55 protein-coding genes, 1 tRNA gene and 1 pseudogene are annotated in these 57671 nt (G+C 38.6%); 2 read left to right on the top strand and 55 right to left on the bottom strand.

The genetic code is table 11. The features are described 5' to 3' along the window. Nucleotides 1-349: 349 nt before the first annotated feature. From lysS to spoIIE, 13 genes are all read right to left on the bottom strand, one after another. The gene (lysS, locus tag OSO01_RS19800; protein WP_147212211.1) at nucleotides 350-1831 is read right to left on the bottom strand and encodes a lysine--tRNA ligase; all 1482 of its coding nucleotides are present in this window, start codon (nucleotides 1829-1831) and stop codon (nucleotides 350-352) included. Nucleotides 1832-1935: 104 nt separating this feature from the next. Then, nucleotides 1936-2436, bottom strand: a complete 501-nt coding sequence (gene folK / locus OSO01_RS19805; protein ID WP_147212212.1) for a 2-amino-4-hydroxy-6-hydroxymethyldihydropteridine diphosphokinase — start codon at nucleotides 2434-2436, stop codon at nucleotides 1936-1938. Next, nucleotides 2433-2798, bottom strand: a complete 366-nt coding sequence (gene folB, locus OSO01_RS19810) for a dihydroneopterin aldolase (RefSeq protein ID WP_147212213.1) — start codon at nucleotides 2796-2798, stop codon at nucleotides 2433-2435. Before folB ends, folK begins: the two co-directional genes overlap by 4 nt. A 39-nt stretch (nucleotides 2799-2837) precedes the next feature. Further along, entirely contained in the window at nucleotides 2838-3602 is a 765-nt protein-coding gene (gene folP, locus OSO01_RS19815; protein ID WP_147212271.1) for a dihydropteroate synthase, read from the bottom strand. 236 nt (nucleotides 3603-3838) lie between these two features. Next, nucleotides 3839-4768 carry a cysteine synthase A gene (gene cysK / locus OSO01_RS19820; protein ID WP_147212214.1) on the bottom strand — a complete coding sequence of 310 codons (930 nt, stop codon included), beginning with the start codon at nucleotides 4766-4768 and terminating at the stop codon, nucleotides 3839-3841. A 204-nt stretch (nucleotides 4769-4972) separates the two neighbouring features. Continuing rightward, the gene (gene hslO, locus OSO01_RS19825; protein ID WP_281289864.1) at nucleotides 4973-5845 is read right to left on the bottom strand and encodes an Hsp33 family molecular chaperone HslO; all 873 of its coding nucleotides are present in this window, start codon (nucleotides 5843-5845) and stop codon (nucleotides 4973-4975) included. An 18-nt stretch (nucleotides 5846-5863) separates the two neighbouring features. Then, complete coding sequence (locus OSO01_RS19830) at nucleotides 5864-6634, bottom strand: type III pantothenate kinase (RefSeq protein WP_147212215.1); 771 nt, start codon at nucleotides 6632-6634, stop codon at nucleotides 5864-5866. Nucleotides 6635-7037: 403 nt separating this feature from the next. Continuing rightward, the gene (gene ftsH, locus OSO01_RS19835; RefSeq protein ID WP_147212216.1) at nucleotides 7038-9089 is read right to left on the bottom strand and encodes an ATP-dependent zinc metalloprotease FtsH; all 2052 of its coding nucleotides are present in this window, start codon (nucleotides 9087-9089) and stop codon (nucleotides 7038-7040) included. 255 nt (nucleotides 9090-9344) lie between these two features. Beyond that, nucleotides 9345-9899 carry a hypoxanthine phosphoribosyltransferase gene (gene hpt / locus OSO01_RS19840; RefSeq protein WP_147212217.1) on the bottom strand — a complete coding sequence of 185 codons (555 nt, stop codon included), beginning with the start codon at nucleotides 9897-9899 and terminating at the stop codon, nucleotides 9345-9347. 15 nt (nucleotides 9900-9914) lie between these two features. Continuing rightward, complete coding sequence (tilS, locus tag OSO01_RS19845) at nucleotides 9915-11303, bottom strand: tRNA lysidine(34) synthetase TilS (protein WP_147212218.1); 1389 nt, start codon at nucleotides 11301-11303, stop codon at nucleotides 9915-9917. Between the two features lie 159 nt (nucleotides 11304-11462). Then, nucleotides 11463-12404, bottom strand: coding sequence for a serine/threonine protein kinase PrkT (prkT, locus tag OSO01_RS19850; RefSeq protein ID WP_147212219.1), 942 nt, complete (start codon nucleotides 12402-12404; stop codon nucleotides 11463-11465). Next, nucleotides 12367-13104 (bottom strand): VWA domain-containing protein, encoded by a 738-nt coding sequence (locus tag OSO01_RS19855; RefSeq protein WP_147212220.1) that lies wholly within the window; start codon nucleotides 13102-13104, stop codon nucleotides 12367-12369. Before OSO01_RS19855 ends, prkT begins: the two co-directional genes overlap by 38 nt. Nucleotides 13105-13357: 253 nt before the next feature. Continuing rightward, nucleotides 13358-15820 (bottom strand): stage II sporulation protein E, encoded by a 2463-nt coding sequence (spoIIE, locus tag OSO01_RS19860; protein ID WP_147212221.1) that lies wholly within the window; start codon nucleotides 15818-15820, stop codon nucleotides 13358-13360. Between the two features lie 454 nt (nucleotides 15821-16274). Here spoIIE and OSO01_RS19865 point away from each other — a divergent pair. Then, a tRNA-Met gene (locus OSO01_RS19865) sits at nucleotides 16275-16348 on the top strand. A gap of 529 nt (nucleotides 16349-16877) precedes the next feature. Here the strand turns inward: OSO01_RS19865 and OSO01_RS19875 are convergent. The 30 genes from OSO01_RS19875 to metG form a co-directional block, all read right to left on the bottom strand. Beyond that, a complete protein-coding gene (locus tag OSO01_RS19875) occupies nucleotides 16878-17177 on the bottom strand; it encodes a DUF2089 family protein (protein WP_147212222.1) in 300 nt (99 codons plus the stop codon). Between the two features lie 310 nt (nucleotides 17178-17487). Beyond that, a complete protein-coding gene (locus OSO01_RS19880) occupies nucleotides 17488-17874 on the bottom strand; it encodes a S1 domain-containing RNA-binding protein (RefSeq protein ID WP_077602862.1) in 387 nt (128 codons plus the stop codon). Between the two features lie 70 nt (nucleotides 17875-17944). Beyond that, entirely contained in the window at nucleotides 17945-18325 is a 381-nt protein-coding gene (locus tag OSO01_RS19885; RefSeq protein ID WP_147212274.1) for an FtsB family cell division protein, read from the bottom strand. Between the two features lie 166 nt (nucleotides 18326-18491). Further along, entirely contained in the window at nucleotides 18492-19082 is a 591-nt protein-coding gene (gene yabQ, locus OSO01_RS19890; protein ID WP_147212223.1) for a spore cortex biosynthesis protein YabQ, read from the bottom strand. Beyond that, on the bottom strand, nucleotides 19079-19381 hold the full coding sequence (gene yabP / locus OSO01_RS19895; protein ID WP_147212224.1) for a sporulation protein YabP: 303 nt from the start codon (nucleotides 19379-19381) through the stop codon (nucleotides 19079-19081). The genes yabQ and yabP overlap by 4 nt, the downstream gene beginning before the upstream one ends. Before the next feature lie 61 nt (nucleotides 19382-19442). Then, on the bottom strand, nucleotides 19443-19703 hold the full coding sequence (locus OSO01_RS19900; RefSeq protein WP_147212275.1) for an RNA-binding S4 domain-containing protein: 261 nt from the start codon (nucleotides 19701-19703) through the stop codon (nucleotides 19443-19445). A 2-nt stretch (nucleotides 19704-19705) separates the two neighbouring features. Then, nucleotides 19706-21175, bottom strand: a complete 1470-nt coding sequence (gene yabN / locus OSO01_RS19905) for a bifunctional methyltransferase/pyrophosphohydrolase YabN (protein WP_147212225.1) — start codon at nucleotides 21173-21175, stop codon at nucleotides 19706-19708. Next, the gene (locus OSO01_RS19910) at nucleotides 21172-22782 is read right to left on the bottom strand and encodes a putative polysaccharide biosynthesis protein (RefSeq protein ID WP_147212226.1); all 1611 of its coding nucleotides are present in this window, start codon (nucleotides 22780-22782) and stop codon (nucleotides 21172-21174) included. Before OSO01_RS19910 ends, yabN begins: the two co-directional genes overlap by 4 nt. A 217-nt stretch (nucleotides 22783-22999) precedes the next feature. Continuing rightward, on the bottom strand, nucleotides 23000-23533 hold the full coding sequence (gene spoVT, locus OSO01_RS19915) for a stage V sporulation protein T (RefSeq protein ID WP_077602855.1): 534 nt from the start codon (nucleotides 23531-23533) through the stop codon (nucleotides 23000-23002). Between the two features lie 400 nt (nucleotides 23534-23933). After that, the gene (gene mfd / locus OSO01_RS19920) at nucleotides 23934-27452 is read right to left on the bottom strand and encodes a transcription-repair coupling factor (RefSeq protein ID WP_147212227.1); all 3519 of its coding nucleotides are present in this window, start codon (nucleotides 27450-27452) and stop codon (nucleotides 23934-23936) included. 384 nt (nucleotides 27453-27836) lie between these two features. Next, nucleotides 27837-28067, bottom strand: coding sequence for an anti-sigma-F factor Fin (gene fin, locus OSO01_RS19925; RefSeq protein ID WP_147212228.1), 231 nt, complete (start codon nucleotides 28065-28067; stop codon nucleotides 27837-27839). A gap of 132 nt (nucleotides 28068-28199) precedes the next feature. After that, nucleotides 28200-28763 (bottom strand): aminoacyl-tRNA hydrolase, encoded by a 564-nt coding sequence (gene pth / locus OSO01_RS19930; protein ID WP_147212229.1) that lies wholly within the window; start codon nucleotides 28761-28763, stop codon nucleotides 28200-28202. 130 nt (nucleotides 28764-28893) lie between these two features. Further along, on the bottom strand, nucleotides 28894-29526 hold the full coding sequence (locus tag OSO01_RS19935) for a 50S ribosomal protein L25/general stress protein Ctc (RefSeq protein WP_147212230.1): 633 nt from the start codon (nucleotides 29524-29526) through the stop codon (nucleotides 28894-28896). Nucleotides 29527-29659: 133 nt separating this feature from the next. After that, nucleotides 29660-30613: a ribose-phosphate diphosphokinase gene (locus tag OSO01_RS19940; RefSeq protein WP_147212231.1), complete on the bottom strand. Its 954-nt coding sequence runs from the start codon at nucleotides 30611-30613 to the stop codon at nucleotides 29660-29662. Between the two features lie 26 nt (nucleotides 30614-30639). Next, nucleotides 30640-32007 carry a bifunctional UDP-N-acetylglucosamine diphosphorylase/glucosamine-1-phosphate N-acetyltransferase GlmU gene (glmU, locus tag OSO01_RS19945; protein WP_147212232.1) on the bottom strand — a complete coding sequence of 456 codons (1368 nt, stop codon included), beginning with the start codon at nucleotides 32005-32007 and terminating at the stop codon, nucleotides 30640-30642. A 491-nt stretch (nucleotides 32008-32498) separates the two neighbouring features. Next, entirely contained in the window at nucleotides 32499-34214 is a 1716-nt protein-coding gene (locus OSO01_RS19950) for an ABC transporter ATP-binding protein (RefSeq protein ID WP_147212233.1), read from the bottom strand. Between the two features lie 210 nt (nucleotides 34215-34424). Beyond that, nucleotides 34425-35474 carry an NAD(P)/FAD-dependent oxidoreductase gene (locus OSO01_RS19955; RefSeq protein WP_147212234.1) on the bottom strand — a complete coding sequence of 350 codons (1050 nt, stop codon included), beginning with the start codon at nucleotides 35472-35474 and terminating at the stop codon, nucleotides 34425-34427. Nucleotides 35475-35559: 85 nt separating this feature from the next. After that, complete coding sequence (locus OSO01_RS19960) at nucleotides 35560-36582, bottom strand: ABC transporter substrate-binding protein (RefSeq protein WP_147212235.1); 1023 nt, start codon at nucleotides 36580-36582, stop codon at nucleotides 35560-35562. 14 nt (nucleotides 36583-36596) lie between these two features. Continuing rightward, nucleotides 36597-37358 carry an ABC transporter ATP-binding protein gene (locus tag OSO01_RS19965; protein ID WP_147212236.1) on the bottom strand — a complete coding sequence of 254 codons (762 nt, stop codon included), beginning with the start codon at nucleotides 37356-37358 and terminating at the stop codon, nucleotides 36597-36599. A gap of 3 nt (nucleotides 37359-37361) precedes the next feature. Continuing rightward, a complete protein-coding gene (locus tag OSO01_RS19970) occupies nucleotides 37362-38360 on the bottom strand; it encodes a FecCD family ABC transporter permease (RefSeq protein ID WP_371863313.1) in 999 nt (332 codons plus the stop codon). 801 nt (nucleotides 38361-39161) lie between these two features. Beyond that, the gene (spoVG, locus tag OSO01_RS19975) at nucleotides 39162-39455 is read right to left on the bottom strand and encodes a septation regulator SpoVG (RefSeq protein ID WP_077602842.1); all 294 of its coding nucleotides are present in this window, start codon (nucleotides 39453-39455) and stop codon (nucleotides 39162-39164) included. 400 nt (nucleotides 39456-39855) lie between these two features. Then, the gene (purR, locus tag OSO01_RS19980) at nucleotides 39856-40674 is read right to left on the bottom strand and encodes a pur operon repressor (protein ID WP_147212238.1); all 819 of its coding nucleotides are present in this window, start codon (nucleotides 40672-40674) and stop codon (nucleotides 39856-39858) included. 65 nt (nucleotides 40675-40739) lie between these two features. Then, complete coding sequence (ispE, locus tag OSO01_RS19985) at nucleotides 40740-41597, bottom strand: 4-(cytidine 5'-diphospho)-2-C-methyl-D-erythritol kinase (RefSeq protein WP_147212239.1); 858 nt, start codon at nucleotides 41595-41597, stop codon at nucleotides 40740-40742. Nucleotides 41598-41979: 382 nt separating this feature from the next. After that, nucleotides 41980-42156: a small, acid-soluble spore protein, alpha/beta type gene (locus tag OSO01_RS19990; protein WP_077602839.1), complete on the bottom strand. Its 177-nt coding sequence runs from the start codon at nucleotides 42154-42156 to the stop codon at nucleotides 41980-41982. Between the two features lie 149 nt (nucleotides 42157-42305). Next, entirely contained in the window at nucleotides 42306-42569 is a 264-nt protein-coding gene (gene veg / locus OSO01_RS19995; protein ID WP_147212240.1) for a biofilm formation stimulator Veg, read from the bottom strand. A gap of 310 nt (nucleotides 42570-42879) precedes the next feature. Further along, nucleotides 42880-43755 carry a sporulation peptidase YabG gene (gene yabG, locus OSO01_RS20000; protein ID WP_147212241.1) on the bottom strand — a complete coding sequence of 292 codons (876 nt, stop codon included), beginning with the start codon at nucleotides 43753-43755 and terminating at the stop codon, nucleotides 42880-42882. Nucleotides 43756-43961: 206 nt separating this feature from the next. Next, nucleotides 43962-44846 carry a 16S rRNA (adenine(1518)-N(6)/adenine(1519)-N(6))-dimethyltransferase RsmA gene (rsmA, locus tag OSO01_RS20005; RefSeq protein WP_147212242.1) on the bottom strand — a complete coding sequence of 295 codons (885 nt, stop codon included), beginning with the start codon at nucleotides 44844-44846 and terminating at the stop codon, nucleotides 43962-43964. Beyond that, on the bottom strand, nucleotides 44839-45405 hold the full coding sequence (rnmV, locus tag OSO01_RS20010) for a ribonuclease M5 (protein WP_147212243.1): 567 nt from the start codon (nucleotides 45403-45405) through the stop codon (nucleotides 44839-44841). Before rnmV ends, rsmA begins: the two co-directional genes overlap by 8 nt. Nucleotides 45406-45441: 36 nt before the next feature. Next, entirely contained in the window at nucleotides 45442-46209 is a 768-nt protein-coding gene (locus OSO01_RS20015; RefSeq protein ID WP_147212244.1) for a TatD family hydrolase, read from the bottom strand. Nucleotides 46210-46558: 349 nt separating this feature from the next. Further along, nucleotides 46559-48574, bottom strand: coding sequence for a methionine--tRNA ligase (gene metG, locus OSO01_RS20020; protein ID WP_147212245.1), 2016 nt, complete (start codon nucleotides 48572-48574; stop codon nucleotides 46559-46561). Between the two features lie 578 nt (nucleotides 48575-49152). Here metG and abrB point away from each other — a divergent pair. Then, on the top strand, nucleotides 49153-49428 hold the full coding sequence (gene abrB / locus OSO01_RS20025) for a transition state genes transcriptional regulator AbrB (RefSeq protein ID WP_077602833.1): 276 nt from the start codon (nucleotides 49153-49155) through the stop codon (nucleotides 49426-49428). 99 nt (nucleotides 49429-49527) lie between these two features. Here abrB and rsmI read toward each other — a convergent pair whose 3' ends face one another. From rsmI to OSO01_RS20080, 12 genes and pseudogenes are all read right to left on the bottom strand, one after another. Continuing rightward, nucleotides 49528-50409, bottom strand: coding sequence for a 16S rRNA (cytidine(1402)-2'-O)-methyltransferase (gene rsmI, locus OSO01_RS20030; RefSeq protein ID WP_147212246.1), 882 nt, complete (start codon nucleotides 50407-50409; stop codon nucleotides 49528-49530). Next, on the bottom strand, nucleotides 50406-50681 hold the full coding sequence (locus OSO01_RS20035; RefSeq protein WP_147212247.1) for a GIY-YIG nuclease family protein: 276 nt from the start codon (nucleotides 50679-50681) through the stop codon (nucleotides 50406-50408). Before OSO01_RS20035 ends, rsmI begins: the two co-directional genes overlap by 4 nt. Continuing rightward, on the bottom strand, nucleotides 50674-51414 hold the full coding sequence (locus OSO01_RS20040; protein ID WP_147212248.1) for a tRNA1(Val) (adenine(37)-N6)-methyltransferase: 741 nt from the start codon (nucleotides 51412-51414) through the stop codon (nucleotides 50674-50676). The genes OSO01_RS20035 and OSO01_RS20040 overlap by 8 nt, the downstream gene beginning before the upstream one ends. A gap of 330 nt (nucleotides 51415-51744) precedes the next feature. Continuing rightward, nucleotides 51745-52107 carry a DNA replication initiation control protein YabA gene (gene yabA, locus OSO01_RS20045; RefSeq protein ID WP_147212249.1) on the bottom strand — a complete coding sequence of 121 codons (363 nt, stop codon included), beginning with the start codon at nucleotides 52105-52107 and terminating at the stop codon, nucleotides 51745-51747. A gap of 12 nt (nucleotides 52108-52119) precedes the next feature. Continuing rightward, nucleotides 52120-52944: a PSP1 domain-containing protein gene (locus OSO01_RS20050; protein WP_147212250.1), complete on the bottom strand. Its 825-nt coding sequence runs from the start codon at nucleotides 52942-52944 to the stop codon at nucleotides 52120-52122. Between the two features lie 4 nt (nucleotides 52945-52948). Next, the gene (gene holB / locus OSO01_RS20055; protein WP_147212276.1) at nucleotides 52949-53938 is read right to left on the bottom strand and encodes a DNA polymerase III subunit delta'; all 990 of its coding nucleotides are present in this window, start codon (nucleotides 53936-53938) and stop codon (nucleotides 52949-52951) included. A gap of 89 nt (nucleotides 53939-54027) precedes the next feature. Further along, complete coding sequence (locus OSO01_RS20060) at nucleotides 54028-54459, bottom strand: YaaR family protein (RefSeq protein ID WP_147212251.1); 432 nt, start codon at nucleotides 54457-54459, stop codon at nucleotides 54028-54030. 34 nt (nucleotides 54460-54493) lie between these two features. Next, nucleotides 54494-54823 (bottom strand): cyclic di-AMP receptor DarA, encoded by a 330-nt coding sequence (gene darA / locus OSO01_RS20065; protein WP_040977662.1) that lies wholly within the window; start codon nucleotides 54821-54823, stop codon nucleotides 54494-54496. Beyond that, a pseudogene (tmk, locus tag OSO01_RS20070) lies at nucleotides 54792-55477 on the bottom strand (dTMP kinase). The gene darA and the pseudogene tmk overlap by 32 nt, the downstream one beginning before the upstream one ends. Further along, nucleotides 55477-56898: an aminotransferase class I/II-fold pyridoxal phosphate-dependent enzyme gene (locus OSO01_RS20075; protein ID WP_147212252.1), complete on the bottom strand. Its 1422-nt coding sequence runs from the start codon at nucleotides 56896-56898 to the stop codon at nucleotides 55477-55479. Before OSO01_RS20075 ends, tmk begins: the two are co-directional and overlap by 1 nt. Before the next feature lie 269 nt (nucleotides 56899-57167). Further along, on the bottom strand, nucleotides 57168-57308 hold the full coding sequence (locus OSO01_RS23475) for a hypothetical protein (protein ID WP_186813717.1): 141 nt from the start codon (nucleotides 57306-57308) through the stop codon (nucleotides 57168-57170). A 98-nt stretch (nucleotides 57309-57406) separates the two neighbouring features. Beyond that, nucleotides 57407-57604, bottom strand: coding sequence for a sigma factor G inhibitor Gin (locus tag OSO01_RS20080; RefSeq protein ID WP_077602824.1), 198 nt, complete (start codon nucleotides 57602-57604; stop codon nucleotides 57407-57409). Nucleotides 57605-57671 lie beyond the last annotated feature (67 nt).

Genomic DNA, 57671 nt, shown 5'->3' on the forward strand with positions numbered 1-57671 from the left:
GTCGTCGTTTCAAATTGGCGACTTTATTAATTTATCACATTTACAATTCGTTGTCAACAACTTTTTTTAATTTATTTTGTTGTTATCTTGTTGAACCGTTCATGTGATGCGCATTGCGTTATGCAACGATAATTAATTTATCATGATTCCAAAATGAAAGCAAGTCTTTTTTGAAATAAAATTACAGAAGACAAATATTTCTATAATTCATTTTATTGAAGCAGTTTGATAAACCTTTTATAAATCCCTGTTTACAAAGCTTTTCCGCCATTTTTCACGTTCACCAAAACGCAAAGCCCTGAAGGAAGATTGTCTTCCTTCAGGGCTTTGCTCTCTATGACATATGCAATTAACGATTTTTCATTTGCGGAAATAACAATACATCACGAATAGAAGGAGAGTTCGTTAATAACATTACCAAACGGTCTACTCCAATTCCTAATCCGCCAGTTGGAGGCATACCATACTCTAATGCTTCTAAAAAGTCCTCATCCATATAATGAGCTTCATCATTGCCTTGCGCTCTTTCTTTTACCTGCGCTTCAAAACGCTGACGCTGATCAATTGGATCATTCAATTCGCTGAAGGCATTAGCATGTTCTCTTCCTACGATAAACAACTCAAAACGATCTGTAAAACGCTCATCTTCTTTATTCTTTTTAGCCAGTGGGGAGATTTCTACAGGATGCCCAAAAATAAATGTAGGCTGAATTAATGTTTCCTCTACCCTCTGCTCAAAGAATTCATTTACAATATGCCCAAATGTCATTGCATCTGTTATTTCAATATTATGTTCTTTCGCTAACGCACGTGCTTCATCATCAGATAAGTGCTGCCAGAAATCTACACCTGTCTCCTGTTTAATAGCATCCACCATATGCAGTCTTGTCCATTGAGGCTCAAGATTTACTTCATAATCACCATATTGAATAGTTGTCTTTCCATAAACTTCTTGCGCAATATGGGCAATTAAGTTTTCAGTAAGATCCATTATATCATGATAATCAGCATATGCTTCATATAGCTCAATCATTGTAAATTCAGGGTTATGTCTTGTTGATACCCCTTCATTACGGAATACACGCCCAATTTCATATACCTTCTCCAGACCGCCGACAATAAGACGTTTTAAATGTAATTCAATGGCAATACGCATGTATAGTTCAGTATCTAATGCATTATGATGGGTTATAAAAGGACGTGCTGATGCGCCGCCCGGAATACTGTGCATCATTGGTGTTTCTACCTCTAAGTAGCCTTGTTTGTTTAAATACTCACGCATTGATTGAATAATTTTACTGCGGGCTACAAACGTATCTCTGCTTTCCGGATTTGTGATTAAATCTAAATAACGCTGACGATAGCGTTGCTCGATGTCTTTCAACCCGTGATATTTTTCCGGTAAAGGACGTAATGATTTGGATAGCAGATGAAATTCTTTTGCTTTAACAGACAATTCTCCGACATTGGTTTTGAACATTACGCCTGTAACACCTACAATATCGCCCAGATCTGTTGATTTAAAGATTTCATATGCTTCTTCACCAATTGCATCCTTACGAACATATAATTGGATTTGTCCGCTTAAATCCTGCATATGCGCAAACCCGGCTTTTCCTTTTCCGCGTTTTGTCATTAAACGTCCGGCTATCGTTACCTCATCTGTAATGTCTTCCAGCTCTTCTTTTGAAAACTGATCGTATTTTTCAACTAAATCTGCCGCCAGATGGGTACGCTCAAATTTTCCGCCGAATGGATCCAATCCTTTTTCAATGTATCCTGCGAGCTTATCACGTCTTACCTGCATATGTTCATTCAATTCTTCTGACACTTCTACCACTCCGCTTCTTAAATAGTTAATATGATATCTTCTAACCTGGGCGTTAAGACAATTACTACTTTATCCTACGAAGAATAAACCTTCGTTGTTTTCTCTTATATCTCTGTCTCCAATAATCTTACATCAGCTTTATCTGACTCTGGAAGTTCTTTTAAATAGGCTTCTACAGATTTTTCACGTACAGGTATAATAAAACCAGGAGCAATCTCTGCTAATGGAATTAATACAAAAGCACGCTCATGCATGCGAGGATGCGGTATAATCAATCTTTCTACTGTACTATTTTCATGATTAAATGTCAAAATGTCAAGGTCAATGGTTCGGGGGCCAAACCGGATATCCCGTTTTCTGCCAAGTTCCTTTTCAATCTGCTGGCAGAAAAAAAGTAAATCCATTGCTGATAAGCTTGTTTGGATCTCTAATACCATATTTAAGAAGTCTGATTGATCCTGATATCCAACCGGGGCAGTTTCGTACACAGAGGATCTTTTCTGAATCCTGACAGCTTCATTTGCTTCCAGTATTTCTAATGCCTGTCTCAGATGTTCTTTTCTCGGTTCAATATTTGTTCCCAGTGCGATAAATGCTTGATTCATTTCGTTCTCTCCCTATAAATTTCTACAGCAACCGACTCATAATATCCCGGAATGGGCGGATCCGGTTTTGTTACATGAATGGTACACGCCTCCAGCAATTCAAAAGAAATAAAAAGCTCATCTGCAATTGCTTCAGCTACTGCTTCAATAAGGTTAAAGCGTTTCTCTTCCACCACATGTTTTATCTTTTCATAAGCTTTCCCGTAATGTATAGAATTCTCCATTGCATCTGATCCCCCAGCTTTCTTTAAAGACAGGTACAGGTCAGCATCAACATAAAAACGTTGTCCCAAAGTATTTTCTTCAGGTAACAGCCCATGATATCCATAAAACTGCATCCGTTTTAAAACAATTTTATCCATTGTTGTTCCCCTTTTCTTCTGAACATGTTTTTTATTTAGCTACAGCTTTGTTTGATAAATTGCATCTGCTACTTTAGCTGCTTCCAGGTTGGTTTGCACATCATGTACACGAACAATGCGTGCACCTTTGGCAATTCCAATTATTGTTGTCGCCGCTGTTCCAATATCTCTTTTATCTGCAGGAACATCTAAAATATCGCCTATAAATCTTTTTCGAGAGGCTGCCAAAAGCAGCGGATAACCGAATGATGTTAATTCTTGAAGTTCTTTAATTATATATTGATTCTGTTCCATCGTTTTTGCAAACCCAATACCCGGGTCGAGAATAATCTGGCTGTCCTCTACACCTGCATCTTTAGCAATCGTTATACTCTCAAGTAAATCTGATTTTAAGTCCTGAATAAAGTCCCTATAATCCATACTTTTTCGATTATGCATCAATATAATCGGTACTTGATAACGGGCAGCAATCTCTGCAATTTTCGGTTCTCTTTTCGCTCCCCAAATGTCATTTATGATAGAAGCACCAGCTTGTACAGCCTGCTCCGCTACAGAGGCCTTAAATGTATCCACTGAAATAGGGATTTGTAAGGACTCTTTTAAAGCCTCAATAACCGGGATAATCCTACCTGCCTCTTCTTCCGCACTGACAGGCGTATGTCCTGGGCGAGTAGATTCTCCGCCAATATCAATTATATCCGCTCCATCTGCCGCCATTTTTTTTCCTTGGGCAACTGCCTTTTCAATATTTGTATAATGCCCGCCGTCTGAGAAAGAATCAGGAGTGACATTTAATATTCCCATAATATGCGTGCGCTTAGTTAAGTCTAATTGAAATTCTTTTGCCTGTATCACTTATTTCGCCTCCTCTTCGCCGCCTAAAGAATGTGTTTATTCTTATATAGCATCGTATCAAATCAATCTCATCTATTCTACATCCTACCTTAAGACGTTAAAGAAAAAAAGTGGAAAGCGCTGGTTAAAAAAGATAAAAAAAGGAACCAGCCTTAAGATAGCTGATTCCTTTTTCATTTCGACTTTTAGTTTTCTTCATCAAATTGATAAAGAGCTGTAGAAAGGTAACGTTCTCCATTATCAGGAAGAATCGCCAGAACCTTTTTACCTTTACCTAATTCTTTTGCGACTTTCACTGCCGCTGCAACTGCTGCTCCTGAAGAAATACCACCCAGGATTCCATTTGTCGTAGCGACCTTTCGTGCTGCTTCAAAAGCTTCTTCATTTCCAATCTGCAGAACTTCATCATAAATGGATGTATCAAGTACTTCAGGTTTGAAGCCTGCTCCAATTCCCTGAATCTTATGCGGTCCAGGATTTCCGCCTGAAAGCACTGGTGAATCCTTTGGCTCCACAGCATAAATTTTAACACCATCGAAATTTTCCTTCAGCACTTTCCCAGCACCGGTAATTGTTCCGCCTGTTCCTATCCCGGAAACAAAAGCATCTAAACCGTCTGACATTTGTTCCACGATTTCTTTACCAGTTGTTTTTTCATGAATTTCCGGGTTAGCGGGATTGTTAAATTGCTGTGGCATAAAATAACCATTCTCTTCTTGCAATTCTTTCGCTTTAGCAATCGCACCCTTCATTCCTTCAGCTCCAGGAGTTAATACAAGCTTCGCTCCATAGGCTTTCAGTAAATTACGGCGTTCTTGACTCATCGTGTCAGGCATAACAAGAATTGCCTGATACCCCTTAGCAGTAGCAACCATTGCTAAACCAATTCCTGTATTACCACTGGTCGGTTCAATAATCGTATCCCCGGGCTTCAAACCTCCTGATTTCTCTGCAGCTTCGACCATTGCTGCTGCGATACGGTCCTTTACCGAACTTCCTGGGTTCATAAATTCTAATTTTACATATACATCTGCACTATTCTCGTCAGTAATATTATGGAGCTTTACAATAGGTGTTCCACCAATTAGACCTGCAATATTATTTGCAACTGTCATATAACCCCTCCTAATGCCAAGTATTTTTATATGATTTATATATAATGTATTTCTTTATTGAAAAAATGTCAATCCTAAAGGTTAAAAAAATGCCCATTTTTCTAATCTGAAGCAAATCCGAATTCATCATCTATTTCCATCTATATAAAAAAGCGGCCCATCATACTTCTATTTTGTATCATGACTCCGCTATTTACACATTTTTTATGATTGTTTAAGCTTTTTTAGCTCTTCTTCTGTAAAGATATAGCGCTCATTACAAAAATGACAGGTTGCTTCTGCTCCATGATCTTCATCAATCATTTTCTGGATTTCTTCATCACCTAATCCAATAATAGCATTCGCAAGTCTTTCTTTCGAACATTTGCATTGAAATTCTATCGGCATTTTCTCCAATATATTTACATTATCTTTATCAAACAATGTGTATAGAATCTCTTCAGGTGTCTTTCCTTCACGGATAAGTGAAGAAATAGCAGGGAAGGATTGGATACGGTCCTCTAACCGCTCAATAATCGCTTCATCTGCACCCGGCATAACTTGTACAATAAAACCGCCGGCAGCTAAAATACTCAAATCCGGATTGACGAGAACCCCTGCACCGACTGCTGACGGAACTTGCTCGGAAGTTGCAAAATAATATGTGAAATCTTCGCTTATCTCGCCGGATACAATAGGTGTCTCACCTGTAAAATAGTCTCTCATCCCTAAATCCTTGATAACACTGATATTTCCTTCTGTGCCGACTGCTCTGGCTACATCCAGCTTACCTTTTTCATTTAAATCAAAATCAACATGCGGATTTGTTACATATCCACGTACATGACCTTTTGCATCTCCGTCTGCAACAATAGCACCCATCGGTCCATTCCCCATTACTTTTACGGTAACAGAGTCATCTCCCTTCAGCATCGCTCCCATCATTGCTGTAACTGTAACTGTACGGCCAAGTGCAGCAGAAGCTGTTGCCCATGTGTCTTGTCTTCTGCGTGCTTCCTCCACTGTTTCTGTTGAGGAAATTGCATATGCACGAATCATGCCATTATATGTTGTAGCCTTAATTAAATAATCGTTCACAATCATCATTCCTCCATTTTATTGATAATACTTTTTATAAATGAGATACAGCCCATTCAACGTTAAATACGGCTCCACAGCATCTATTGTCTCTGATTCATGTGCAATCAGTTTAGACAAGCCGCCTGTTGCGATAACGGTAGGGTCTGTCCTTTTTTCCTGTTTAATCCGTTTTACCAAGCCATCAACCTGACCAATATAACCATAAAAGACACCGGATGTCATCGCCTCAACAGTAGAAGAACCAATAACCTGCTGGGGTTTTTGAATCTCGATTTTTGGCAGCTTTGAAGCTCTTGTATTTAATGCTTCCATTGAAATATTGACGCCTGGGGTAATAATTCCTCCAGCATATCTCGCTTCTTCATCAACGTAGCAATAGGTGGTAGCTGTACCAAAATCAATAATAATTAATGGTGCGCCGTATTTATGAATACCTGCTATTGCATTAACGATCCGGTCCGCTCCAATTTCAGACGGATTTGGATAATTCATCTTAATCATCTTGTCGTAGGATGTTTTTCCAATAACAACTGCTTCTAAATGAAAATAATCGCGGCTCATTTTCTCTAATGCAAACATAATAGGTGGTACTACAGAAGAAATAATCACCCCGGTAATGTCTTGGAAGCTTAACCCTTTATATTCAAATAATGAATGAATTAACATACCAAATTCATCTTCTGTTTTATAACGGTCTGTTTTTATACGCCAATCATGAATTAATGTATCATTATCAAAAACACCCAAGACTGTATTAGTATTCCCTACGTCAAGAACAAATAACATCTATCATCATACCTTCCTTCGTTTCTTAAGAAAACTCGGCAAACCAAGCCTTAAAAGCGTAGAATAAGTCACCTTCGTTGAGATCTGGGGCTGGGACTGGGACTGCGATTACTCGCCCCACCGAAAATCATTGTGGCTGCCCGCCCTATTAATTATTGCTGTATTTATGCAAACAGAAAACTTTCTTCTTTACCTAAAAATTAATATAACATACTTTTTTTAAGGAAAAACCAAAAAAGCATTACAACCATGCAAAAATCTTATTCAAACGCTCTTGAGACAATCGCTTCATAGTACAATTGAGAAGTTTACAGTGTCACGTGCGCAAACACTCGCCTGTCTGCAAAAAAAAGAAGCAGCCTTTCCAATCTTAGGCTGCTTCATGTATATACTTCCCAACTTCTTAATTTTTACGATCTGAATCTGAGTTGTCCTCTGTATTTTCGTCAGAGTTATGCGTTTCTTTTTCCTCATAATCATTATTCATAATAGGATCGTTTATATAAGAATCGGATTTCTTTTCGGCTTTTTCTTTTGCTTCTTCAAAAGAAAGTCCTCTTTTTTCCTCATCATCTTCTTTTGATTGAATGCTTACCTTCAAATCATCTGAACCTTCTTCCGGTTCAGGAAGCTTTCCATCTTCAAAAAGAGATTTGATTTGTTTTGCATCCAGTGTTTCCACTTCTAATAATGTCTTAGCAATTAATTCTAACTGTGCTTTATGCTCTGTAAGAATTGTTTTTGCACGGTCATAACAGTAATTAATGAAATTCTGCATTTCCTGATCAATGTCGTGTGCAATTGCATCAGAATATGTTTGTTCATTTTGAATATCACGGCCAAGGAATACATTACCTCCACCGCCATTACTGAATTGAAGCGGACCAATCTTATCACTCATACCAAATTCGGTGATCATCTTATGCGCAATACCTGTCGCACGTTGGAAGTCATTGGAAGCTCCTGTGCTTACTTCACCAAAAATGATTTCTTCTGCGACACGTCCACCCAGTAAACCGGTAATCTTATCAAACAGCTCCGGTTTTGTCATGAAGTAGCGGTCTTCTCTTGGAAGCATTACCGCATAACCACCAGCTTGACCACGGGGAACAATGGTAACTTTGTGAACGACATCAGCATCATCTAAGACCATACCGATGACCGTATGACCACTCTCGTGATAGGCAACAATATTTCTTTCTTTTTCGGAAATAACTCTGCTCTTCTTCGCAGGTCCCGCAATAACACGGTCAATTGCTTCGTCAATATCTAACTGACCAATTTTCTTACGATCAGCACGAGCTGCAACTAACGCCGCTTCATTCAGCAAGTTCTCCAAATCGGCACCAGAGAATCCTGGAGTACGCATTGCAATTGTTTTTAAATCAACTGTATCTTCAAGCGGTTTATTTCTTGCATGTACTTCCAGAACAGCTTCACGGCCTTTCACATCTGGACGGTCTACCATGATTTGTCTATCAAAACGTCCTGGACGTAATAAAGCAGGGTCAAGTATATCAGCACGGTTCGTTGCAGCAATCATAATAATTCCTTCATTTGCTCCAAATCCGTCCATCTCAACCAATAGCTGGTTTAGTGTCTGTTCACGTTCATCATGTCCACCGCCTAGTCCTGCTCCACGCTGACGGCCGACTGCATCAATCTCATCAATAAAGATGATACACGGCGCATTTTTCTTCGCATTTTCAAATAAATCACGTACACGGGAGGCACCGACCCCTACAAACATTTCTACGAAGTCAGAACCACTGATGGAGAAGAATGGTGTTCCTGCTTCACCTGCGACTGCTTTCGCCAGTAATGTTTTACCTGTACCCGGAGGGCCGACAAGAAGGACACCTTTTGGGATACGTGCGCCTACCTGCGAGAATTTACGCGGATCTTTTAAAAATTCCACGACCTCAACAAGTTCTTGTTTCTCTTCATCAGCACCAGCGACATCTTTAAAGCGGACTTTTTTCTTATCTTCAGAGTACATTTTCGCCTTACTCTTACCGAAGTTCATAACACGGCCGCCACCGCCGCCGCCTTGTGCCTGACTAAGGATGAATAATAAGAATAGACCAATCAATAAGAATGGAATAATTCCAGTTAAGAATGTAAGCCAAGGACTAGGCTGTTCTTCTTCCTCTACCGTTAATTGACTTTGTTGGCTTGCTCTATTTGTAATTTGTGAGACAATTGCTTCATTATCCGGTACCTGAGCAACAAATTCTGTCTCATCATCGTCTGTTAACGTACCCGTCAAACGAATGATGCCATGTGACGGCTGAAAGGTCAGTTCCTTAATTTCACCATTATTTAAAGCATTCATAAATTGCTGTACATCATACTGCTCCTGATCTTCACTTGGTCCATTGAACACTCCGATTACTCCAATAATGATAATAAATAAGAGCATCCAGACGAAGACCTTACGAAATATCTGATTCATTGCTTACCTCCTCCCAAATGGGGAAAAACTATAGTAAATCGTATCATAGTAAAATCGCTTTATACAAATAATTTAACCATTTTTGACGAATTATTTTTTATGAAATGAAATATTGCAAAATTCCTAATCAAATCGTCTAGGATTATTCTTTAAAATACATGTAATGCTGCTTCTGAGAAAAGCTATATTTTCAGCAATCTCCACTGCAGCCTGTCCCAATTAAGCCACTGTCTTGCCCATTTTTAAATGTATTCATCATCCGCCATAAATTTCTGGTTTCAGAACACCAATATAAGAAAGATTTCGATATTTTTCTGCATAATCCAAACCATAGCCTACAACAAATTCATCCGGAACTTCAAAGCCGATAAGGTCCGCTTTGATATCTGCTGTTCTTCCGGCCGGTTTATCGAGAAGCGTCACGATTTTAATTGAGTTAGCTTTACGATATTTAAATAAATCCACTAAGTAGCTCAAGGTAAGTCCGCTATCAATGATATCTTCCACAATGATAATATCGCGGCCTTCTACTTTTGTATTCAAATCTTTTAGAATTTTCACCTCTCCTGTCGAGGATGTTCCGCCGTCATAACTGGACACATCCATAAAATCCATTTCCAGATGTGTTTCTGTATGACGAAGAATATCTGACATAAACGGCAACGCGCCTTTTAATACACCGATAGCCAGTGGAAACTTGCCCTTGTATTCCTCTGTTAATACAGCGCCAAGCTCCTTGCATTTCTCCTGAATCTCTTCCTCACTTACCAAAATCTTCTCAATCTCATCATGAATCGTTCCTTGCGCCATGTTTTCTCCTCCTAATTATCTTCTCGAACTATATTCCAGCTTTATATTCAATCCTTTACCATTCTGTGCAGTCTCTGCTTTTTTTAGACCGACAACCCAAAGGATGACTCCTTTATCATCCACTATAATTGGCCAATTATCCCGTAGACTTTTTGGTATTTTAGCGTTTATAAAAATATCCTTAAGCTTTTTTGAACCATTGAGTCCTCTGACAGACATACGATCTCCCGCTTTTCTTACTCGGATATGTAGTGGTAATGAAATAGAATCTGACGGAAAGACAAAAATAGCTTCATTCTCTGCCGGAGTTTCTTTGACCATTGATGCCTCGATCTTTGTTCCGTCCGACAGCAGCACTTCGCCCGGTACTGTCAATAAAGAGGAATGTGCTAACTTCGTGGATGGCTGATGACCAAATTGCAGATAAATTTGTCCATATATATTTGTCATTTGGAGCCGCAAGGGAAAATCCAAACTTGAGCTCCCATTCCGGCGCCTTAACAGGTCAAAAAAGTTTACTTCGTGGATATAGGATAGGTCTTTAGGTAAGGTTCCATATAGATAGTTTAATATTAGATGAAAGGCCCTTCTTTGTAAAGCCTGAGGAAGCTCTAAAAAAGCTTCTGCAGCAAAACAAATTTCCCGGTTATTTTCACGGAATTCCACTATTTTTTCTACCATTTCCGCAGCTTGTGCCTGCAAGTATTGTTCATCCTGTGATAACGTCTCGCTGAGGGTTTGTATTGTCTCATGAATACCCGGATTTTTCTCCTTCAGCAATGGCACGACATTTTTCCTGTAATAGTTTCTTGTATAAGCTTCATCTGCATTTGTTTTATCTACCCGATAGCTCAATTGATATTTTTCCAAATAAGCAAGAATATTATTCTTTGTCACACCTAATAAAGGACGGATGATTTCTCCGCCGGCAAAATTCCGCCGTACAGGAATCCCCTTTAAGGCATTGGATGTCCCAATTCTGGCCATCCGCATAACCAGCGTTTCAATCTGATCATCAGCATGATGTCCAAGGGCAAGTACATCTGCATTTTCTGCATGCATCAATTCTTGATAAACACTGTACCTTAATTCGCGTGCAGCAACCTCTTCACTAACGCTTTTTTCTTTTTGGTATTGCCTTACATCTACTGCTCTTGTCACACAGGGAATTTCCCAATCCCGACAAATTTCTTTAACGAACTGGCAATCTTCAGCAGATTCTTCGTTACGCAGCTGATGATCTACTGTTACTGCCACGAGATTTAAATCCCAATTGGAGGAAAGCTTTTTAAGAAAATGTAACAGAGCAATAGAATCTGGTCCTCCTGAAACTCCGACAAGAATCGTTGTATGCTTTTGAATTAATTGATGTCTCTGAATAAACGCATACACCTTCTGCTCCATCTCATTCTTCCTCCATCCGAATCCTCTGTCGCGTCATACGGTTATTCTAAATTAGAAAATAACCGTATTTTGACTACACTTCTATCATACTCCTTTTTAAGAAACGGTTCAAAAGAGAGGATGCCAAAAAAAGCATATTTTCATTTTTAAATATCCTCATTAAGGTAACAGCAGTGAAATAATCCAAAAAACAGAAGCAATCAGAGAGATGCTAAACGATTCTTTAACAGGGTAAGCTTTCTTTTGCTGTACCTTTTTACGATATTGACTGCGCCGGCGCTGTACCTGTTTTATTTTGTCCATAACTTCCGTTTTCATTTCTGCTGCTGTATGATACTTTCCTTTCAATGCTTTTCTTAAAATAGGGTGAAGTAATTGCAGGTCAGTTGCACGATACAGCTTTTTTTCCAACAATTTCTCTGAAGGCTCCCCTGTCATACGTTCAAACCGCCTCGGATAATAAATATGGAGAAACACCATCGCAACAGCAAACAAATCATAGCTTGGCTCTGCCTTACGCGTCCCCAAGCCCCAATACCCGCGATCAAAAAACTCAGTATACTCTTTAATAGACCGTCCCATCCTTGTTGTACCGCCTACATCCACCAATCGAATTCTAGGTGGATTCGATTCAACAAGAATATTGTCCGTTTTTAAATCACCAAAGGTCCAGCCAGCCTGATGAAGCTGGTCCAAATCCTCTAATAATTGAACCATCAATACGCCAAGCCATTTCTTACCCCTCGCCTGAATAAACGCACCTAACGTTTGACCCTCCATATATTCCATCACATAAAAGGAATACACTCTTCCATTCGGTGCTGTCCAATCGTCCACATCCAATAAAGAAGGCCCAAGGCGGTATCCTTGAACCTTTTTCAGCGCTTTGAGCACATTGACTTCCACTGTTACAGCTGCATCCTGTTCACTCATTTTCAAGGCAACTGGCCGTCCATTATACATGCAGAGATAAACAGATCCTATCGCACCCTGGCCAATTTTTCTGACTACGGTGTAGGATTTATAATGCCATTTTCCAGTCACTTTTTGCTGAGCATGTAAATTAATAGCCTGTTTCTTCAATGTCGAATGGTTCTTCATCCGAATTCCTCCGCAGCTGCTTTTTACTGAATTGGTACATCACCGCACGTAATGCTGGTCCAGTTGGAGTTATTCCGCCGCTTGTCAGCTTTGGAAATACTTTAGAAATACCATCCAGCTTTGGCGACCAATCAAGTACAAGCTCAATATCACTCCGCCTGCCCGGAAAACGGTAAATACAAAAACGGTTTTTCCCGACACGTGCGTTTAAGCTCATCGATAAATCAAAAAGTGCTTCCTTCACCGTTTCTAATTTATCACGCATACTTGCACTGCTATCGACGAGTACAACTACCTCCAAATCGCTCGTTTCACCTAAATCCTCAACAACTTCCATAATTTCACCACGTTTTTCAGGATCCAGCTCTTCCATTGACTGATCTTTTCCTAAAATACTGCGCAGCTCTTTATTCACAAATCCCTGCAATGTTTGCGTCATAGCCTGCCTTGTTACCATCTGCACTGTTTGTGACAGGCGTTCACTATAGACAATTTGACTGACACCTCCGCCGGACACTGCTATATCCTCCACTTCCCGGAGCCCTTCCGGCTGTTCTGTCTGATCATCATCTAAAATACCAATTACATTTACGGTAATTCCCTGCTGGTTAGCTAAGCTGGCAACAACAGCAGGATCTTCACCTTTGTTAGAGCAGCCGTCTGTTAACAGCAGAATTTGTTTTAACGTTCCCGCATTCATTTGATGTATACCTCCCTCATCTTCCATTACCATCATCACCAAATAATACTTTCTGTATACATATATTTGATAGATTTGCTTAACGAGGATGTTCAAAAAGTCCCAAAATGATAAGCGGCGAATCTCTTCGTTGACGTGGCTTTGACCTTCTTGCTTCTAATTTAGCTACTTTTTGAACTCATACTTAAAGGAAGAGAGAGGGTTCTTTTTAAGTAAAACATCCGTTTTTATATATAGAGAGATATTTCCCGCTCTACATAGAAAGAACCTTCCCATGATGAATTGGAACATTTGCCCACCTTGGTGTGTTTTTCTTTACCTTGGCAACCAATACTGTCATATCATCATTAATATCTCCTGATCTTGTCCGAATCACCTCTTCTAATAACAGATCAGCAATCTCTTGCGGATCCTCCGTGTCCATTTCTTTAATTTTACGTTTTATCCAAATATCGATATTCTCCACGTCTTTTGGCCCATCAAAAATTCCATCACTCATCATAATTAATAAATCATCCGGCTTTAGCTGTTCACTGACAATATCTACGTCAAACTCTTTAATAATCCCCATCGGAAGATTACTGGCCTCAATTTTCAGCATTGCGTTTCCTCTGCGGACAAAGCTCGGTGTCGAACCAATCTTTAAAAATTCTGCAGATGCGTTATGCAGATCAACGACTGCTAAATCAAGCGTTGCAAACATCTCATCAGTAGTACGCAAAGCGAGAATCGAATTGATGGTTTTGATGGCAACCTTTTCTCGTATCCCTGTCTGTAAAATTTGCTGCAATAAGCGCAATGTTTCTGTACTTTCTTCTTTCGCGCGTTTTCCATTCCCCATCCCATCACTGATAGCCATGGCAAACTTTCCTGCGCCAAGCTCAATGGTTGTAAAGCTGTCTCCAGATACAAGTCCACCTCCTTTTGCTGCATTTGCCGCTCCTGTCTCAATCGCAAAATCTCTTGCTGAGCCGAAAACGAAGTGGCTATATCCGTACGGGAAAGAGGAAATATCCTCCGTTTTCACCACAATCATTTCATCGAGCAGCTCTGAAAGAATAGGAGCAATCAGCTTTTCACCCTCTCCATGATATTCATAAAAGCTTGTTGTCAATTCAATATCTACATTTCCTTTTTCCAAGTGATAAATGTCTAGGCGGACTAATTCTATTCCCATCTGCTTTAAAGCATGGATAATTTGCGATTCCTGCAGCTCGTGGTGCTGCCGCTCCTTTAGTATTTCTTTAGCAAAATCATTCATTACTTCAGAAACACCCTGGAGCTGATCAGAAACTAAGCGCTTACTTTCTGTTACCTGCTGTCTGAGCTGTTGATTTGCTTCGTGAAAGCTCATTTCTGATCGCATTGCCTCCACCACCTGGCGTGATTTCACACAATGATTCTCAAAATCCTTCATAACATTCCGATTTGGATCCTGTCCGGCAGTTATATCCTGCTTCATGTCCTCCATCAAAGAATAGGTTTTATCAAATTCCTTTTGCCAGCATTTATTCTTTAGAAAACACCCCTGGCATGTTTTTTCCGTCACCTGGCTTAAAAAGTAATCTGTATCTCTCTTCTCGTCCCTCTTTTCATCACTTAATGTCCTGTCTGTTACCGCAAAACTTTTTGAGAGTGCTTGAAAAACATCTGAAAATTGCTCCACTCGCTTTGCAGTAACGTTTCGAACCTTTTGTGAATACTGCTCTTGTTCATTTGTATATGCTTCTGTCCCCGGTATATAGCGGGCAATTTGCTCAAACCATGATGCCGGAGTAAGTATAAATAGCATCACTGCCATAAGCGATTCTATTAACGACGGCAATAAAGCAACATTTTCACCATAGACACCAATTAAGCCTGTCCCGATTAAGAGGCCAAGCGCCGTCCCTGCCTTCTTTCCCTCCTTCAATAATCCACCGAGTACTCCTGAAAAGGCAAGCAGACTCATTTGATAGAGGTTAGCAACATTGGCTAATGATAAAATCATTCCTGCTACAACACCGACAGTCGATCCGATTGCCGCTCCACCGACAAAAGCAAATACTAACACAAAATATCTTGAAAAGACCTGCTCTAAAGAGGCTCCATACACCTCCCAGCCAATGAATCCTGTTAATACAGAGGCAATAAGAATAATCAGACAGACAATTTCTTCACTTTTTAAAGCAGGTTTATACCGTTTTGGTGATAATAGCGGAATGCTTTGCATAAATATAAGTACAAGAATTGCTCCAAGTACTCCTTCTATGGCTAACATCATCCATTGGAAGGACGATATTGTATCCTGGATAGAATATAGAAACATTCTCGGCAGGCTGGTAGCTAAAAAAACCGTGACAGGCAGCATCCACTGCTGGTTTTTGATAGACTTTGTTGCTGCCGATATGAAAATAAATAAGATAAAAGCAAGAAAGATAAAAACAACATGCTGCATGGAATAAGTTAGTGCTCCTAAAATAACAGCAATCATAGACCGGAATGATTTATCACGATGGACAAGCCACATACTGGCAATAAACGCAACAGCAAATGGAGAAACCGCCTGCAGGATGACAGCCCGTCCTAATAAGAAACCGGTAATGTAAAATAACCAGCCTTGCGCGATCAATACATGATTAATCTTCGCCATAATTTGTTCTCTCCATTTTCTCTTTTTATGTGCTTTCTCGATTGCAATGCTTCCCGAATCCACCCTTGGAATTGAACCTATCATTTTATCCACTCCCATCTTTCCAACTAGTAAAACACAGGTTGTATTCTTTTTTTGTCAAAAAAACATGGCAGCTTCTAAAAATCGTTCGACTTAATTTTGGTAAGTTAACATCGTTTTACAAAAAGGGTGTATACCTGGCGAACAATAAATTTTTGTTTATAGTGATGGGAATACAGCTAATTTGAAGCTACTGTTTGATACATTTCCATCATTTAAAATCTGCGCAGCTTTTTAGATATTGCTTCATCATTTGTAGAAAAAGGTGGGAGAAAAGCTGTTCTTTTCTATAAGCTCGACAAGATAGGCGAGCCTTAAAAAAATAGAGCAGAAAACGTATTTTTTCAGATTGACCGCTATATATTCCGGGGCTTTTACAAATCAGTCTATAAAATATGCGTGGAAACTATTGACACTTTGTATTGTCTGTTGTATGATTTTTCTTGTTGGTTTTAATGGCGGCGTAGCTCAGCTGGCGAGAGCGTACGGTTCATACCCGTGAGGTCGTGGGTTCGATCCCCTCCGCCGCTATCCTGAAAAAAAGCTTATTTCCCTTACCGAGGAAATAAGTTTTTTTGTTATTATGCAACAGTATTATTGGAAGGGAATAATTACAAATGTTCTCAGTGGGTGCAAACTCTCACTTTAAGTATCATTTGATTTTATAAAATCAAATGTTTCGATGAAGTTCCCCACTTATTACATCTAACCATAATATATTCATTTGATAGTCTAGATTATATCCATTTGAGATTATCCATGCTGTCGTTTTACTGTATGTCCTGTGATTTCATTTTATCTAATTCTTTATTTCTACGTTTACTAAGAGCTACTCTTCCTTCATGCCATTCCATAGCCAGAACAATCATCCCAGCTAAAAGAATCAGCGCATAGGCAAGGACACTTTCTATTCTTCCTATATATAAGCTCCATGTTAACCAGAAAACAAGGAGAACAGGAATAATCGCTCCCCAATAAACTCTATTTCTGGTTGAGAGAAAATACTGTATTGCCAGAAATCCTGCAATTATAAACGCATCATAAATACCAAATCCAAACGTTATTTTTCCTCCTTTTCCTGTTTATACTTTTCAATAATTAATTTTGCTTCTTCAAGATTGATACGATCATCGATGGAAAGCTGTTTAATAAATTTTATAAACTCTTCATTATCCTTGGCATGATTTAATTTTATCTTTTCAATCAGCCTATCCAGCTTAATTCTTACTGTGGGATAAGAGACAGCATAAATTTTCGCAACCTTCTTTAATGAGCCGGAGTTCATCACGAATTTTTTAATGCACTCTAAATCTTCCTCGTCTAAGGATAAAATCCAATCTGGTACATTTTTGATATCCATATAGTCTCACTCCTCAATATTTAACGAATTATTAACCAACACAAAAAAAGCCAGGACAGTAGAAGTCTTTTAACCCAGCAAATTATAGCGAACATAAATTATGTGAATAACCGCTTAGGAATATATACTATACTTTCTTCTAAAGCCCGTATATATTTCCTGCATTTTTTACACATTCTCCGTTATTGGGGTTAAACTCTTTTCCTCTTGTCCCAGCCCTGCCAAACATATTAAAAAAGCAGATGCCTCCTTAATTTAAGAAGCATCTGCTTTGATCTATCCATAGAGCATTATTAATAGACAGCAACCACTATCCTCTTCTAGCACCCCGTCCACCACGCTTGGATTCAGTGTGCTTTTTCAAAGAGGCTAAACGATCCTCGGAATCCTTTAGGAAACGATTCATTTTGGACTCGAAGTTCTCCGTGCGTTCTTTTTGACTCTTTTGACGTACTTGCGGGCGATCTTTCGCCTTTCTAATGGACAGGCCGATTTTGCCATCCTTTTCAACATTAATGACTTTAACCTTTACTTCATCTCCAACCGTTAAATGTTCATTAATATCTTTGACATAGTTGTCTGCAACCTCACTAATATGAACCAGACCTGTTTTTCCTTCTTCTAACTCCACAAAAGCCCCAAAATTAGTGATTCCGGTTACTTTTCCTTGCAGCTTGCTGCCTACTTCAATTGACATAAAAGAAATGCTCCTCCTTAAAAGATTAAATGTTCTTCAATATATAGTATATTAATCAAAATAAAAAGTGTCAATATGATGGGTCTTCATCAGGCAATTTAAATATTAATTCTCCTTCATTTGAGAAGAAATAATTAGTTCTGGCAATCTCAAGAACATAATCTTCGTCCTTCAGGAGCTCAATTTCATTATTTAAATCCGATTCTTCCTGCTTTAAATCTGCAAGCTGCTGCTCTAACTGTTCATACTCGTCCATTTTATCCGCTTTAATCGACCGCTGACTGAAATGATAGACTGACATACTTCCTATGATCACCGCAACAACTAATGCATACAGTACCAACCTTCTGGTAAGGCGCTGTTTTTTTCTATTCTGTCGCTCTATGTACGCATCGTACTGGTGTACGGACTTAGAATGAAGTTTTGTTACTTTCTTCTTTCTTTCTTCCACAGCTGTTACCTCCTCCGATAAGACTGAATCCATCTAAGTGACGTTTAAAAAGTCCGATTAAAATGACACGGCGAATTTCTTCGTTAGCTTGCATCTCCGTTACTCACGTATTTAAAGCATACGTTCCGTTACTCAATACTTCGCTGCCTCAAACTTCTTGGTCCTTTTAATCGGACTTTTTAAACACGTATTTATAAACTATATTCTGTATTTTACTATAAAATCCTGCAATTTGCAGAAAGAAATTTTGAATTGGTTTTGGAAAAAGGCGAAAAAGGCCTGTCCCTATCCACCGCAAAGGAGTAAATAAAAAAAGAAACAACCATATAATTATTTTCATAACTCCGATTAGTATTGCTTTTATCATACGATAGAACGTGAAGAATATCCACCGCAAAGGAGAAATAAGCAATATTTTTATCAATTTTTCTATTCCCTGATAAATTGCTTTAAAAATTCGGATCAAACGTTCTAATAACCTTTTGTATACTTGTTTTGCCAATGCCTGATAAGCAGAAAAACCAAAGAGGCTTGCTAGTACAATATAGATTCTGAGCTCTCCTTGATTCACCCGGTATAATATATAAAATAAAATGCCCGCCTGCATCATCCAAAATAATATTTCTAAAAAATACGTTAAAAATAACCGCCCCTTCCAGTAAACTGTGAAGCGACGGAAGGTTTCCTGAGCGATGCCTAAATAAAAACCGCTTAAAGCCATCGTGATAAGTGTTAGAAATTGCGTAGATAAAGTCATCGGAATAACTTGCTAAAGAACCCTTTAGCTTTCTCCTGCTGCTGGTCATCTACATAGGAAAGCTCATATATTTTTCCTTTAATAGTGACAATCCCTTCTGTCACGTCTAAATTCTTTAACTGTAAATTTTGTCCGCGGATAATTAAATACCCCATCACTGTTTCTAACAGAAATGCTTCGTTATCAAAGCTGTCTACTTCTTTGACGCCTGTAATTTCAAGGTTTTTTCGTTTGTCTATTTTTACGGTATGCTCTTGTTCAATATGATTTCTTACATCTTTATTCTCATAATAATTCATATAAAAACCCTCCCTATCGTTAATAGCTTATGATGGGAGGGACAAGTATAGAACTATATTTCTACTGCTCTAATTTCTCTTCTTTAACAATCTTATAAAGCGTATCTGCTTCGTCTTTACGGACATTTTCCCGCAAAGCATTTACTTGTATAGTAACGAGTTTTTGACCAAACCGGATGATAAGCTCGTCTCCTTCAGAAAGAACAGTAGAAGCTTTCGCCGCATTACCGTTCACAGTAATTCTTCCTTGATCCGCTACTTCCTTTGCTAAAGTACGCCGCTTAATTATCCGGGATATTTTTAAAAATTTATCTAATCTCATCATCAATTCTCCTCTGTTAGCTTTTGTTTTTTCTTCGCTTCTTCCCAGTAAGCATCCATTTCCTGCAGAGAGGCTGTTTTAGGTGTTTGATGGTTTTCTTTCAGTTTTTCCTCTATATATTGAAACCGGCTGATGAATTTCCGGTTGGCACGCTCTAATGCCACCTCAGGATTTACTTTATAGTATCTGGAAATATTCGCTAAGACAAATAAAACATCCCCAAGCTCCTCTTCTACATCCGTAAATTCCTTTTCCTCGACCGCCTCGATAACCTCATTTATTTCTTCCTTCAGCTTCTCCCAAACTTCCTCTACACGTCCCCATTCAAAGCCGACCTTCCCTGCTTTGGAGGTAAGTTTATATGCTTTTGCCAAGGAAGGAAGATTTGCCGGGATGCCATCCAATATAGATTCTCTTTCTTTTCCCTTTTCCTGTTTCTTCAGCTCTTCCCAGTTCTGCAGCACCGCTTCTTCTGTATCTGCTACTGTTGATGAAAAGACATGCGGATGGCGATAAATCATTTTATCAGAAATCGACTGAATCACATCATCTATCGTAAAATAACCATTATCCTCGCCAATCTGACTATGCAATAAAATATGCATCAGCAAATCGCCAAGCTCCTCAACAATATGGTCATCATCCTCTTCATCAATCGCTTCAATCAGCTCATAAACTTCTTCAATGGTATGATGACGGAGGGATTCATGTGTCTGCTTCTTATCCCAGGGGCATCCGTCAGGACCACGTAAAATCGCCATCACCTCTCGTAAAAATGCAAACGTATGATGAAGATATCCTTCTGGAGCTGGCGGAATATAGAGCGTGGTTAAATTACTTATTTCCATCCGGTGATCCAACTCTTCCAATGGGACTTTTTCAATTTTTTCTGTGTTACTCCCAGCTGCCTCTACGATATAAATTTCATAATCGGATGGCAATTCTTCTAATAAAGTCAGCTTGACCTCAGACGCGATAAATGTATCATACACCTGGCAAACAAATAGATGATTTCGCAAATTAAGCTGATTACGTTTGAAATCTGTTCCATCTACGAACTGAAAGCCTTCGATAGGATCAATCTTCATCGCTGTGAACAAATCATCCAAATAACTTTGCCCACCGGCAATTGACACTTTAATTTCCTGTTGACTCAGCAAAAGTTGAACGGTTTTCTCTGCCAGCATGGGATGACCTGGAACAGCATAAATTACATTATTCTCACTTGTTTTCGCAGCTTCTATCAGCTTTTCTGTAATGCGCTCATACACCATTCCAAACTGCTCTTCCTCTTTGTAAAGCTGATCAAAGGACGTAAAAGAAACTCCTTCTGCTTCCAATGCTTCAATTACGGGATGATCTAATGTTCTTGCATAAATCGTCTGCTGTGTCTTTATTAATTTTCTATATACACCGAGCGGCAGCTGCTCTAAATCTCCTGCCCCCAGTCCAATGACTTCTATTTGCTTCAAGGTTGTTTCCTCCCTTTGTAAATACGTAACAAGTACTCTGATTTCGGTAAAATCTTAATCTGATTTTCAGTTAATCCGCCAGTCTTAAGCAAGACAAAGAGGAATAGGCCTGCTCCTGATATGGAGATAAAGATTACATATACAAGCAGCAGGATTCTTACATCCATTACATGTGAAGAGAATATCCCTTGTACCACCAACAGATAAATTATCATCGCTAAGCTCGCCGCGGCTAAACTTCTCCAGGAAATCGAACGGTATAATGGCATGCCTGGCAGTTTCCGGTATAGCTCTATAATTACAAGCAACAATAACACACCCAGACTGGAGACCGTGGCTATACTCGCTCCATAGACACCATAAAGCGGTATTAGAATCAAGTTGCTGCATACCTTTACCACAAATGAGATGCCGATAAATACGGCTGTCCGCACAATCATGCCCAGGCTCTGTAAAATAGATGCACCGATAATAGAGATGGTAGACATTACAATAGCCACAATTAATAACCTTAGTTCACTCGTTCCCTGCGTATTCTTATAAAGTAGTTGATTGACCTCTGGAAAAATAATAAATAATCCCAAAACCGCACCTGCAGCGATAAAAATACCAACATGCATTGCTGTCTGAATATAGTTGGTTACCTGTTTTTTCTGATCTTTTAATTTCTGGTGACTGATTGCCGGTATAATTGCCAAGGCAATAGATGACCCAATAATTGTCACCATCTGAATAAGCGGCTGTCCCCGGTCAAATACGCCCTTCATCTCCTTGGCCTCTATTTCTCCTGCTCCACTTGCTATTAATTTCGGCACAAACGTAAACGCGTCCGCTAATTGCATTAATAAAAGTATCATATGATTCATCGCAGCAGCTATCCCAAACAGCAGCAGGATTCTTAAATAGTTCTTCCATGGAACTGCTTCTTCCAAGTTAGGTACGCCTACCACTTCATGTGAATCATTTTGATTTTTATAGTTTAAAAATAAAAGAATGGCGAGTGCACTAAAGCCTCCCAGCAAGGATGCCAGTACCGCTGTTGTTCCAATAGCATAAATTTGCAAAACTCCTTGGCTGACCAGCCACGCCCCCACAATAATTATACATACACGAATAAGCTGTTCTCCAATTTGAGAGAGGGCAGTAGGAGCCATCTCATACCTGCCCTGCTGTATTCCTCTGAGTATTGCCACAGCCGGAACAACCAAAAATAATATTGCAGCCAACTGATATAACCCAATAAAATGCTCATCACCAGCCATTTCAGCTAATAATGGTGCAGAAACATAAATTACTGCTGTAAGTATGATATGAAAACTCCCAAGGATTAGAAGAATAGGGCGATAAAAGCCTTTCCAGGTTAATACTTTTCCCTTTTCAATTTCTGTCGCCGTCAACGAAGAAATTGCTGAAGGGAATCCATATAATGCAAGCATCGTCGCAATTCCTAACAATGGATAGAGCTGTTGATACATATAAAATCCAATATCCCCTGTCAGGTTTTGCAATACAATACGATAAACGGCACTAAACACTTTACTTATCAAACCGGCGATACTCAGTAAAAGCGCACCTTTAACCAACCGGCTTGTTTCATTATCTGACATGACGAATTTTTCCTTTTCCAAATGAATTTATCTCAGTATATCATATCAGGGAGAAAAGCACTTGGTCTTTAAAACCCTGACATTCTTATCACTAAGATGCCTACCTCAATCTCTCTGCTATATTTTCGGATCTGCCTACAAAAAAGAAGCTTGTACTCTAGATTGGAGGGTAACCTAGAGAAAGCTTCTTTTTGAAAAAGTATGAATGAGGGGCGGTCTATTCCATTTGTTTAGCCAGAAAAACAGATGCAGTCTCTGCTGCCTTCTGCTCTACCTTACTCAGTTTATCTTCTTTAGAGAAAATCATCACACAGCCAATTGGATCACCGTTGGCAATAATAGGATGAATCGAATAAGAGTGCAGCTCCTGCTCATTTCCATCTACAATTTCTACCTGAGACTTATCACCTTCATAAACGGGTGAACGTCCTTCAATAATATTAGTAATATAGCTGCTTAATGATTTATTTGCGTACTCTTTTTTAGACTCTCCTGCTACTGCAATAATTTCATCGCGATCTGTAATAATAACCGGCGATTGTAAAGATTGAAACAATGCCTCTGCATATTCTTTAGCAAAATGGCCTAACTCACTGATTGGTGAATATTTTTTTAAAATAACCTCTCCCTCACGATCAACGAAAATTTCAAGGGGATCTCCTTCACGGATACGCAGGGTTCTCCGAATTTCCTTTGGCACCACTACTCTCCCTAAATCATCAATACGTCGCACTATTCCTGTTGCTTTCATCTAAGTATCCTCCCTTTCTAAATGACGATTCTGACTTGGATGGAAAGTCTTCCCTCCATAATTCATCACCGGTTGTTGTAATAGTATTAATCAACCAGAAATAACTATACATTCCAAATGAAATTTTTGTTATTTTTTTGGAGGAGATGAAGATAAAAGCAAAAAATAGAATTTTAAAACCTTATTTATTCATAATTACTTGATAGCCTCTCACTGTCCCCCATATAATAAGTATATTAGGTTCCCTCTATACTGGTCGGATTATCAAGTAGTGCTCTACTTCTTCCTTGCTTACACCTCTTAAATCATTTGATAATAAAAAATCAATATTTTCTTGAGAAGGTATTAAAAAAGCTGCTCCCTGGAATAGAGAGCAGCTTTTCACTGGTAAACCATATTTTTACCGAGTTACATTACTTAACTGTTTAATAAATTCGACCACAACATCGTGACGTTTATAGGCCTTGTCATTACTCCATTTAATACCTGCTTTTAAGTTTTGATTTTCTGTGCCCAGGCTGATCTGACGGTCAAATTGATTAGCCACTTCAAATAATTTAGAGCCATCAATTTCCTGACTTCTTCCTTCATCAATCAGCATCGTAATTTTCTTTGGAGCCTCTGTGATAGATTGGACACGCTGTTGTTTAGCGTGCATTCTCATAATGCTCACGGTGAATAAATTTTCAACCTCTGCAGGATAATCTCCAAAGCGGTCAATTAATTCATCTCTCAGATCCTGTACTGCTTCTGGACTATCCAAGTTTTGGAACTGCTTATACATTTCAATTTTCTGCTTCTCATCCTTTAAGTACTCATCCGGAATATACGCATCAATTTTCAAGGAGATTTCCGGCTCAAACGGCTTGATATCCTCTACTTCTTTTCCTTCTTTACGGGCATCGATTGCATCCTTCAACATTTGAGAGTACATATCAAACCCTACAGAATCAATAAAGCCATGCTGCTGCGCACCTAGTAAATTCCCGGCACCACGAATAGATAAATCACGCATTGCAATTTTAAATCCAGACCCGAGCTCCGTAAATTCTTTAATTGCCTGCAATCTTTTCTCAGCAACCTCTGTTAATACTTTATCACGCTGATATGTGAAGTAAGCGTAGGCTACGCGATTGGAGCGTCCGACACGCCCTCTTAGCTGATAAAGCTGACTCAGTCCCATATGATCAGCATGATTGACAATTAATGTATTCACATTTGGAATATCGACACCTGTTTCAATAATGGTTGTACTGACTAAAATGTCATATTCTCCTTCAATGAAGCCGATAATAACATTCTCCAGTTCTGATTCATTCATTTGCCCATGGGCAATAGCCACTCGCGCATTTGGCACAAGCATCCCAATATCACGAGCCATTTTTTCAATATTTTCCACCCGGTTATGCAGGAAGAACACCTGGCCGCCTCTGGACATTTCCCGATCCACTGCCTCACGGATAAAGGATGGATTATATTCCATCACATATGTTTGAATCGGGAATCTATTTTCCGGTGGTGTCTCAATAACAGATAAATCCCTCACACCGAGCATAGACATATGCAATGTTCTCGGAATAGGGGTTGCTGTCAGTGTTAAAACATCTACATTAGTTTTCAGCTGCTTAATTTTTTCTTTATGCTTTACACCAAATCGCTGCTCCTCATCGACAACAAGTAAACCTAAATCCTTATATTGGACATCCTTTGATAAGAGACGATGCGTTCCTACAACAACATCCATATTTCCATCCGCCAGACCTTTTACTGTATCGTTTGACTGCTTACGTGTACGAAAACGGCTTAATAAGCCAATATTAATCGGAAAATCCTGAAATCTTTCACGGATTGTCTCATAATGCTGCTGCGCCAGAATTGTTGTTGGCACAAGGATAGCTACCTGTTTTCCATCTGCTACTGCTTTGAAAGCTGCACGGATAGCTACCTCCGTTTTCCCGTAACCTACATCTCCGCAAAGTAAACGATCCATTGGCCTTTCTTTTTCCATATCTTCTTTAATTTCTGCAATACAACGGAGCTGATCCTCTGTTTCCTGATAAGCGAAGGAAGCTTCAAATTCCCGCTGTAATTCAGAATCAGGTGAAAAAGCGTACCCTTTCCGGGATTCACGTTCCGAATACAGCTTGATTAAATCATCGGCAATATCCTCGACAGAGCTTTGTACCTTCCGTTTTACTTTTGTCCATTCCGTACCGCCCAATTTGTAAAGCTTCGGTTCTTTTCCTTCTGAACCAACAAATTTCTGAACTAAGTCAATCTGGTCAATCGGCACGAACAGCTTATCATCTCCAGAGTAACGAATCAGCATATAATCCTTATGCAGCTTATTAACCTCTAAGGTTTCAATTCCCAGGTATTTCCCGACACCATGATTTGCATGCACAACATAGTCGCCGACTTTTAACTCCTGATAGTTTTTAATTCTTTCCGCATTCGAAATCTTCGGCTGTTTTCTGGAGCGTTTCATACGCTTTTTGAATAGCTCATTTTCTGTAATAATTGCCAGCTTATGCATCGGGAATTCAATACCCCCGTGCAGATGGCCAACGATAATTGTCGGCTTTTGTATAGGGAGTTTTAATTCATTCTCCACTTGTGTTTCAATATCATAATCTTCTAAAATGGAATGCACTTTTTCGGCACGCTGTTCATTTGGCGTGAGAATAATAACAGAATAATCTCCTTTTTCCCAACGCTTTAATTCATTTTTAAATAAAGGCATCTGTCCATGAAATTCCTGCATCGTTCTGGTCGATAGATTAATAACGTTTTGCGGATTGGTATTCGGGATATGCCGCATAAATACAGACATATATACACGCGGATGCGAAATGTCATCTATCAGTGTATTCCACGCGAAAGAAAACTGGCTGCCCCGGACCATTTTATTTCCTTCCAACAGCCCTGTATACCATTCCAGTTCCTCATGATCTAAGTTTGTTGCTGTTTCCTGAATACGGCTCATTTCGTCAAAAAAGACAACGCCATTCTTTGGCAAATAGTCTAATAAACTAGCGGGCTCGTCATATAAATAGCCGATGTATTTATACATCCCCTGAAAACGAGTCAATTGTTTAAATTGTTCAATATCCTGACCAATTATCTCAACAAGATCTTCACGATCAGCAGGTTTTTTGACTTTTTTCAATGTATCTGAAAGTGCATCTTCCAGTCTTTCTGCCACTTTCAACATTTCTTGTCTATCTATTAGTAATTCCGTGGCAGGATTGATGGTTACCTCTTCCACTTTATCTAAAGAGCGTTGTGATTCCGCATCAAAAAAGCGGATAGAGTCAACCTCCTCGTCAAACAATTCAATACGAATCGGATGCTTTTCCGTGATTGGATAGATATCAATAATCCCCCCGCGCTGACTGAATTCACCGGGAGCAGTAACCATAGAGGTGCTTTCATATCCCATCTCTACCAGAGAACGCAAGTAAACCTCCATTTCAATATCCTTGCCAACTTGAAATAGAAGCTGATATTTATTCCAATATGATTTTGGAGGCAGCATCCTTTTTAATGCTGCAACAGGTGCAATTAATATCCCTTTATCTTTACGCGTCCAAGCTGTTAATGCTTCAATTCGCTGTGCACGCAGTTCCGGACTGGCTACAGCCATTTCAGAGGCTATTAACTCATTAACAGGATAAAGATAAACACCTTCATCATTTGTCAGCTCCGCCAAGTCATCATATAGCTGCTGAGCCTGAGCTAATTGATGCGTAACAATTAATAAAGGACGATTCATTGATTGATATATAGTGGACAGGAGCAGACTTCTGGCAGAACCGCTTAAACCGGCAACCATCTGCTCTTTTATGCCTGCAAGCAATCCATCCATAATTGACTGTATATCTTCCTGTGATTTTAAATAACTATGAATTGCTTTCATTCGTATTTCCCCTCTAAATTGTTAAAGTATTTTTAGAAAATTTGGCATCCGTTAATCCTTAAAAGACGCAGAATTGACCGACTTTTAAGGATTAACCAGCCAGTTAAAATCGTTTAATCTATGCAAATAAGAAGGGTTTTTTACCCCTCCTATTCGTAAAAAACGCTGATTGCGTATAATCATCAAAAAAACATAATAAAAATTTTTAAGAAAATGGTATATATGGTCATATATTTATTCATAAAATGATTACAAGAACCGAAATGCAGAGCCCTTGCAAACTTTCACTTGTCGGCTCCAAGGCTTTATTTGCTGAAGCTGAATGTGGCTATTTTTGAATAAAAATCAGCTTATGTTAAAAATATCATAAATATAATCATTCATCTATTGTAAGAAATGATCTAATTCATGATAATCCGGATGCGTTTCAAGAGCCTGTTGGCAGTGTTCGCAAATGACTTCCAAACGGAAATCACCGTCTTTTTCAAAGACTATCATTTCTGATATATCCTGCTCTTCTATAAGGTCAAGAAAACGTAAGGACAGATCAATTTCTGTATGATTCAACACACCCAGTTCTTTTCCGCAATGCCGGCAACCATAGTAGATAACCATCTCATTCACCTCGATTAAAACTAAGAAGTTTTAAAGCACAGGATATTCCTTATTGGAAAGGATCTCTGTACTTTTTATTTAGTTTTAACCGAGGGGAATAAGAATATACCTTGCTTAAAACAAAGGTATGCTTTATTGATTAAAATCATTCATCACTTCTATAAAAGGTTTACCATTTACCCAGGCTTCAACAGCATCAGCTGCTTGTTGGATACTTTGGCTGACAGCCTCTTTTTCATCCTTTGGAAACTTCCCTAATACATAATCCACGACAGGCATTGCATTTACCGGCCTTCCTACTCCTAACCGCACACGCTTAAATTCCTTCGTGCCTAAATGATCAATGGTCGAACGCACGCCATTATGCCCGCCATGACCGCCTTTTTGCCGCAGTCTGATTTTGCCGGCGGGTAAGTCCAAATCATCGTAAATCACAACAACATCATCTGTATCTATATTATAATAATCCATCAATGGCCGAATTGATTCTCCGGATAAGTTCATATAGGTTTGCGGCTGTAATAATACAATCTTTTCTCCATTGAAATGTTCTATCGCATATTCTCCATGAAACTTGGAATTGTTTAATTTCCAGCCATGTCTTTGTAATAACTCATCAATTGCACAAAAACCAATATTATGACGTGTTTTCTTATATTTTCTGCCGGGATTCCCAAGCCCTACGATTAACTTCATTACCTTGCCCTCACTTCTAAAAACACATTTTCTTGAAAACACAACAACCCTTCTTTACACATATTTGTATCATATGAGTAAAGAAGGGAGGTATTACTTATACATTCTATATATTGTTAAATGAAAGAAATTATTCTTCCTCTGCTTCGTCTTTCTCTTTAATAACTTCCGGTTCTGCATTCTCATCTGTATCTGTTTCTAAATCTTCTTCCGTAGTTGGAGGTACAACTGAAGCGATTGTTGTATCTGGATCATCTAAAAACTCATAGTTTCCAGTTACTTTCAAGTCAGAAATAGATAAGCTGTCGTTCACATCCAGTTCAGAGACATCTACTACGATTTCCTCTGGAATATCGTTTGGTTTTGCACGGACTTGGACTTCATAAAATGGCTGCTGTAATACGCCACCTTCTTTTTCGCCTTTTGATTCACCCTCCAGGCGAAGAGAAACCTCAACGTCCATTTCTTCAGACATATTTACGATATAGAAATCGGCATGAAGTAAATCATCCTTTATCGGATCAATTTGATAATCGTGCAGCATAACATCAACAGAATCACTGCCTTCGACTTGAAGAGAAATGACTGCATTCCTTCCTTCATCCCGAACTGTTTTGACTAAATCTACACTATCCACAGAAACTGTCTTGGGATCTTTATTTTTCCCATAAACAACCGCCGGGATTCTACCGCTGTTTCTAATTTCGTTTGTTGCTGATTTTGCAAGATCTTCTCTTTTTTGTGCGTTTAATTTTACTGCCATTCGTATCACCCTCCAAGTTGATTAAAAAAATAATATGAAACATCGTCATTTATTGCGATTTTGCATCATTTCTTTTTCTCAATAAAATAAACGGTCAGTATAATACATACCCCAAAATGGAACAACTTAAACCTTAATCAAAAAGAATACTTACAGATTGCATTTCATGAACACGGATAATTGCCTCGCTGAGAAGAGAAGCAACCGATAGTTCAGTAATTTTATCAATACACTTTTCTTCTGGCAAAGGAATCGAATCTGTGATGACAAGCTCTTTAATTTGTGAGTTATTAATCCGCTCAATTGCAGGACCAGAAAGTACCGGATGTGTACAGCAAGCATATACTTCTTTGGCGCCACTTTCAATTAATGCGTTTGCTGCCAAAGTAATTGTTCCTGCAGTATCGATCAGATCGTCAATTAAAATAGCCGTTTTTCCTTCAATATTACCAATAATGTTCATAACTTCTGAAACATTCGGACGCGGACGGCGTTTATCAATAATACCGATAGGTGCTTTTAAGCGATCGGCCATTTTTCTGGCACGGACAACACCGCCATGATCCGGTGAAACAACAATTACATCTTCTAAATTTTTCTTCTCAAAATAAGTAGCTAAGATTGGTACACCCTGTAAGTGATCAATAGGAATATCGAAGAAGCCTTGAATTTGAGGGGCATGCAAATCAAGCGTGATCATACGATTTGCTCCTGCTTTTTCAATTAAATCCGCTATTAATTTTGCTGTAATTGGCTCACGCGCTCTCGCTTTACGATCTTGACGTGCATAACCGTAGTATGGCATCACAATATTAATTGATTTGGCAGAAGCTCGTTTCAAAGCATCAATCATAATAAGCAGCTCCATAATATGCTGGTTTACCGGAGCAGAAGTAGATTGGATGACATAAACGTCAGATCCACGGACACTTTCTTCAATATTAATTTGTACTTCTCCGTCACTAAATTGTGTTACCGTACATTTCCCTAATTTTGTGCCGATTTGAGCTGCGATTTTTTCTGCTAATGCTTCATTCGAATTTAACGAAAATACTTTCAACGATGAATCCTTATAACTGGATGACATTCAATTAACCTCCATGATTTTATAGTTTATTTTTTAAACTTTTTAGCATATCCTTCTTTGTTTTCCTGCTTCGATCTTGCAATGGATAATGCCTCATCCGGCACATCTTTTGTAATTGTCGATCCTGCTGCAACGTAAGCACCTTTTCCAACTGTGACTGGTGCAATTAAATTTGAGTTACATCCAATAAACGAATCATCTTCAATTGTTGTCAGGAATTTATTTTTACCATCATAATTTACTGTAATTGTACCACAGCCGACATTTACGCGCTCACCCACATTAGCATCGCCAATATAACTAAGATGAGAAACTTTGCTGTTATCACCGAGGTTTGTTTTCTTAAGCTCTACAAAGTTACCGATTTTCGTATCATTACCGACATTGGACGCTGGACGGATATGTGCATACGGGCCAATATTAACCCGATTGCCTATGCGGCTGTCCGCAGCAACACTAAATCGGATATTTGTGTCTTCTCCAATTTCACAATCTTTAATTTCTGTATGCGGGCCAATTTCCGAACCGGTTTCAATGGATGTTTCCCCTTTTAGAATCGTTCCCGGGTGGAGGTACACATCAGAAGCAATCTTTACATCAGGGCCGATATACGTATTATTAGGATCCGCGATGGTCACACCATTACGCATATGCAGCTCATTAATACGTCTTTTCATAATTTTTTCAGCTTCACTTAACGCTACACGGTCATTAATACCGATTGTCTCATTAAAATCAGCTGCTACATAAGCGCTGATACGCTCGCCCTGGTCACCTAAGATTTTTATAACATCTGGTAAGTAATATTCACCTTGTGCGTTGTCATTAGAAACTGATTTTAAAGCTTCAAATAATGCTTTATTGTCAAAGCAATAGGTTCCTGTATTAATTTCTTCAACCTCTAATTCAGCTTCTGTAGCATCCTTATGCTCGACAATTTTCTCTACTTCTCCCGCTTGATTTCGAATAACTCGTCCGTATCCGGATGGATCATCTGCGACAGCTGTCAATATACTTGCTTTAGAGCCCGTTTGTTCATGATGCTCAAACAATTTTCGGAATGTCTCTGCCCGGATCAAAGGAGTATCCCCGCAAGCCACAATGGTTACACCTTCTTTATCCTGCAACAGTTGTTCAGCCTGCATCACAGCATGTCCCGTACCCAGCTGCTCTTCCTGTACTACAAAGTCACTCGAATCTCCAAGCTGTGTTTTTACCTGATCTGCTCCAAACCCGACAATGGTAACTATCTTATCTAATTGTGTCTGTTGCAATTGATCCACAACATGCTGTACCATTGGTTTTCCAACTACAGGATGAAGTACTTTATATAACTTTGATTTCATCCTTGTTCCTTGTCCTGCTGCTAAAATTACAGCAAATCGATTCGCCATTCGGAAACCTCCATCATCTCTAAATATCCATTTAAAAATATATCGTAAAAAAAACCTTATTTCAATAAAATTGTAGATTTAATCTCTATTAGTGCGTGTTCAAAAAATTCGATAAATAGGACCAAGAAGTTCAAGGCGACTAGCTTTTTACGAACGGAGCGTATGCATTATAATACGTGAGTATCGGAAAAAGCTAGTCAACGAAGAAATTCGCCGTGTCATCTTTATTGGATTTTTTGAACATCCTCTATTATCTATGTTATCATATTTTATTTTTTTCGTGGTAATTGATTCACAAATTAATAAGTCAAAAACCCTGAAAAAAATTCCAATTACAGATAAAGTAAAATACTATAACCGGAATTCGTATCTTCATACTACATAAAAAAGCAATGGAAGTTATTTAACTTCCATTGCTGCTTTGACTAAACATGTCTATTTTAACTGTTTAAATCATCTGCTATATGATGTTTTTATTCAAGCATTATTCATTAGCCAAGCTGAGCCTGATGAAGGCGGCTGTACATCCCTTTCTGCTGCAATAGCTCTTGATGTTCTCCCTGCTCCTCAATTCCATCTTTTGTTAACACAATAATACGATCTGCGTTCTTTATAGTAGCTAACCGGTGAGCAATGACTAATGTTGTCCGTCCTTTAGAAAGTTCTGCCAGTGATTGCTGAATAGCCAGCTCTGTTTCTGTATCCAGAGCCGAAGTAGCTTCATCCAGAATCAAAATAGGCGGATTCTTCAAAAACATACGTGCAATTGATAAGCGCTGCTTTTGACCGCCCGACAATTTAACGCCTCTCTCGCCAATTATCGTATCTAAACCATCTGGCTGTGTATCAATAAATGTTTTTAACTGGGCTTTTTCTGCAGCCTCTATAATTTCTTCATCGGTTGCATCAAGCCTGCCATAAGCGATATTCTCCCGGATCGTACCAGAGAATAGAAATACATCCTGCTGTACGATGCCAATCTGATTCCTCAGAGAATGCAGGGTAAAGTCCTGGATATCATGGCCGTCTATATAAATATGTCCTTCCATTACCTCGTAAAAACGTGGCAGTAAACTGCATAACGTTGTTTTCCCTGCACCTGAAGGACCAACAAAGGCAACTGTTTCTCCCGGCTGAATCTGCAGATTTATACGATGGAGAATATGCTCTGCTGGATGATAACCAAAAGATACACTTTCATAACGAACCTCTCCATGAACCGGAATATCCTTCGCTTCAGGGCTGTCCGCAATGTCAGGGTTCATATCCATTACTTCTGTATAGCGCTTGAAGCCGGCGAAGCCCTTTGGATAGCTTTCAATAATTGCATTTATCTTCTGTATAGGAGCTAACAAAATATTCGATAAAAGTAAAAAGGCAACAAATTCACCGTAGGTCATGGAACCATTGATGACAAACCAGGTTCCGAACAGTAACGTAAATAAAGTAACAACACGCATCAAAAAATAATTAGACATAATATTCTTCGCCATAATCTTGTAAGAAGCCAGCTTGGTTTGACGATACCGCTCATTGTTCTCCGCAAATTTATCCTGTTCATATTCTTCATTAGCAAAGGCCTGAACAACACGAATTCCGCCAATACTGTCTTCCACTCTGGAGTTTATATCTGCAATATCGTTGAACATCATACGGAATGTTCCCGTCATCAATTTATTAAAATAAATCGCAAAGATCATTAATAAAGGAATAACAATAAAGGAAATGACTGCCAGCGGCCAATTGATACCAATCATAATCATAAAAGCACCTATCAAAGTCATGATAGCAACAAAGGCATCCTCCGGGCCATGGTGAGCCATCTCTCCAATTTCTTCTAAGTCCTTTGTTAAACGCGAAATGGAATGACCTGTTTTATTATTATCGAAATGACCGAATGACAGCTTCTGCATATGGCTAAACAGCTTCTGACGCATATCTGTTTCTATATTAATCCCCAGTCTGTGTCCCCAATACGTCACAACATAATGCAGGAACGTATTAATTCCATAAATCATCAAGAGGGCAACACACGCCCAAATAATAAGCGACCAATCCCCCTGGGGCAAAAGCCGGTCAATTACCCGATTAACCGCCAACGGAAAAGCAAGTTCTAATAAACCGACTAAAATAGCACAAGTAAAATCTAAAATAAAAAGCCCTTTGTAAGGCTTATAATAAGAAAAGAAACGTTTAATATATTCCATAGGAACGAACCTCCTTCCAGTTCTGATTCTCTTTTTATCAGCTGATTACATTATTTAATTTATTACTGTGCAGCTGGCTGCAATTTTTAAAGATGTTACGACAACGTTTTTTGAGAGGCGAGTAACTACAGACCCGGCCCAAGTCCGTCACGAACTTAGCCTTCTTCTTTAGTATAGTAGGGATGAAAAGAACTCCCCCTGCAAAGAGCTTTACTTTATCAGCTCAGCAACTAATTTTTTATTACGTTTTTTAAATATATCGTTGTGTGAAGATACCATCCCTGATTCAAATGCATCAGGCTCTACAAACTGTTTTGCTTTATTTACTGCATTTACTGCATCCTGAAAAGCTCCTGCAATTAAATGAACCTTGCCATCGTACATAATCACATCTCCAGCTCCATATATACCTGGTATAGAAGTCTCGCTGAATGGGCTGCCGGCAATAAAATATTCATTAGCCATTTCAATCTGCAACTCGCTTTCCTCCAGCAATTTCTTCTCCCGGACAAACCCGTGATTAACTACTAATTCGTCAATTTCAATATGGGATAATTGATTTGTCAAACTGTGCTTTAATTCAACCTGCTGGATATACTCACGTGTCTCGTTGGCAACTAAACGCTGGATATCCGTATCAAATAAACAATCTACGGAACTATTCATTAATTGCGTTACATGCGCCTCGTGGGCATTGAGTTCATTTTTTCGATACACCAAATAAACCTTTCGTGCAATCGGCTCCAGTTCATTTGCCCAATCCACTGCTGTATGTCCTCCACCTGAAATAAGCACCGTCTTATCCTTAAATCGTTTCAGTGATTTAATCGTATAGCTCAAGTTTGAAATCTCAAATTTCTCTGCTCCGTCAATTTCCAGTTTTTGCGGGTTCAGAATACCGCCGCCAATAGCAAGAATGACTGTCTTGGAATAGTGCTTTTCTCCTGAGGAAGTATCAAGTATAAATATCCCTTGTTCATCTTTGGAGATTGCAGTTACTTTTTCATTACAGACAATCGTTGGATGAAAGGTTTTAGCCTGTTCGATCATTTGCTCAATCAGCTTCTCACCAGAAACCGGTGTTAACGCTCCAATATCCCAGATCATTTTTTCCGGATACACATGAACCTTTCCACCCAGATGCTCCTGATATTCAATCACTTTCGTCTTCATTTCCCGCAATCCGCTGTAAAAAGCAGAGAAGAGACCTGCCGGGCCCGCTCCAATAATGGTTACATCATAAATCTCTGGACTTTTCATCAGATAACCTCCTTGTGTGCTTTTCAAAATAAAATAGATAGTAAAAGGAAAGAGAGCTTGCTTCCCCCTCCTTTTTCAATCAAATTTATTTAAATAATTCCGGATACATTTCTTCCGCCAATATTTCCATTCCATCAAGCGAATTGTAGCTATATCCAAACATGTAGTTGTAATCTACTGCATAAACCTGTTCATTCTGAATGGCCTTCATACTTGAAAGCTTCTGATTATTATATAAGCCTTCCTTTATTTTTTCTGCATTTTCAGGATCATTGTCTATCCAGGTAGGAATAATCAATACATCCGGATCTGTTTCAATTAATGTCTCAATGCTTACCTCTCCTGTTTCACCTTCAAAGGCATTTGTAAGCTTTATTTTACTAAATACATCATTAAAGAAATTCTCTCCACCTGCAGCATATACAGAGACCTCATTCGGATCCGTCATGTGTAAATAGACAAATGTTTTGTTTTCTTCAATACTCGATAAATTATCAATGATAGACTGTTCCTGCTCTTTTAATTGCGAACTAAATGCTTCTGCCTCTTCCTGTACGTTAAAAATCCTTCCTAAATTCTCAATATCTTTATAGATAGATTCATAGGTTGCTCCATCTATGGAAGATTCCAGTACATAGGTATTCACATCCATTTCATTTAAGGAATCTACCGTTCCAACACCCCAATCATCGTTTGAAAATAAGCCTCCGCGGCCAAAGACTAAATCTGGATCTGTTCCTAAGGCCACTTCTTTGCCTACATAAGAATCACTTAAAATGTTCAAGTCATTATAATCCTCTTCTACAGTTGGATCTGGCGCACCAAAGCTGGCACCAACACCAGCAATTTTATCCTTTAAGCCTAAATGCAATAATAGCTCAGCTGCGGGTCTTGTATTTGCCATTACCCGTTCGGGGGCCTGTTCAAAAACTTGATCCTTTTCTTCCCAAGCCGAACCGCCTTCAGGCAGAGAATAGTTACTGATTGTTACTGGATAATCCTCCGCTGCTTCCCCTTCTTCCACTGCGTTACCCTTCGTGCTGTTGCCGCAAGCTGCTAATATAGTGATAACAGAAAAAACTGTAAATAAAAGTAAATATTTTTTCATGTTCCGGCCTCCTGTTATATTTGATAAACAAATCCAAGCTGATTTGTTATCGGATTTTTATATGTTTCACATTTGATTTGGTATAATTCACTGATCGTTTCTGGTGTTAATACCTCTTCCGGTGTTCCAGACGTATAGATTCTGCCGTCCTTCATCGCATAGAGATAATCGCAATATTGGGCCGCTGTCTCTAAATCATGCAAAGCCGCCAGGACACCTATATTTAATTTCTTAACACATTGTAAAATTTCCAGTTGATAACGAATATCCAGATGATTGGTTGGTTCGTCCAGAATCATAAATTGTGGCTGCTGTGCAATCGTACGGGCCAAAATCGTTCGCTGCTTCTCCCCGCCTGATAAGGACAAATAACTTCTATCTTTATAATCCAACAAGTTGGTTTGTCTCAACGCATCTTCAACAATATCTATATCCACTTGATTATCCACCTCTAATAATCTCTTATGAGGTGTTCTCCCCAGCAGCACCATTTGCTCTACTGTTAAATCAAAATGCATTTCATTAAACTGGCCAACCACACCAAGCTTTTGAGAAATCTTCTTTTGAGATGTTTTTAAAACGTCAATATCTCCTAAAACAACTGTCCCTTTATGTGGAGGGAGACTTTTATAAATACTTTTCAGCATGGTTGATTTCCCGCAGCCATTCGGTCCTACAACGCCTACAAACTTCTGATTATCGACGAGCAGTGAAATATTTTTAACAATTTCCTTTTTTCCCAATTTTGTCTCCAGACTTTCTACTACCAGCTGCATATACTACCCTCCAAAATTATAGCCTTTTTTCACAATCATATAGATAAATAACGGAGACCCAATCACCGAAGTGAGAATCCCGATAGGAAGCTCTACATTTTCTACCAGCACTCTTGACAGTACATCTGCCCACATAAGGAAAAGACCGCCTAAGAGCAATGATGCCGGCATTAGCCGTTTATGATCTGAGCCAAACAAACCCCTGCATATGTGCGGAATGATCAAACCGACAAACCCTATCATCCCAGAGTAGGCAACCATTGTACCGGTAATCAACGCTGCGATGATCATATATAATTTACGAAACACACTTAAGTTAATCCCTAAAGTTATCGCTGATTCGTCACCTAATAACATCGTATTTAAGACACGATGCTGGAAAAGAAAGAGAAAACAGCCGGCCAGGACAATAATCGCCATAATTGGTACCTTGCTCCAGCTTGAGGATGCCAGACTTCCCATTGTCCAGAAAGTCACACTCTTGATTCCTTCTGCATCATTAGCGAAGAAAATAACAAGGCTGGATAAGGAGCTGCACAAAGCACCGATAACTACACCGGACAATACTAATTTTATGGAAGTCACCTTGCCGCCAATACTTGACAATACAAGAACAAGAATAGAAGTAGCCATCGCTCCGGCAAAGGCACCAAATGCCACACCAAACTGTGACAATACAGTTCCGCTGCCAAACCCTACAAGGATAGCAAAGGTAGCTCCCAATGAACCTCCTGATGAAATCCCGAGTATGTAGGGGTCAGCCAGCGGATTCTGCACGATAGCCTGCATTACCACTCCGCACAAAGAAAGGCCCATACCAATGAGTAAGGCGAAGACAACGCGAGGCATACGCACTTGCATAATAATATTGGTATATGAATCACTCTCCACCTGATCTAAAGATCCCAAATGCCCGTTAGTAATGGTATGTAGTACAATCTGCATAGATTGCTGAAACGGAATGGAAACCTGTCCAATGGAGACCGAATAAACTGCAGTAATTGCGATAGCGCAGATAAGAAAAATCAACGCAAACACATAAAAAACTTGCTTTTGTCTGACACTGCTGCCTTTTTCCGTATTCAAATTTTCACCTCCCACCTCCCATCCACCTAATTGATAATGAGAATCATTTTCATTATAGATTAAGGATTCTATTTTGGCAATCTGTTTTTTATATATTCATTTTAATATGATAAATTATTCCAAATTTTACATAGAAAGTTCAGACCTTTTACACTGTGCCGCTGGGCCTTTCATAATATTCAGTCCTGGTTTGGGCATTTAATGAAAACCTGATAAGGAAAGGATATTTGAAATGGAGAAGGTTTGTAGAAAAGCTTGTTGTATAGAGCTTGTTTCTAGTGGTTTGATACGAAACACAACTGTAAACAGAAATTGATTTATAGTAACAATTTAATACTTTCTTTTGAATAACTAGTGCTTGACCATTAGCTTTATAACATCGAACAAAAAAACTGAGGCTCCATTTTTTACTCCATGAAACCTCAGCTTTCACTGAATTTATTACAATATTAATTTCCAGATTTTAGCAATAAATAAAAAAAGATTCCCAGGTCCATACATTTATCCTGGTTGGTAATCCACCAAAAAAGATAAACATCTAATACACCTGCTTCTACATCCTGCTAATCCTGCTTAATACTTTTCCCGGCCAGCAGATAGTTGACCCTGCCGCTAAATTATTCTGCATGATACCTGAAATAGTCTGATGCACAGAAAAAGAAGGCAAATCTTTATCCAGATTTCTGCCTTCTCGTCTAATCGCCCTCTAGTGTCACTTCAGGAAACGCCTGCTTCTTCTTTATAGTCTAGTCCTTCTTCTTTTTCACGTTGATACTCCCCTAAAACAGCCTCTTGAATTTTTGAGCGTGTTCCAGAATTAATTGGGTGAGCAATATCTCGGAACTCCCCATCTGGCGTCCGCTTTGAAGGCATCGCAACAAATAGTCCATTATTCCCGTCAATGACACGGATATCATGGACTACAAATTCATTATCTAATGTGATTGAAGCAATAGCCTGCATCCTTCCATCTGTTTTTACGCGGCGTAATCTTACGTCTGTTACCTCCATGATGTTTCACCACCTTTGTCCTAATCAAAAATCATTATTCATACTTATGTACTTCAACATAAATTACAAAAATCCTTCTTAAAAATACCAAAAAAATAAAATATTTTAAATTTATTCTTCCGTGTACCTATAATTACATTTCCTTTCGACATATCTAGTCATTATTATCCACCTTTTTCTTACAGTGACGAAAACAATCAGATTTTAGCCTTTGTAAGAAAAATCAAATATCCCAGGTATTGGATATTATTATCATTTATAATTTATATGAATATATTATTACAATTTAACTAATTACGAATGTATTATTCCCAATGAAATACATTATCCTTCCAAAAAATAAAAACAGATCCTTGACTGATAGACAGTTGAAGATCTGTTTTTATCTGACATTTCTATATCAGGTTTCCATTTGATAATTTCCCGGCTGTACAGAAACTTGATGATTCTGTATATCAACCGGAGAGATTTTTAATAATGAAATATAATCTGTAATTACTCTTTCATCTTCTTCATCATCTGCTTCTGCTAACACGCCGACAGCTTGTACCGTTGCAGAAAACTCTTCTAAAAGACTCTTTATACCTGTAATGGTTCCTCCAGCTTTCATGAAATCATCAATAATACATACATTGGCTCCATCAGGCAAGCTTCGTTTTGGCAATACCATTGTCTGTATTTTTCGGGACGATCCGGAAACGTAGTTGATACTTACAGATGACCCCTCTGTTACTTTTGGATCTCTGCGTGCTATAATAACAGGGACATTTAAAAATGATGCTGTTGCATACGCTAAAGGAATTCCTTTTGTTGCGACAGTTACGATGGCATCAATCTTTAAATGAGCAAAGCAAGAGGCAAAAACACGGCCGATTTCCCGGACCAGAACCGGATCACCAAGAATATCACTCATATAAAGATATCCTCCAGGGAGAATTCTGGAAGGGTCTTCTAGCTTTTTTTGAAGGGATGATATAAACTCCTTACTGGCTTCAGCTGAGCTTGTAGGAATATACTTTACACCTCCGCCTGCACCAGTAGTTCTTTCTAAATACCCTAGACCTTTATTTTCAAAAACTTCATGTATAATATCTAAATCCTCACTTATTGATGACTTTGTTGTATCACAAAGCTCTACAAAGTAAGGCAATTGAATATGTTTCCTCGGGTTTTCTAAAAAATACTCTGTTAACACAACCAACCGATTACTTCTTTTCAAAATCACACCTCAAATCCGAATGTTCTTTATATAATATAGCATTTTCATATGAATTTTAGCAATGCTTATCCCAACATTCGGATTAATTGCACGTCATTACAAAAGCCTCGCATGCTGTTATATATTCGGAGTGCCTTTCGATGATGCTTCAATAACCCAAATACCGTTGGCCCGCTGCCGCTCATCATCACACCTTCTGCACCCGCAAGCTGCATAGCTTCCTTCAGTCTCGCTACCTCTGGATGCATAGAAAAAGTAATTGGCTCCAATGCATTTCCGAGGTGATTACAAAGCTTCGAAAAATCCCCTTCATGCAGGGCTTCAAGTATCTGCTTCGTATTGGGGTGCTTTAATTCAGGGATTTTAATCTGATCAAATACAGTATAAGAAGATACGCCCATATCCGGTCTGGCAAGAACAACCCAGCAGGTAGGCGGTGCAGGTAAAAGTTCAATACACTCACCATATCCTTTTGCTATTGCTGTTTTACTGTAAACACAAAAAGCAATATCCGCTCCTAACTCAGATCCCAGATCAGCTAATTCAGCTAATGGAATATCCAGGCCCCATAATCTATTGAGTCCTCGTAAAACCGCTGCTGCATCCGCACTGCCTCCGGCTAATCCTGCTGAAACAGGAATCGATTTATCAATTCGGATATGGACACCTTTTTTTATTTTGTACGTCTCTTTAAATAAAACCGCTGCTTGATATGCTAAATTTCTTTCATCGCTTGGTACATAACGGCTTTCCAACGACAATTGAATTTTATCTGCAGGTAATTCCCGCAATTCTAAACGATCTGCTAAGTCAATCGTCGTCATTACCATCTCAATATCATGATATCCGTCTTCCCGCTTATTTAATACATCTAATGACAAATTTATCTTAGCAGGTGCCTTCTCCATTACAAGCATCTTCATTCACATCCTCAAAGCGTTGGAAATTCGTTCGTTCACCTATTTAAAATCATATATATACGTCCCTTAAAGTTCGTGTTCAAAAAGTCCAATAAATAGGACCAAGAAGTTCAAGGCGACTAGCGTTTTCCGAACGGAGCGTATGCTTATAATACGTGAGTAACGCTTTTGGTGGGAAGAGTAATCTCAGTCCCATCGGAAAATGCTAGTCAACACAGAAATTCGACGTATCATTTTTATCAGACTTGTTGAACCTCCTCTTAAAAATATATTTTATTGTATCATAATCAAAACACTGAGGCTAATCTTGTATGAAAAGGTGTGGAATCTGCAAAATACTTTTGGTCATAATTTATTATTGGTATGAAAAAAAGCAAGCCCCTTTTTAGGACTCGCTTTTTCTCATACTTTCCTCTGCCATCTCTATAGCCCTTTTTACCATATTTCCGGCATCACGGGCTTTTATTCCTCCCCAGCCTTCCTGCTGTACCGTATCGTAAAATCCTAATTCTTTCGCTATTTCTTCTTTCATCTGTGTTGACATAATCCCTCGTCTACCCATGTAAAAGCTCCCCTTTACGAATGAATATATTTCTCGATCGGCAATCATAGCTTATGTATTTTTACCTTCTTCACTCTCACAAGTATTAACCAGCAAAACCATTTCCTGCCCTTTTTTTGCATAAAAAAAACAGTAGACCAGATACTTGTCTACTGTTTAAAAATTATCGCTGAACTTCCTTCAACAAAATTCAGCTCTACCGTTTCTGTCAATATGTCTGTATAGCTGTATGAAACACGTTCGAATGCATTCTCGTCCTGGTCAAGCTCAACAATGAAAACAGAGGGATATGTCTCCGCAAGAACACCGCATCTTTCAACGGTTTTCCGTCTTCCACCATTCGCTCTGAGCTTTAACCGTTTACCTACCTGACCATCTAGACCTTGCTTAATTTCGATCAACGTTTTGCCCACTACACTCCACCTCACATATACTTATTTTAACATATACGCCGATGAAAAGTCAAATAAAAATTATAATTATATCAGCATATGTTTTTACTTGTCAACTATTATTTATGTCTATTTCTGATATTATTTGTCGTATCTCTATTTTTATACATAAATTGTCACAAAAAAATGCATAATGGGCTGATTTTATAAAAACAATTAAAAAACAACTAATCTGAATGATCTAATTATTAATTTATTTTCAGTGGAAAGAAGGAGGAATAAAAGCATACCAATTAGCCCAACAACTCCCTTTTTTAAGCATTATTTCATATTATATTTCATCTTCATTTTCATGAGCCAGGTAAGGCATGCCTGTTCGTAATAATCCTCTTGTTTGTACGCCTCCTAATCCTTTTTCGCCAGTTAATGTATTACGGAGCGCTTCCCAGACAGATACGCTTTCCATAAAAGAGGTATATGCTACTTTCGCAACAATATAAACCGGATCCAGCGCATGAATATTGACTCTGGATGGCGAACTGGCAAAATTTGCACCGGCACGAATTAATGATTCAAAATGTGATTGGCAAGCTCCGGCAAAAATAACAAGCTGATCCAGATTAGGATAATTACTTCTCGCTTCTCGTACAGCTTCTACAAAATATTTTGAATGGCGATAAGCACTTATATCATGCTTCATTCCTTTATTATGTGAATAAGCATCATGGCCAGTGATTACCATGATATCCGGCTGGATTTTCTCCAGTAAATCCTTTATTTGAAATGGCATCTCTGTTTCCGCCAGATGAACACCATGTACCTGAAGTCCAATGCGCTGATATAATTGGATACATTTTCTTAAATAAGACGGGTCTCCATCTATATGAAGCACTTTTGCAGGCAATTGAAAATAATTAGCAGCATCCGTATAGCCTTCTGTTGCTTCATAATTCCTTTTTTCTTTCATCATTTGATAGTCCTGACGAAATAAACGATAGGAAAATTCCTGTTTTTCTCTGTCTTCGGCTCTTCTTTTTTTATGTTCCCGTTGATCTACCAAGGTTAAGTCGGATAGAGACGCATCCGCTTTTAACCTTAACTCTTCACCATGAAGTATAGCTACTCCTTTTTTTATTTCTGCCACGCGAAATAATAAGTCGTGATTATATGATTTCCTTGTTACTAACGCTCCATTCTGTATATCCATCACTGCACCTCTCACCTTTTATCGCAGTTTAACCGGCAGTAAATTCTTGAAGTATGAAGTTATTAACTGCCAATATAAGCCCGATTGGTTCAACTGAATGAATTTCACTTTATTTCTTTCTCATTGTATGAAAAAAAGTGCAGCTCTGTTCCTTTCTCCCTTATATAACCTATATAAAAAGCTAATCAAAAGATGTCATCTTCTGATTAGCTTTTTTGAATCTCTTTATAAACAATATTAGCTAAATCTGCAAATTCCTCTATTGTCAATGTTTCACCGCGTCTGCCCCCATCAATTGACGCTTCTTCAAGGAGTGCTTCCACTTGATGCTTTTCTAATTTTTCTTGTAAAAATCTGTTCAGGTTATTCCGGAGTGTTTTTCTTCTCTGCGCAAAGCTTGCTTGAATAAGTTCAAAGAAGAAGTCTTCATTATCCACCTGAACAGGCGGTTCTTTGCGCATAACGAGCTTCAGAACACTTGAATCTACATTGGGCTGCGGCATGAATACCTGCTTCGGCACATTCAAAACAACCTTGGCTTCGGTATAATATTGTACAGCAATACTGAGAGAGCCGTAGCTTTTTGTATTTGGTACAGCTGCCATTCTATCCGCTACTTCTTTTTGAATCATTACTGTAAGACTTGTAACCGGAAGCCGGTCACGAACAAGCTTCATAAGAATTGGCGTCGTGATGTAGTAAGGAAGGTTTGCAACCACATGAATATCCTGGCCTTCCTCGAAATGCTTTCTAATTACCTCATCTACATTTGCCTTTAAAATATCCTCAAGAATGACTTCAACATTATCGTAGTCCGCTAAAGTCTCTTCTAAAATAGGCAATAGACGCTGATCAATTTCAAAAGCAACTACCCGATCCGCATGAATAGCTAATTGCTCTGTTAAAGCACCCATTCCAGGGCCAATTTCAATTGCCCCTGTTTCCTTTGTAATTCCTGCTTGATGAATAATATTTTCTAATACATTGACATCAATTAAGAAATTTTGTCCTAAGCTTTTCTTAAATGCAAAACCATATTTGTTCAGCAGTTCTTTTGTTCTCGACGGTGTTGCAATATATTTTTTAGGCATCTTTCTCCTCCTGCTCTATAAGCTCAACAGCTTCTTTAAATTGTTCCTTGGAGATTTGAAATTGGGTAAGGCGCTTTAAAAGCTGCTTTCCATTAGTATGACCAATATGCAAAAGCTCACCAAGACGTTTCCTGCGTCCAGAAGCCATTTCACCTCCGATTAATCCATAATGGATAAGTTCCTCTTTGGTAATATCACTATCCGAAAAATCTGCAAGCTCATAAACATCCTCGAGCGCCTTTTGGATATCCTCTACAGAAGCATGTTCAATCCCCAGGCTCTTATTTTCAGAATGCTTTGCTTTTGCCTGATCTCTTCTTAAAAAAGCATGCTTACAGCCAGGTACAGCCTGGTTGATTAAGTGTCTGATCCGCTCACCTGGATAATCAGGATCGGTAAAAACAATAACTCCGCGCTTTTCCTTGGCATGACGGATTTTATCAATGGTTGTTTTATTAACTGCTGAACCATTTGTCTCTATTGTATCAGCATCTACAGCAAGCTGAACGCGTGTCGTGTCATCTCGCCCTTCTACAACTATCATTTCTTTTATTTTCAATCGATTTCCTCCACTTTGTTCTAAGATCCTTAGAAATCACTTAATTTTAAAAAATCGTTTTGCATTTTCTGTTGTTATTTTTCCAATCTCATCCACACCCATTTCACGTAATGCAGCAATATCCTCTGCTACACGCGCGACATAAGCTGGTTCATTTCTCTTTCCGCGATATGGATGAGGTGCCAGAAATGGAGCATCCGTTTCAATAAGCAGGCGGTCTAAAGGCACCTGTTTCGCTACTTCCTTTGGTAATGGAGCATTTTTAAATGTTACCGGACCGCCTAATGAAATATAAAAATTCATATCCAGACAGGTCTGGACATAATCGACAGAATCATTGTAACAATGCATAATACCGCCAATTTCCTCTGCATTCTCCTCCTGCAGGATATTTATAATATCCTCCGTTGCCTCCCGATTATGAATAATAATAGGCATATTCACTTTTTTAGCAAGCGCTATTTGCTGACGGAAGACCTTCTTTTGCACATCTTTTGGGGATTTATCCCAATGATAATCCAGTCCCATTTCACCAATTGCCACCACTTTAGGATGTGCGCTCAGATTTTCAATCCATTTCAGCTCTTTATCCGTCATATCAATGGCATCAACAGGATGCCAGCCAACTGCTGCATAAATATTCTTATTCTGTTCTGCAATTTCAATAGCCAGCGGAATAGTCTCATGGTCAAAGCCGACAACAACCATATACTCTACACCTGCATCTCTTGCCCGCTGGATTGTCTCTTCTCTGTCTTCAGCAAACTGTCTGGCGTTTAAATGAACATGTGTGTCAAATAACATCTTAACCATCCTTTTTTTTGATCTTATAATGCAATTCAAAAAGTGCGATGAAAAGGACCAAGAAGTTCAAGGCGGCGTTTTTTTCGAACGGGTTTCCACAGGATGTGGTGACTTCTGTGTTGTCCACAGGATGTGGACGGTCTTAACAGAAGATCCTCTATATTATTAGATACGTGAGTAACGCTTTTGGTGGGGCGAGTAATCGCAGTCCCATCGAAAAAAACACGCCAACACAGAAATTCGAAATGTCATTTTTATTGGACTTTTTGATCTCCCCTATATCGAAAAGGAAGGAGCTGACATGATGACAGCTCCTATACTATATATTTTCTTGAAATCGTCCAATATTTTAAGAAATTGGTGATCCGTTTGGAACACTTTCCGGCGCTGGAACAATTTCTAATTTCCCGTCTTTTTCTGCGGAAAGAATCATTCCCTGGCTTATTTCACCACGCATTTTCCGCGGCTTCAGATTAGCTACAATAACAACCTTTTTACCAATCAGTTTTTCCGGTTCCGGATAGTACTCCGCAACTCCTGATAAAATTTGCCGATCAGCTTCATCTCCAGCATCGAGGCGGAATTTCAATAGCTTATCTGCACCTTCAACTTTACTGCAAGCTTTCACTTCTGCTACCTTCAACTCTACTTTATCAAATACATCATATTTAATTTGTTTTTCTTTTGTGGAAACAAGCTCTGTTTCATTTGGATCCCAATCTTTTTCTTCTTCCTCGTCAGATGCAGCCGCTCCACCCATTTGTGAACGGATATATTCTACTTCTTCTTCGACATCTAAACGTGGGAAAATTGGTTTTCCTTTTTTCACTACAGTAATGCCTTCCGGGAAATTGCCAAATTGAATCTTTTCCCAAGACAATCCGCTTTCTTCATCTAAACCAAGCTGCTCAATTATTTTCTTCGGTGCATGTGTCAAACAAGGCTGCAGCATAGTTGCAACTACACGTAATGTTTCTGCAAGGTGTGCCATGACACTTGCTAATTCTGTACGTTTTTCTTCATCTTTAGCAAGAATCCAAGGCTGTGTTTCATCAATGTATTTATTAGCCCTGGAAATCAGTGTCCATACTTTTTTCAATGCATCACTAAATTCCATTTGATCCATGGCTTCCTGGTAAGCTTGGATAACCGATGCTGCTGTTTCTTGTAAATCAGCATCTTCCTTATTAATGACACCATTTATAGCAGGGACCTTTCCGTCAAAATATTTGTTAATCATTGCTACAGTACGGTTCAATAAGTTTCCTAAATCATTTGCCAAATCATAATTCACTCTGGAAATAAAATCTTCAGGAGTGAAGACACCATCACTGCCGAAAGCAACTTCTCTCATTAAATAGTAGCGCAAAGCATCTAAACCGTAACGCTCCACGAGCATTTCCGGATATACAACATTTCCTTTGGACTTCGACATTTTTCCGTCCTTCATCAGTAACCAGCCATGTCCAAAAACTTTTTTAGGAAGCGGCAGGTCCAGGGCAATCAACATGATTGGCCAATAAATAGTATGGAAACGAACAATTTCCTTTCCAACCATGTGTACATCTGCAGGCCAATATTTTTTGAAAGCAGCATCATCCTCTGTACCATATCCTAAAGCTGTAATATAGTTAGCTAATGCATCAATCCATACATAAATAACATGCTTCGGATTACTTGGAACTTTAATTCCCCAGCTGAATGTTGTGCGGGATACTGCCAAGTCCTCAAGACCTGGTTTAATAAAGTTATTAATCATTTCATTTTTACGGGATTCCGGCTGGATAAAGTCAGGATGCTCCTCATAGTACTTCAATAGCTGATCTGAATATTTACTCATGCGGAAGAAATAAGATTCTTCTTTAATCAATTCAACTGGATGTCCGCTATCCGGTGATTTTCCTCCGATAACTTTTCCGTTTTCGTCTTTCTCAATATCTACAAGCTGTGTTTCTGTATAGAAGGTTTCATCAGGAACAGAATACCATCCTTCATATTCATCAAGATAAATATCACCTTGTTTTAGAAAACGCTCAAAAATATCCGCCACAACCTTCTGATGCTGTTCATCTGTTGTGCGAATAAATTTATCATTACTTATTTCAAGTGTCTTCCACAGATCCTGCATGCCAGCTGCCATCTCATCTACATATTCCTGAGGTGATATATTCTTTTCAGCCGCTTTCTGCTCAATTTTTTGCCCGTGTTCATCACTTCCTGTTAAATAGAACACATCAAACCCAAGCATGCGCTTGTATCTCGCCATCGTGTCACAAGCTATTGTTGTATACGCATTACCAATATGTAATTTCCCGCTTGGATAATAAATTGGCGTTGTAATGTAAAAAGTATTTTTGCTTCCCATTCGTTATACCTCCTAAATTTTTCCTATTTAAAAAATCTTATAGCGGAATACTGTGAAGATGATACATGCTTTGAAACAAGCATTGCCACCTCATCCGTAAAAGATTCAAAGTTATCTCTTATTGATTGGCTATTTTATATATTTTTTTATGATATCACACTGTAAATATAAAAATGTCAACTTCCATTGTAGCTATTATATCGTAATTTGCCAAATTGTGTACCTATTCACTTGTTCTTTATGGATAATTTAGATTTATGTCGAATTTTTTGCAGATATACTTTCCTTCCATACAAAGGAAATATATCCATTTCATTAGAAATTAATTCACAAAAAATGATACTTTCTTACTTAATAGCGATAGAAATTTAACAAAAACCTGAATATTTATAAAAAAGAGATAAAACTTTTCCTTTTACAGTAAAATTGTATTGACAATACCAAATATTGTTGCTATTCTAATGTTATTAACAACGACGAACAGCGACATTTTTTTCAAGTTATCTCATTATTTGAAAAATGCATAGTTCGTTTATTCGGAAAAACTCTACTAAATCTACTTCTGGGGGAATGAAAAAATGAAATCTACTGGTATTGTACGCAAAGTTGACGAGCTTGGCCGCGTGGTTATTCCTATCGAATTACGCCGTACACTGGATATTAAAGAAAAGGATACAATGGAAATCTACGTTGATAACGACCGTATTGTATTGAAGAAATACCGTCCAAACATGACTTGTCAAATTACTGGAGAGTTAACAGATGAAAACCAGACTTTAGCTGATGGAAACCTTATTCTAAGCCCTGAAGGCGCTAAAATTTTGCTTGAAGAAATTCAAAACCGTTTTAAATAATAATAGTTGTTTAAAAGGCGAAAAAGGGATGACCTCTGTACATAGAAGAGGCCATCCCTTTTTCGTATTCATTAATATTATAAAGCCTAATGGAAGCGGCTAATCAATATGGTAGCTCTGATAGACTTCTCTTTTTGGTAATTTCCGTTCTACTGCCGCCTGCTTAATTGCTTCTTTGCTGGATAAATTATCATTTTTCATCAATGCTTCTACATGTTCTTTCACGGATAAGGCTTCCCACCAGCTCAATTCCTGTTGAATCTTGTCGAAAGATGTCTCCATTTGTCCTTCTATAACAATAACAAACTCTCCACGCAGTTCATTTTTCTTACTCCATGAAAAAAGTTCTTGTATGGTTCCTCTAACAAATTCTTCAAATTTCTTAGAGATTTCTCTACCTATAGACGCTTGCCTGTTACCTAAAGTACCCTCCATGGTTTCTAAAGTATCCTTTATACGATAAGGTGACTCATAAAAAATTAAAGTAGAATTCAAATTTTTCAATTTCTCTAATGCTTCTTTTTTATCTTTTTTCTTTCTGGGAAGAAAACCGTAAAAGGTAAAAGGTTGTGCGGGTAAACCAGACCCGACCAGTGCAACAAGTGCTGCATTTGCGCCCGGTAAAACAATAACATCCATGCCTTCCCTGATAGCTGCCTGAACCAGCTCTGAACCAGGATCAGAAATTGCCGGCATTCCTGCATCACTCACAACAGCAATTGATTCACCATTACGTATCTTATCTAAAAGCTGTTTTTCTCTTTCCTGATGATTATGTTCATGATAGCTGATAAGTGGTGTATGAATCTCAAAATAATGAAGCAGCTTTTTCGTATTTCTGGTGTCCTCCGCAGCAATCAGCTTACATTCCTTTAAAATCCGGATAGCCCGAAAAGTCATATCCTCCAGGTTTCCGATAGGTGTCGGGACAACGTATAATGCTGCATGTTCCTCAGGCTGATAGCTGTTTTGAATATTCATTCATCACACACTCCTTTCTCATGAGTCTGAATCAGTTCTAATTTTTCTCGACGAGATAATTTTTTTATTCTATATTCCTCGCGCATAGCATCTGATTTATTTTCAAATCCATATGTATAAATAATTTCGAATGGGCCTCTGCCTCTTGTATATTTTGCTCCTTTTCCCTCTTCATGCATACGAATCCGGTGTTTTAAATCATTTGTATATCCAGTATATAATGTCCCATCCTGACATTTTAAAACATATACCAAGTGTTCTCCGCTAGCCATATATAACTTCCTCTGCCTGTTTTGTATAAGAACCGTCCTGTTCATAAATATAGAATGGCGGCAGAATTTTCACGTCTGCCTTTCCATCGCGTATCCCCTCAACTAAGAGCATATTCGCTTCCTTTCCCTGTTTTGGATAAACAAATTGTATACGCTTCGGCTCAATACGATATTTTCTAAATTGTTCTATGATATCAACTAAACGTCCAGGGCGATGCACCATAGCTACTTTTCCGCCGGGTCTGACATAAAGTTTACAGGCTTTCACAACATCCTCCAATGAACAGTAAAGTTCATGTCTGGCAATAGTAAGGTATTCATTTTGATTATGCTCCGTAGACGACGGTGTTTTAAAATATGGCGGATTAACTGTAATCATATCAAATGAGCTTTGATCAAGAGTTGTCTGCATTTCCTTCAGGTCTCCATGAATCATTCGTAATTGATGATTTAAATCATTTAAAGTGACATTTCGTTGAGCCATATGAAAAATTCGTTTTTGAATCTCAACACCGATAATTTCAGCACTTGTCCTTTTAGAAAGAAGTAAAGGAATAACGCCATTTCCCGTACATAAATCAAGAATCTTTCCTCTTTTTTTAGGGATTGCACTAAAATGAGCTAATAAGACCGCATCCAATGAAAAAGCAAAAGCAGTCGGACTTTGTATAATTTTCATCGTTTCATCTGCAAGCAAATAATCCAGGCGCTCATCATCATATAGATCGATCATTGGTTCATCACATCCTCATCTTCTCATTAAAGCTTATCATAAAAAGAGCTGCCTCCATAGGAAGACAGCACCCAATACGATACACTTTTTTCGTTTTCCACAGCATGAGTGAACGTAATTCCCCCTATTTGATATAGAAGTAATAATAAACATTCATGGGGAAAACGGTCACTTCATCTCCTGATTAACTTGGACCAACACGATGTTGGTCACACAAGCGTTTTCGCAAATATCCTCGATGGGGCGAGTAATCGCAGTCCCAGTCCCAGGATGCGAAGACACTAGCTTGTGTTCTTTAATCATTGGGAAAAGAACAAAAACTCCCAATGATTAAAGCTTCGTTTTATCAAAGAAATCCAAACAGAAAATACAATCTTCATTTCTTCTCGGACTGCCAAATTCTAAACTGCAAATATGGAAGCCTTCTTCATACAGCCGGGCTAAATTATCATAGCCTTCTCCTGGGAAGATGCCCTTTTGTTGTTTAGAATCACCTTTTTCTTCCTGGTTTTCCACAGATTCTTCCGTAAATTTATCTAGGTGATTACGCAAATGGTGATTTTCATGAGCTAACCGATGATTTTCTTCAAGTAAATCACTTAGCTTTCCTTTTAAATCACCTAACTGCTCATATAATTCACCAATTTGCTTCTCCATATCGGAAACTTGATCAAATATTTCTCTGTTTCCCACGAATGATCACCTCTATTCTGTGACTTGTGCTACAATTCCTTCTTCAATTAATTCATCTAATGTATACTCCACAACACGTTCTTTATCTAAGAGTTCAATTTGAATCATTTTTTCTAATATATTTAAACCGACAACCTTACCCTTTCCATGAGGTGTCGGCAGCGTTTCTCCAATGTCAGGTAAATCTCTTTTTGCTGTTTCATACGCATCATTTTCATATTTTAAGCAGCACATTAACCTTCCGCACAAACCGGATATTTTTGCCGGATTTAAAGAAAGATTTTGATCCTTTGCCATTTTGATAGACACCGGCTCAAAGTCTCCTAAGAAAGTGGAGCAGCAAAGCATACGCCCACACGGACCAATTCCGCCCAGCATTTTTGCTTCATCCCTGACTCCAATTTGTCTAAGTTCAATACGTGTTTTGAACATAGATGCAAGATCCTTTACAAGATTCCGGAAGTCTACTCTTCCGTCAGCTGTAAAATAGAAAATAATTTTATTGCGGTCAAAAGTATATTCTACATCTACCAGATTCATATCCAGTTTATGTTGATTAATTTTTGTGGTACACACGTCAAAGGCTTTTTTTGCCTGTTCCTGATTCTCTACAACGGTTCGCTTATCCTTTTCTCCAGCGACCCGTATTACTTTCTTTAAAGGTAAAACTACATCTTCCTCATCAACCTGTTTTTCCGTGATGACTACTTTTCCAAATTCTATCCCTCTTACCGTCTCCACAATAACATAGCTATCTGGGGTTACCGGGTAAGAATCTGGATCGAAGTAGTAGATTTTACCAGCTTTCTTAAATCGTACGCCAATAACTTCTAACATTTTTTCACCTCTGTATTTGAAGCGCTAGTTGTTCAATAACCAATGTTGGCTGAACATTTGCCTTTAATTTTCTTTTTGCCATTAAAATCTGATTTAAGATTGTTAACAGCTGGGCTTGAGAAAAAGTAATGATCATCTTTTCTAATTTAGATGGATCATTGGATAACAGTATCGTATTGGCGTCTGTGTATATATGCTGATGTAAGATATCTTTAAACCCTAGTATTAATAAGTCCAGACCTCGTTCTTGATTGTCTCTATCTTTAAAATGAGGTATCCAATTTTGATGAATATATGTGTAAACATCCTCAGGTTGTGTAGTATACATTTCTACCCATTGTATCACTATTTTTCTCGCACCTGCAAACCAATCATCTTGGGCAAGTTCAAGTGCTTCTGTCAGACTGTTTGTCAGTACACTTAAAAGTTTAGCATCTGCCTCGCCTAAGCCCTCTTTCTGCAATCTCTCCTGTAATATACCTGGTGAAAGAGGCTGCAGATCAATAATCTGACAGCGTGACCGGATAGTAGACAGCATCGCATGACCATTCTCTGTGAGCATCATCGCAGTTGTCTCTACACTCGGTTCCTCTAAGAATTTTAATAATCTGTTAGCCGCATTGACTGTTAATGTATCCGCATCCTTAATAATATAAACTTTCTGGTTTGATTCCAGTCCTGAATACGTAAATTCCTTCTGCAAATTACGTACCTGCTCTATTTTAATAGAGGCCCCATCTGGTTCAATCCAATGCATATCCGGATGATTACCAGAGTCAATTCGCTGGCAATTGATACAGCTGTTACATGGATTTACTCCCTGCCGGTTCATGCAAAATAAATATTTTGCCAGAAGTAATGCCATTTCCTTTTTGCCGGTTCCTCTATCTCCTTGAAATAAATAGGCATGGGAGATACGATTTTTCTTGATACTATTAATAATAGTCCTACTTGCTACAGGCTGTATTTTTTCAATCTCTTCCCATGACTTCATCATTTTACTTCCACCTTTAAAGATGAGCTTATTAACGCCTATTCTATCAACTCTATGAAAGGCTAAGCTCTTCCTCAAAAGAGCTTAGCTCATGTATAAATATTAACTAACAAACCTTTAATTTCTCCAATTAAACCAAGAATATCAATGGTTTTCTTTTCTTCATCCATTAAATCCTCCGCCAATTTGGCAATTTTTTCATCAATTATCTTCACTGTAGATAATTGTCTGCTTCCCTGCATGCCGAAGCTTTGTTTTTTCTCCAGAAGATAGCCTTCTGATGTCGCTTTTTCCAGAAATCCCTTTACCATTCGCTTGAATTTGACTAACTCACGGAAGGAACGATACCGGCTCAGCTTATCACCCTGCTCGGTTATCTGCTTCACCATTTGAGTGAATTCCTGTGTCTTCAGCTGTTCCGATTGGGTTTGAACAAGATTTTGAAAAGAAGCATTATTTGTTTGTGAAGGCCGCTTCAGATTGCCGTCTCTTGGTGTTAATATATCACTCGAGATTTTCATTGTTCTCCCCCTCCCGTTTTATTAAAATGTTTTTTTAGAATTGGTAAAAGGATTCGATAGGCAGGATAAACACAGTAGCTCCTCCAACCTCCACCTTAACTGGTTTTGGAATATAAGAATCTGCATTTCCTCCCATTGGAGAAATTGGCGCAACCATCTGTTCACGATGTGAGCAGTTATCGCGAATGATTTCAAGGGCATCATTCACATATTCGTCTTCACAACCAATCATTAGTGTCGTATTACCTTCTTTTAAAAATCCGCCTGTTGTAGCTAATTTTGTTGTTTGAAATTTATTTTCACCTAATGCGTTTACCAGGCGGTTGGAATCCTTATCTTGAATCACAGTTATAATTAATTTCATGATTGATCAGCCCCTTTTGACTTATTTATTTAAAAAAGTAATAATTCTTTCCAGCACATCTTCATAGACGGCCTCACGTGAGCGGTCAGCATTCACAGTTTGAAAACGATCCGGGAAACGAGATTTGATTAACTGATAGCCTTCATAGACTTTCTCATGAAATTCAATCGTTTCTAAATCCAGACGATTTTTCTCTCTTTCAGCATTTGCTGAAATGCGCTCCAGTCCTTTTTTAGGATCAATATCAAAAAAGAGCGTTATATCCGGCATACAATCCTGAATCACAAATTGATTAATAGCAAATACTTCATCTACGCCGATGCCTCTTGCATATCCCTGGTAAACCAGACTGCTGTCCACAAAACGATCACATAATACTATTTTCCCCTTTTCTAACGCAGGGAAAACCTTTTCTACGAGATGCTGTCTTCTTGCTGCTGCGTATAATAATGCTTCTGTTCTTTCCTCCATCTCAAGATGAAGAGGGTCATGAATAATATCTCTAATCTTTTCAGAGATACGAATACCGCCTGGCTCTCTTGTCTTGATAACCTCAAATCCTCTTCCTGTCAGCTCTTCATAAACTTGGTTTAGAATTGTGGTCTTACCGGCTCCCTCGCCGCCTTCAAATGTTATAAACAAACCATTTGTCATCATCGTTCCCCTTTATTCCTATATATGCGTACACCAGAGTCCCTATGCTGAATCCTCACACCTTGTTCTACTAATTTTTCTAAATGTGCTATATGCGCCTGTTTAATCCTTTCTCCTTTTAAAAGGACAGGAATACCAGGCGGATAAGGTATAATCGCTTCAGCAGCTATTGCTCCAATACTTTCCTTCACCGGGACCAGATACGTTGTATAATTGTTCATTTCCTGGTAAGACAAATCTAATTCCTGAATCTTATCAGGGAAAAGATTTATCTTCTCTATTGTAGCACGATTTACTGATTTTTTTAACGGATGCTCTATTGTTTTCAACCTTTTTTCTAACATTTCAATTTGCTCAAATGGTGCAAGTCCATGGATAAATAAAATTTGCTCCTCTGTAGCAAGCTCTGGGAAAATCCCTGCTTTTTCGAGCAAGTTCACAACAGACCTTGTCGAAAAAGAATGTTTCACGTGGAACGTCAGCTTTAATGGATCACCGGAGGGAACAGCCTCCCAAAAAGGAAAGGCTGAAAATAAAGTCTTCACATATTCGACACTTTTTATCACTTTTATTCGTTCTCCTGCTGAAAAATTTGCTAAAAAATGTCTAGCCATATCTAAAGAAGCCATTAATATATACGAAGGACTGCTCGACTGGATAGCTTGTAAATAATGAGCAATCCGGGTGGTGTCAATACGCGGTGTCACAATATGTAAATAAGAAGCCATTGTCATTGCCGGAGCCATTTTGTGAGCAGAATGAACAACCGCATCCGCCCCTAATTGAATTGCTGAAGCTGGGAAGGGATCTCCTAATGCAAAATGAACCCCATGTGCTTCATCGACTAGCACAGGGATATTATATTGATGTGCTTTATCAATCATTTTTTTTAGATTATAGGTCTGTCCAAAATAATCCGGATAGGTAAGTACTAACGCCTGCACATCTGGATGCTGCTCTATTGCTGCTTCCACGGTTTCATAGCTTGGGCTTGTATACCTTTTAACATTATCGTCCCAATTCGGCGCAAGAAAAACAGGCTTCGCTCCAGCTAACTCCAACCCATTCATTACAGATTTATGGCAGTTACGTTGTACAAGGATCTTCTCCCCCTGCTTACACGTTGCAAGAATCATTGCCAGATTTCCAGCTGTCGACCCGCCAACAAGAAAGAAGGTGTGCTCTGTCTTAAAAAAATCCGCTGCTAGTCTTTCTGCCTCTGCAATGATACCTGTGGGCGCATGTAAATCATCCATCCCAGTGATTTCTGTCACATCCCAGCGGAGCATCTGCTGGAAATCTGCTTTATATGCAGGTGAAAAAATTTGTCCATGTTTATGACCTGGAACGTGGAAAGAGATTGGGTTGCTGTCTGCAAATACTTGTAAATGCTCTGCTAATGGTATGCGCTGTTGATCCATTTTCCTGCCTCATTTCTGTTTGTATATAAATAAACAAACCAATTCTTAGGAATTGATTTGTTTACCTTTCTCTATTATAACAACCAGGTGCAGAATAGGAAAAAGAAGTACAGATGGTATTATATTTTTGCCTGGTACATACTACCTCATTGAGCTAATTAGAATGTTCAGCTGTATACTAACTATTTATTTTCATAGCTAAAATTAAGGCAATAAAGTTAAATAGTATAGAACAGTATAAAATAGTAAAGAAAGCATCCAATTAAACTCTATTCTACTAGAACAGCCATACTGACATATCCTAAAAAAGCAGAAATCTCCCCTTTTTTCTTATTCATCTTCATTAAGCTTACTACAACTATCAAACCGATTAATAACCATATCGCGCCTAAAATCTTATCCCAAGTCATTATTGTCCACCTTCTCTCAAATGGAAGGTGTTCTCTTTAATATTTTACGCTAACAAAAAAGCCTTTGCATGCAAAGACTTGTTAAAAAGGGGATTATATTAAGAGTGTAATTTTGGTTGTTTAATATTTTTTAACTTTGAGAGATAGTATTGATACTTCTCTTCCCTTGGCTCTGTATGGATCATATTATGCTCACAATCTGAACATAGAAACATGGAATACAAATGAATACCGTTTTCCTTTGGTTCCTCGCAAATTCCACAATACTCATATTCTTGAACTTTTTGCTGTTTCATTTCTCCACCTCCGTTAAAACTAGTATCTCCTAATCTAACGGATGCTATACATAAAAAAATATATTAT

This window comes from Oceanobacillus sojae (assembly GCF_007991515.1).
Classification (GTDB): domain Bacteria; phylum Bacillota; class Bacilli; order Bacillales; family Amphibacillaceae; genus Oceanobacillus; species Oceanobacillus sojae.

Coding starts and splice junctions, on each gene's coding strand:
- folK (WP_147212212.1), bottom strand. CDS start 2,436: ATGAATCAAGCATTTATCGCACTGGGAACAAATATTGAACCGAGAAAA.
- folB (WP_147212213.1), bottom strand. CDS start 2,798: ATGGATAAAATTGTTTTAAAACGGATGCAGTTTTATGGATATCATGGG.
- folP (WP_147212271.1), bottom strand. CDS start 3,602: ATGGGAATATTAAATGTCACTCCTGATTCTTTCTCAGACGGCGGGCAT.
- cysK (WP_147212214.1), bottom strand. CDS start 4,768: ATGACAGTTGCAAATAATATTGCAGGTCTAATTGGTGGAACACCTATT.
- OSO01_RS19830 (WP_147212215.1), bottom strand. CDS start 6,634: ATGTTATTTGTTCTTGACGTAGGGAATACTAATACAGTCTTGGGTGTT.
- ftsH (WP_147212216.1), bottom strand. CDS start 9,089: ATGAATCAGATATTTCGTAAGGTCTTCGTCTGGATGCTCTTATTTATT.
- hpt (WP_147212217.1), bottom strand. CDS start 9,899: ATGGCGCAAGGAACGATTCATGATGAGATTGAGAAGATTTTGGTAAGT.
- tilS (WP_147212218.1), bottom strand. CDS start 11,303: ATGGAGCAGAAGGTGTATGCGTTTATTCAGAGACATCAATTAATTCAA.
- prkT (WP_147212219.1), bottom strand. CDS start 12,404: ATGAAGAACCATTCGACATTGAAGAAACAGGCTATTAATTTACATGCT.
- OSO01_RS19855 (WP_147212220.1), bottom strand. CDS start 13,104: ATGAATGCGGGAACGTTAAAACAAATTCTGCTGTTAACAGACGGCTGC.
- spoIIE (WP_147212221.1), bottom strand. CDS start 15,820: ATGATAGGTTCAATTCCAAGGGTGGATTCGGGAAGCATTGCAATCGAG.
- OSO01_RS19875 (WP_147212222.1), bottom strand. CDS start 17,177: ATGGATATCAAAAATGTACCAGATTGGATTTTATCCTTAGACGAGGAA.
- OSO01_RS19880 (WP_077602862.1), bottom strand. CDS start 17,874: ATGTCAATTGAAGTAGGCAGCAAGCTGCAAGGAAAAGTAACCGGAATC.
- yabQ (WP_147212223.1), bottom strand. CDS start 19,082: ATGACTTTATCTACGCAATTTCTAACACTTATCACGATGGCTTTAAGC.
- yabP (WP_147212224.1), bottom strand. CDS start 19,381: ATGAATTATTATGAGAATAAAGATGTAAGAAATCATATTGAACAAGAG.
- OSO01_RS19900 (WP_147212275.1), bottom strand. CDS start 19,703: ATGAGATTAGATAAATTTTTAAAAATATCCCGGATAATTAAGCGGCGT.
- OSO01_RS19910 (WP_147212226.1), bottom strand. CDS start 22,782: ATGTCAGATAATGAAACAAGCCGGTTGGTTAAAGGTGCGCTTTTACTG.
- spoVT (WP_077602855.1), bottom strand. CDS start 23,533: ATGAAAGCAACAGGAATAGTGCGACGTATTGATGATTTAGGGAGAGTA.
- mfd (WP_147212227.1), bottom strand. CDS start 27,452: ATGAAAGCAATTCATAGTTATTTAAAATCACAGGAAGATATACAGTCA.
- fin (WP_147212228.1), bottom strand. CDS start 28,067: ATGGTTATCTACTATGGTTGCCGGCATTGCGGAAAAGAACTGGGTGTG.
- pth (WP_147212229.1), bottom strand. CDS start 28,763: ATGAAGTTAATCGTAGGGCTTGGGAATCCCGGCAGAAAATATAAGAAA.
- OSO01_RS19935 (WP_147212230.1), bottom strand. CDS start 29,526: ATGGCAGTAAAATTAAACGCACAAAAAAGAGAAGATCTTGCAAAATCA.
- OSO01_RS19940 (WP_147212231.1), bottom strand. CDS start 30,613: ATGTCATCCAGTTATAAGGATTCATCGTTGAAAGTATTTTCGTTAAAT.
- glmU (WP_147212232.1), bottom strand. CDS start 32,007: ATGGCGAATCGATTTGCTGTAATTTTAGCAGCAGGACAAGGAACAAGG.
- OSO01_RS19950 (WP_147212233.1), bottom strand. CDS start 34,214: ATGGAATATATTAAACGTTTCTTTTCTTATTATAAGCCTTACAAAGGG.
- OSO01_RS19955 (WP_147212234.1), bottom strand. CDS start 35,474: ATGAAAAGTCCAGAGATTTATGATGTAACCATTATTGGAGCGGGCCCG.
- OSO01_RS19960 (WP_147212235.1), bottom strand. CDS start 36,582: ATGAAAAAATATTTACTTTTATTTACAGTTTTTTCTGTTATCACTATA.
- OSO01_RS19965 (WP_147212236.1), bottom strand. CDS start 37,358: ATGCAGCTGGTAGTAGAAAGTCTGGAGACAAAATTGGGAAAAAAGGAA.
- spoVG (WP_077602842.1), bottom strand. CDS start 39,455: ATGGAGGTAACAGACGTAAGATTACGCCGCGTAAAAACAGATGGAAGG.
- ispE (WP_147212239.1), bottom strand. CDS start 41,597: ATGAAGATGCTTGTAATGGAGAAGGCACCTGCTAAGATAAATTTGTCA.
- OSO01_RS19990 (WP_077602839.1), bottom strand. CDS start 42,156: ATGGGTAGACGAGGGATTATGTCAACACAGATGAAAGAAGAAATAGCG.
- yabG (WP_147212241.1), bottom strand. CDS start 43,755: ATGGATATACAGAATGGAGCGTTAGTAACAAGGAAATCATATAATCAC.
- rsmA (WP_147212242.1), bottom strand. CDS start 44,846: ATGCCTAAAAAATATATTGCAACACCGTCGAGAACAAAAGAACTGCTG.
- OSO01_RS20015 (WP_147212244.1), bottom strand. CDS start 46,209: ATGTTATTTGACACACATGTTCATTTAAACGCCAGACAGTTTGCTGAA.
- metG (WP_147212245.1), bottom strand. CDS start 48,574: ATGGGAAGCAAAAATACTTTTTACATTACAACGCCAATTTATTATCCA.
- abrB (WP_077602833.1), top strand. CDS start 49,153: ATGAAATCTACTGGTATTGTACGCAAAGTTGACGAGCTTGGCCGCGTG.
- rsmI (WP_147212246.1), bottom strand. CDS start 50,409: ATGAATATTCAAAACAGCTATCAGCCTGAGGAACATGCAGCATTATAC.
- OSO01_RS20035 (WP_147212247.1), bottom strand. CDS start 50,681: ATGGCTAGCGGAGAACACTTGGTATATGTTTTAAAATGTCAGGATGGG.
- OSO01_RS20040 (WP_147212248.1), bottom strand. CDS start 51,414: ATGATCGATCTATATGATGATGAGCGCCTGGATTATTTGCTTGCAGAT.
- OSO01_RS20050 (WP_147212250.1), bottom strand. CDS start 52,944: ATGTTAGAAGTTATTGGCGTACGATTTAAGAAAGCTGGTAAAATCTAC.
- holB (WP_147212276.1), bottom strand. CDS start 53,938: ATGAAGTCATGGGAAGAGATTGAAAAAATACAGCCTGTAGCAAGTAGG.
- OSO01_RS20060 (WP_147212251.1), bottom strand. CDS start 54,459: ATGAAAATCTCGAGTGATATATTAACACCAAGAGACGGCAATCTGAAG.
- darA (WP_040977662.1), bottom strand. CDS start 54,823: ATGAAATTAATTATAACTGTGATTCAAGATAAGGATTCCAACCGCCTG.
- OSO01_RS20075 (WP_147212252.1), bottom strand. CDS start 56,898: ATGGATCAACAGCGCATACCATTAGCAGAGCATTTACAAGTATTTGCA.
- OSO01_RS23475 (WP_186813717.1), bottom strand. CDS start 57,308: ATGACTTGGGATAAGATTTTAGGCGCGATATGGTTATTAATCGGTTTG.
- OSO01_RS20080 (WP_077602824.1), bottom strand. CDS start 57,604: ATGAAACAGCAAAAAGTTCAAGAATATGAGTATTGTGGAATTTGCGAG.